This window comes from Paenibacillus violae (assembly GCF_032461945.1).
Lineage (GTDB): Bacteria > Bacillota > Bacilli > Paenibacillales > NBRC-103111 > Paenibacillus_E > Paenibacillus_E violae.
Genome location: NZ_JAWCUD010000008.1, coordinates 173015 through 230523, shown reverse-complemented (window position 1 = coordinate 230523; position 57509 = coordinate 173015). Strand labels below are relative to the sequence as shown.

Annotated in this window: 66 protein-coding genes and 1 pseudogene (2 of these 67 running past the window's edge); 15 read left to right on the top strand and 52 right to left on the bottom strand. The window is 43.1% G+C overall.

The genetic code is table 11. The features are described from left to right. The 7 genes from RQP52_RS22460 to RQP52_RS22430 form a co-directional block, all read left to right on the top strand. On the top strand, positions 1-215 hold the end of the coding sequence (locus RQP52_RS22460) for a glycosyltransferase family 2 protein (RefSeq protein ID WP_315953916.1). The gene continues 802 nt to the left of window position 1, outside the view; 215 of the gene's 1017 nt are visible here — the last part of the coding sequence; the start codon falls outside the window, past its left edge; it ends in the stop codon at positions 213-215. A 1-nt stretch (position 216) separates the two neighbouring features. After that, on the top strand, positions 217-669 hold the full coding sequence (locus RQP52_RS22455) for a GtrA family protein (RefSeq protein WP_315953915.1): 453 nt from the start codon (positions 217-219) through the stop codon (positions 667-669). Between the two features lie 20 nt (positions 670-689). Beyond that, entirely contained in the window at positions 690-980 is a 291-nt protein-coding gene (locus RQP52_RS22450) for an alpha/beta-type small acid-soluble spore protein (protein ID WP_315953914.1), read from the top strand. Between the two features lie 103 nt (positions 981-1083). After that, positions 1084-1527 carry an Hsp20/alpha crystallin family protein gene (locus RQP52_RS22445; RefSeq protein ID WP_127455490.1) on the top strand — a complete coding sequence of 148 codons (444 nt, stop codon included), beginning with the start codon at positions 1084-1086 and terminating at the stop codon, positions 1525-1527. 166 nt (positions 1528-1693) lie between these two features. Further along, a complete protein-coding gene (locus RQP52_RS22440) occupies positions 1694-1912 on the top strand; it encodes a hypothetical protein (protein WP_315953913.1) in 219 nt (72 codons plus the stop codon). A gap of 9 nt (positions 1913-1921) precedes the next feature. Continuing rightward, positions 1922-2458: a hypothetical protein gene (locus RQP52_RS22435; RefSeq protein WP_315953912.1), complete on the top strand. Its 537-nt coding sequence runs from the start codon at positions 1922-1924 to the stop codon at positions 2456-2458. 23 nt (positions 2459-2481) lie between these two features. After that, entirely contained in the window at positions 2482-2817 is a 336-nt protein-coding gene (locus tag RQP52_RS22430) for a hypothetical protein (protein ID WP_127455554.1), read from the top strand. Between the two features lie 20 nt (positions 2818-2837). Here RQP52_RS22430 and RQP52_RS22425 read toward each other — a convergent pair whose 3' ends face one another. From RQP52_RS22425 to RQP52_RS22395, 7 genes are all read right to left on the bottom strand, one after another. After that, positions 2838-3107 (bottom strand): hypothetical protein, encoded by a 270-nt coding sequence (locus tag RQP52_RS22425; protein ID WP_315953911.1) that lies wholly within the window; start codon positions 3105-3107, stop codon positions 2838-2840. 18 nt (positions 3108-3125) lie between these two features. After that, positions 3126-3368 (bottom strand): spore germination protein, encoded by a 243-nt coding sequence (locus RQP52_RS22420; protein WP_157317981.1) that lies wholly within the window; start codon positions 3366-3368, stop codon positions 3126-3128. A gap of 181 nt (positions 3369-3549) precedes the next feature. Further along, positions 3550-3873: a hypothetical protein gene (locus RQP52_RS22415; RefSeq protein WP_315953910.1), complete on the bottom strand. Its 324-nt coding sequence runs from the start codon at positions 3871-3873 to the stop codon at positions 3550-3552. 175 nt (positions 3874-4048) lie between these two features. Beyond that, complete coding sequence (locus RQP52_RS22410) at positions 4049-4273, bottom strand: DUF1128 domain-containing protein (protein WP_157317980.1); 225 nt, start codon at positions 4271-4273, stop codon at positions 4049-4051. Between the two features lie 125 nt (positions 4274-4398). Then, positions 4399-5055, bottom strand: a complete 657-nt coding sequence (locus tag RQP52_RS22405) for a TetR/AcrR family transcriptional regulator (RefSeq protein WP_315953909.1) — start codon at positions 5053-5055, stop codon at positions 4399-4401. A gap of 53 nt (positions 5056-5108) precedes the next feature. Beyond that, positions 5109-5750, bottom strand: coding sequence for a YigZ family protein (locus RQP52_RS22400; RefSeq protein ID WP_315953908.1), 642 nt, complete (start codon positions 5748-5750; stop codon positions 5109-5111). 168 nt (positions 5751-5918) lie between these two features. Further along, positions 5919-7274, bottom strand: coding sequence for a glucose-6-phosphate isomerase (locus RQP52_RS22395; RefSeq protein ID WP_127455481.1), 1356 nt, complete (start codon positions 7272-7274; stop codon positions 5919-5921). Positions 7275-7400: 126 nt separating this feature from the next. Here RQP52_RS22395 and RQP52_RS22390 point away from each other — a divergent pair, with 126 nt between their 5' ends. Then, the gene (locus RQP52_RS22390) at positions 7401-8684 is read left to right on the top strand and encodes an NAD(P)-binding domain-containing protein (protein ID WP_315953907.1); all 1284 of its coding nucleotides are present in this window, start codon (positions 7401-7403) and stop codon (positions 8682-8684) included. A 239-nt stretch (positions 8685-8923) separates the two neighbouring features. Here the strand turns inward: RQP52_RS22390 and RQP52_RS22385 are convergent, their stop codons facing one another. The 18 genes from RQP52_RS22385 to RQP52_RS22300 all read right to left on the bottom strand — a co-directional run bounded on the left by RQP52_RS22385 (position 8924) and on the right by RQP52_RS22300 (position 23566). Further along, the gene (locus RQP52_RS22385; RefSeq protein WP_315953906.1) at positions 8924-9505 is read right to left on the bottom strand and encodes a glycoside hydrolase family 73 protein; all 582 of its coding nucleotides are present in this window, start codon (positions 9503-9505) and stop codon (positions 8924-8926) included. Next, complete coding sequence (locus RQP52_RS22380) at positions 9502-9900, bottom strand: phage holin family protein (RefSeq protein ID WP_127455478.1); 399 nt, start codon at positions 9898-9900, stop codon at positions 9502-9504. Before RQP52_RS22380 ends, RQP52_RS22385 begins: the two co-directional genes overlap by 4 nt. A 56-nt stretch (positions 9901-9956) precedes the next feature. Continuing rightward, positions 9957-10493, bottom strand: a complete 537-nt coding sequence (locus RQP52_RS22375; protein ID WP_315953905.1) for an XkdW family protein — start codon at positions 10491-10493, stop codon at positions 9957-9959. A 9-nt stretch (positions 10494-10502) separates the two neighbouring features. Further along, positions 10503-13790, bottom strand: coding sequence for a right-handed parallel beta-helix repeat-containing protein (locus RQP52_RS22370; protein WP_315953904.1), 3288 nt, complete (start codon positions 13788-13790; stop codon positions 10503-10505). 15 nt (positions 13791-13805) lie between these two features. Beyond that, the gene (locus tag RQP52_RS22365; RefSeq protein ID WP_315953903.1) at positions 13806-14375 is read right to left on the bottom strand and encodes a YmfQ family protein; all 570 of its coding nucleotides are present in this window, start codon (positions 14373-14375) and stop codon (positions 13806-13808) included. Continuing rightward, positions 14372-15481, bottom strand: a complete 1110-nt coding sequence (locus RQP52_RS22360) for a baseplate J/gp47 family protein (protein ID WP_315953902.1) — start codon at positions 15479-15481, stop codon at positions 14372-14374. Before RQP52_RS22360 ends, RQP52_RS22365 begins: the two co-directional genes overlap by 4 nt. Before the next feature lies 1 nt (position 15482). After that, a complete protein-coding gene (locus tag RQP52_RS22355) occupies positions 15483-15947 on the bottom strand; it encodes a DUF2634 domain-containing protein (RefSeq protein ID WP_315953901.1) in 465 nt (154 codons plus the stop codon). Next, complete coding sequence (locus RQP52_RS22350) at positions 15948-16337, bottom strand: hypothetical protein (protein ID WP_315953900.1); 390 nt, start codon at positions 16335-16337, stop codon at positions 15948-15950. Next, entirely contained in the window at positions 16324-17340 is a 1017-nt protein-coding gene (locus RQP52_RS22345) for an XkdQ/YqbQ family protein (protein ID WP_315953899.1), read from the bottom strand. The genes RQP52_RS22350 and RQP52_RS22345 overlap by 14 nt, the downstream gene beginning before the upstream one ends. Then, the gene (locus RQP52_RS22340) at positions 17337-17987 is read right to left on the bottom strand and encodes a LysM peptidoglycan-binding domain-containing protein (protein ID WP_315953898.1); all 651 of its coding nucleotides are present in this window, start codon (positions 17985-17987) and stop codon (positions 17337-17339) included. The genes RQP52_RS22345 and RQP52_RS22340 overlap by 4 nt, the downstream gene beginning before the upstream one ends. Further along, positions 17977-19383: a hypothetical protein gene (locus tag RQP52_RS22335; protein WP_315953897.1), complete on the bottom strand. Its 1407-nt coding sequence runs from the start codon at positions 19381-19383 to the stop codon at positions 17977-17979. Before RQP52_RS22335 ends, RQP52_RS22340 begins: the two co-directional genes overlap by 11 nt. 4 nt (positions 19384-19387) lie before the next feature. Beyond that, the gene (locus RQP52_RS22330) at positions 19388-19540 is read right to left on the bottom strand and encodes a hypothetical protein (RefSeq protein ID WP_164819622.1); all 153 of its coding nucleotides are present in this window, start codon (positions 19538-19540) and stop codon (positions 19388-19390) included. Between the two features lie 23 nt (positions 19541-19563). Continuing rightward, positions 19564-19959: a phage tail assembly chaperone gene (locus tag RQP52_RS22325; protein WP_127455469.1), complete on the bottom strand. Its 396-nt coding sequence runs from the start codon at positions 19957-19959 to the stop codon at positions 19564-19566. A gap of 24 nt (positions 19960-19983) precedes the next feature. Continuing rightward, positions 19984-20394: a phage tail tube protein gene (locus RQP52_RS22320; protein WP_127455468.1), complete on the bottom strand. Its 411-nt coding sequence runs from the start codon at positions 20392-20394 to the stop codon at positions 19984-19986. A 12-nt stretch (positions 20395-20406) separates the two neighbouring features. Continuing rightward, positions 20407-21870: a phage tail sheath subtilisin-like domain-containing protein gene (locus tag RQP52_RS22315; protein ID WP_315953896.1), complete on the bottom strand. Its 1464-nt coding sequence runs from the start codon at positions 21868-21870 to the stop codon at positions 20407-20409. Further along, a complete protein-coding gene (locus RQP52_RS22310) occupies positions 21870-22082 on the bottom strand; it encodes a hypothetical protein (RefSeq protein ID WP_315953895.1) in 213 nt (70 codons plus the stop codon). Before RQP52_RS22310 ends, RQP52_RS22315 begins: the two co-directional genes overlap by 1 nt. A gap of 17 nt (positions 22083-22099) precedes the next feature. Next, entirely contained in the window at positions 22100-22918 is an 819-nt protein-coding gene (locus tag RQP52_RS22305) for a minor capsid protein (RefSeq protein ID WP_315953894.1), read from the bottom strand. Positions 22919-23146: 228 nt separating this feature from the next. Then, positions 23147-23566, bottom strand: coding sequence for an ArpU family phage packaging/lysis transcriptional regulator (locus RQP52_RS22300; protein WP_315953893.1), 420 nt, complete (start codon positions 23564-23566; stop codon positions 23147-23149). 153 nt (positions 23567-23719) lie between these two features. Here RQP52_RS22300 and RQP52_RS22295 point away from each other — a divergent pair, with 153 nt between their 5' ends. The 3 genes from RQP52_RS22295 (at position 23720) to RQP52_RS22285 (ending at position 25216) form a co-directional block, all read left to right on the top strand. Further along, positions 23720-24124: a helix-turn-helix domain-containing protein gene (locus RQP52_RS22295; protein WP_315953892.1), complete on the top strand. Its 405-nt coding sequence runs from the start codon at positions 23720-23722 to the stop codon at positions 24122-24124. Between the two features lie 182 nt (positions 24125-24306). Next, positions 24307-24852 (top strand): ImmA/IrrE family metallo-endopeptidase, encoded by a 546-nt coding sequence (locus tag RQP52_RS22290; RefSeq protein ID WP_315953891.1) that lies wholly within the window; start codon positions 24307-24309, stop codon positions 24850-24852. After that, entirely contained in the window at positions 24827-25216 is a 390-nt protein-coding gene (locus RQP52_RS22285; protein ID WP_315953890.1) for a hypothetical protein, read from the top strand. Before RQP52_RS22290 ends, RQP52_RS22285 begins: the two co-directional genes overlap by 26 nt. Positions 25217-25269: 53 nt before the next feature. Here RQP52_RS22285 and ppnP read toward each other — a convergent pair whose 3' ends face one another. From ppnP to RQP52_RS22265, 4 genes are all read right to left on the bottom strand, one after another. Further along, the gene (ppnP, locus tag RQP52_RS22280) at positions 25270-25587 is read right to left on the bottom strand and encodes a pyrimidine/purine nucleoside phosphorylase (RefSeq protein ID WP_157317957.1); all 318 of its coding nucleotides are present in this window, start codon (positions 25585-25587) and stop codon (positions 25270-25272) included. A gap of 93 nt (positions 25588-25680) precedes the next feature. Further along, complete coding sequence (tkt, locus tag RQP52_RS22275) at positions 25681-27702, bottom strand: transketolase (protein ID WP_315953889.1); 2022 nt, start codon at positions 27700-27702, stop codon at positions 25681-25683. Between the two features lie 191 nt (positions 27703-27893). Further along, on the bottom strand, positions 27894-28793 hold the full coding sequence (gene purU / locus RQP52_RS22270; protein ID WP_315953888.1) for a formyltetrahydrofolate deformylase: 900 nt from the start codon (positions 28791-28793) through the stop codon (positions 27894-27896). A gap of 41 nt (positions 28794-28834) precedes the next feature. Continuing rightward, positions 28835-29962 (bottom strand): deoxyribonuclease IV, encoded by a 1128-nt coding sequence (locus RQP52_RS22265; RefSeq protein WP_127455457.1) that lies wholly within the window; start codon positions 29960-29962, stop codon positions 28835-28837. A gap of 127 nt (positions 29963-30089) precedes the next feature. Between RQP52_RS22265 and RQP52_RS22260 the strand changes: the two genes are divergently transcribed. Further along, positions 30090-30518, top strand: coding sequence for a DUF2621 domain-containing protein (locus RQP52_RS22260; RefSeq protein ID WP_315953887.1), 429 nt, complete (start codon positions 30090-30092; stop codon positions 30516-30518). An 80-nt stretch (positions 30519-30598) separates the two neighbouring features. On the opposite strand, the gene RQP52_RS22255 is transcribed toward RQP52_RS22260, so the two are convergent. Continuing rightward, the gene (locus RQP52_RS22255) at positions 30599-30823 is read right to left on the bottom strand and encodes a hypothetical protein (protein ID WP_315953886.1); all 225 of its coding nucleotides are present in this window, start codon (positions 30821-30823) and stop codon (positions 30599-30601) included. 104 nt (positions 30824-30927) lie between these two features. After that, positions 30928-31287, bottom strand: coding sequence for a hypothetical protein (locus tag RQP52_RS22250; protein WP_315953885.1), 360 nt, complete (start codon positions 31285-31287; stop codon positions 30928-30930). 202 nt (positions 31288-31489) lie between these two features. Between RQP52_RS22250 and RQP52_RS22245 the strand changes: the two genes are divergently transcribed. Beyond that, on the top strand, positions 31490-31858 hold the full coding sequence (locus tag RQP52_RS22245) for a helix-turn-helix domain-containing protein (protein ID WP_174806797.1): 369 nt from the start codon (positions 31490-31492) through the stop codon (positions 31856-31858). Positions 31859-32077: 219 nt separating this feature from the next. On the opposite strand, the gene RQP52_RS22240 is transcribed toward RQP52_RS22245, so the two are convergent. The 3 genes from RQP52_RS22240 to RQP52_RS22230 form a co-directional block, all read right to left on the bottom strand. Further along, positions 32078-32587: a tyrosine-type recombinase/integrase gene (locus tag RQP52_RS22240; RefSeq protein ID WP_315953884.1), complete on the bottom strand. Its 510-nt coding sequence runs from the start codon at positions 32585-32587 to the stop codon at positions 32078-32080. A 400-nt stretch (positions 32588-32987) separates the two neighbouring features. Beyond that, positions 32988-33203: a hypothetical protein gene (locus RQP52_RS22235; RefSeq protein ID WP_315953883.1), complete on the bottom strand. Its 216-nt coding sequence runs from the start codon at positions 33201-33203 to the stop codon at positions 32988-32990. A gap of 143 nt (positions 33204-33346) precedes the next feature. Beyond that, positions 33347-34198 carry a metallophosphoesterase gene (locus RQP52_RS22230; RefSeq protein WP_315953882.1) on the bottom strand — a complete coding sequence of 284 codons (852 nt, stop codon included), beginning with the start codon at positions 34196-34198 and terminating at the stop codon, positions 33347-33349. A gap of 213 nt (positions 34199-34411) precedes the next feature. Between RQP52_RS22230 and RQP52_RS22225 the strand changes: the two genes are divergently transcribed. Next, positions 34412-34594, top strand: coding sequence for an anti-repressor SinI family protein (locus tag RQP52_RS22225; RefSeq protein ID WP_315953881.1), 183 nt, complete (start codon positions 34412-34414; stop codon positions 34592-34594). A 21-nt stretch (positions 34595-34615) separates the two neighbouring features. Here RQP52_RS22225 and RQP52_RS22220 read toward each other — a convergent pair whose 3' ends face one another. From RQP52_RS22220 to RQP52_RS22155, 15 genes and pseudogenes are all read right to left on the bottom strand, one after another. Further along, a complete protein-coding gene (locus RQP52_RS22220; protein WP_127455449.1) occupies positions 34616-34957 on the bottom strand; it encodes a helix-turn-helix domain-containing protein in 342 nt (113 codons plus the stop codon). A 239-nt stretch (positions 34958-35196) separates the two neighbouring features. After that, positions 35197-35538, bottom strand: a complete 342-nt coding sequence (locus RQP52_RS22215) for a helix-turn-helix domain-containing protein (RefSeq protein WP_127455448.1) — start codon at positions 35536-35538, stop codon at positions 35197-35199. Positions 35539-35546: 8 nt separating this feature from the next. Beyond that, the gene (gene glmS / locus RQP52_RS22210) at positions 35547-37349 is read right to left on the bottom strand and encodes a glutamine--fructose-6-phosphate transaminase (isomerizing) (RefSeq protein WP_315953880.1); all 1803 of its coding nucleotides are present in this window, start codon (positions 37347-37349) and stop codon (positions 35547-35549) included. A gap of 297 nt (positions 37350-37646) precedes the next feature. Beyond that, positions 37647-38774 carry a DegT/DnrJ/EryC1/StrS family aminotransferase gene (locus RQP52_RS22205; protein WP_315953879.1) on the bottom strand — a complete coding sequence of 376 codons (1128 nt, stop codon included), beginning with the start codon at positions 38772-38774 and terminating at the stop codon, positions 37647-37649. 99 nt (positions 38775-38873) lie between these two features. Next, positions 38874-39512, bottom strand: coding sequence for an acetyltransferase (locus RQP52_RS22200; protein ID WP_315953878.1), 639 nt, complete (start codon positions 39510-39512; stop codon positions 38874-38876). Positions 39513-39527: 15 nt separating this feature from the next. After that, complete coding sequence (locus tag RQP52_RS22195; protein WP_315954023.1) at positions 39528-40124, bottom strand: sugar transferase; 597 nt, start codon at positions 40122-40124, stop codon at positions 39528-39530. A gap of 102 nt (positions 40125-40226) precedes the next feature. After that, positions 40227-41006, bottom strand: a pseudogene (locus RQP52_RS36630) (glucosamine inositolphosphorylceramide transferase family protein); the annotation flags it as partial. Positions 41007-41167: 161 nt separating this feature from the next. Further along, positions 41168-42202, bottom strand: a complete 1035-nt coding sequence (galE, locus tag RQP52_RS22190; protein WP_315953877.1) for a UDP-glucose 4-epimerase GalE — start codon at positions 42200-42202, stop codon at positions 41168-41170. A 21-nt stretch (positions 42203-42223) separates the two neighbouring features. Continuing rightward, positions 42224-43288 carry an EpsG family protein gene (locus RQP52_RS22185; protein WP_315954022.1) on the bottom strand — a complete coding sequence of 355 codons (1065 nt, stop codon included), beginning with the start codon at positions 43286-43288 and terminating at the stop codon, positions 42224-42226. A gap of 29 nt (positions 43289-43317) precedes the next feature. Beyond that, a complete protein-coding gene (locus RQP52_RS22180) occupies positions 43318-44220 on the bottom strand; it encodes a glycosyltransferase family A protein (RefSeq protein WP_315953876.1) in 903 nt (300 codons plus the stop codon). After that, positions 44217-45338 carry a glycosyltransferase family 1 protein gene (locus RQP52_RS22175; protein ID WP_315953875.1) on the bottom strand — a complete coding sequence of 374 codons (1122 nt, stop codon included), beginning with the start codon at positions 45336-45338 and terminating at the stop codon, positions 44217-44219. The genes RQP52_RS22180 and RQP52_RS22175 overlap by 4 nt, the downstream gene beginning before the upstream one ends. Before the next feature lie 12 nt (positions 45339-45350). Then, positions 45351-46469 carry a glycosyltransferase family 1 protein gene (locus RQP52_RS22170; RefSeq protein WP_315953874.1) on the bottom strand — a complete coding sequence of 373 codons (1119 nt, stop codon included), beginning with the start codon at positions 46467-46469 and terminating at the stop codon, positions 45351-45353. Further along, positions 46454-47608, bottom strand: a complete 1155-nt coding sequence (locus RQP52_RS22165) for a glycosyltransferase family 4 protein (RefSeq protein ID WP_315953873.1) — start codon at positions 47606-47608, stop codon at positions 46454-46456. Before RQP52_RS22165 ends, RQP52_RS22170 begins: the two co-directional genes overlap by 16 nt. A gap of 12 nt (positions 47609-47620) precedes the next feature. Then, a complete protein-coding gene (gene galU / locus RQP52_RS22160) occupies positions 47621-48499 on the bottom strand; it encodes a UTP--glucose-1-phosphate uridylyltransferase GalU (RefSeq protein WP_315953872.1) in 879 nt (292 codons plus the stop codon). 19 nt (positions 48500-48518) lie between these two features. After that, positions 48519-50348, bottom strand: coding sequence for a polysaccharide biosynthesis protein (locus RQP52_RS22155; RefSeq protein ID WP_315953871.1), 1830 nt, complete (start codon positions 50346-50348; stop codon positions 48519-48521). Positions 50349-50831: 483 nt separating this feature from the next. Here RQP52_RS22155 and RQP52_RS22150 point away from each other — a divergent pair, with 483 nt between their 5' ends. After that, positions 50832-53237, top strand: coding sequence for a right-handed parallel beta-helix repeat-containing protein (locus tag RQP52_RS22150; RefSeq protein ID WP_315953870.1), 2406 nt, complete (start codon positions 50832-50834; stop codon positions 53235-53237). A 54-nt stretch (positions 53238-53291) separates the two neighbouring features. On the opposite strand, the gene RQP52_RS22145 is transcribed toward RQP52_RS22150, so the two are convergent. The 3 genes from RQP52_RS22145 to RQP52_RS22135 form a co-directional block, all read right to left on the bottom strand. Beyond that, positions 53292-55403 carry a right-handed parallel beta-helix repeat-containing protein gene (locus tag RQP52_RS22145; protein WP_315953869.1) on the bottom strand — a complete coding sequence of 704 codons (2112 nt, stop codon included), beginning with the start codon at positions 55401-55403 and terminating at the stop codon, positions 53292-53294. Between the two features lie 275 nt (positions 55404-55678). Then, positions 55679-57229: a lipopolysaccharide biosynthesis protein gene (locus RQP52_RS22140; RefSeq protein WP_315953868.1), complete on the bottom strand. Its 1551-nt coding sequence runs from the start codon at positions 57227-57229 to the stop codon at positions 55679-55681. A 26-nt stretch (positions 57230-57255) separates the two neighbouring features. Continuing rightward, a protein-coding gene (locus RQP52_RS22135; RefSeq protein ID WP_315953867.1) for a glycoside hydrolase family 88 protein crosses the window boundary here: on the bottom strand, positions 57256-57509 show its 3' end. The gene runs 934 nt beyond the window's last position; the window shows 254 of its 1188 coding nt (coding positions 935-1188); its start codon lies off the right edge, out of view — the gene reads right to left on this strand; it ends in the stop codon at positions 57256-57258.

The window sequence follows — 57509 nt, the reverse complement described above, 5'->3', positions numbered from 1 at the left end:
CTGGCTGGACTTCATTGGTCTTGTCCGTATGGTTCATTGGCGGCGTGCAGCTGCTGGCGCTTGGTCTAATTGGCGAATACATAGGAAAAATATATAAAGAAGTAAAGCAAAGGCCGCTTTTTGTCATTGAAAAAGTATTGAAAGGGAGCGCTCAGGAACAAGAGGAATTGTCTGTAACCCCTCCATCCATCCCGGCTGCTTCAAACCGCCGATAACATGATACAACAACGATTATTGGCATTGTTATCAGGAAGCTTCTTACGATTTTTACTTGTCGGCGTTTTTAATACTTTGGTTGGTCTATCTGCCAGCTTCGCTTTTTTTAATGTGCTCCATCTGAACTATTGGCTTTCGACATTCGCGGGAAATACGTTAGGTGCTATCGTCAGCTACACGCTAAATCGCACGTTTACTTTCCGCTCCAATGCCAGTGTGGGCAGCAGCTGGTGGAAATTTGCGATCGTTATTTTAAGCTGTTATGGCTTGTCTTATAGCTGCGGTCTGCTTTTGGCTGAAGCCGCAGGCGTACTGTGGCCTGAGTTGCGGGCAGATTGGCTGCACAATGCTGCTATTTTGGTTGGAAATGGCTTGTACACCATTGGTAATTATTTGGGACATAAATATTTTACATTTCGGGCTAATGGTCCCACCCGCAGCGGGGTATCCTAATCACCAAGAGGTGATGCCTAATGGCACGTAGAAGAAGCAACCGGGCCATCGTGCCCGGATCCGAACATGGACTGGGAATTCTTAAAGCACAAGTCATGCGAAATCAAGGCTATAACGTGAATCCAGAGCGGCCTGATTTGGTCAAATATGAGGTCGCCCGAACGTTGGGAGTTCCCCTACAGCAAGGGTACAACGGCCAATTAAGCTCGGAAGACGCGGGCAGGGTTGGCGGTCCCATTGGCGGGGCAATGGTCAAGGAGCTTGTGCGCATGGCGCAGCAGAAATTAGCGGAGCAGCGCCCCCCGCAATGATCCGCTTCCCAAGAGATGCCATAATCCGCCGCGGCTGCACATAAACTAATAGCAAGCTGCTTGCAGCGCTATTTTCTATGCAAAAGTCAGGTGATGATGGTCGATGAATCCTCCAGGCAACCGTCCGCCAAAGCCCGATTGGAAAGGGCTCACGGCGCAAGCCGGCGATGTGCTGGGCCCTGAATTCTGGCAGGACATTGCCAGTATCATCCCGTTAACCGGGCCAAGAATCGATATGTATGAAACACCGCAGGAGCTAGTCGTTGTCGCGGAGGTTCCCGGATTGTCCGCCCCGGAGCAGATTCAACTATCTTTCCGCGATCAATCGCTGTTAATCCGCGGACATCTTGTCCGGCCTTATCAGGTGCTTGATGAGCAAATGAGGCTGTCCGAGCGTTTCTTCGGAGCTTTTGAGCGGACCATCCGCTTACCCGGAAGAGCTTTGACCGAGCAAATGCGGGCGCAGTATCATAACGGTCTGCTCATCATTCGCATTCCTTTGTCACCACCCGACGGGGAAAAGGTTATTCCTATTCAGTTCACCTAACGTTCAACCGCCTTATGCCGCCGGAGACGCTGTCACCTGCACGCAAATAGGACCAAGGTTGAGCGTTATTTGTTTTGGGATTTTTGGAAAAGAGAAATGAATCTTCGTTTGTCCCCATATAATTAAAAAGAGAACATTCGGAAAAGCGGATATGGAGGGGATTATTGTGGTACGCATCCAATTTCAATCAATTCATATCGACAGCCTCGCGGCATCATCCAGTGTGAACAAGGGAACGAATCGGATCGTCGGCAGGCGGCACTCTGTGAAGACCAACCAGGGACTTGGAGAAGTGGATGGCGAGGGCAATGTCGTGATCGGCGGCAAACATGTCGTTAGCGATGGGGACCGCTTTGATTTTCAACCATTTATCCGAAAGAGCTGAGAAACAACCATGTGGTTTCAGAAGAAAAAATCGCCGCCTCCCAAACCGCAAGGAGCCAGAAATGCGGCACCACCGCCATCACCGGCCGGCGCGACCGTACCTACAGTACCCGAGCCTACTTCTACTACTGCGTCTTCCCTTACCGTTCAGCAATTAGAAAAGCGCCTGAAGAAATTAGAAGAAGAGTTATCCAACCTGACTGCCAAGCATCCGCAGATTCATATAGATACTCTGCATGTTCATCAGCCTGTCTTAGAAAATCTAACCTTTCGTCTGGATCATTTGGACATCAAGGAACTGAGTGGCTCCTTAAATTTGGGTAACAACTTCGGAGCTAAGCCCAATGAGAAAAAAGGCCCTCACGATGAGGCTTTGACACGTGCTCAAGTGACAAAAGAGCCGCCCGCGGGCGCTTCAAGGCCAGCCTCTCCCCCTGCTAAGGGACAGTCCTCCGCTTCAGCGGAGCCTGGCAGCGACGGCGCGGCATCAACGACAGAGCGTACCGCCACCGGATACAAGTACACGCCGCAATCCAAAACGAAATGAGGTGTTTCCCTTTGTCCTCCTTCATGTCACCGACGTTTATCATCGGCTCGATCCGAATCGGATCGGTTGAAAGTGCATCCTGTATCAATATGGGCAACAATTGGCCAACCGATTTCCAGAGCAACCAGAAGACTGTACAAGGTTTTGGCGCTGTAGAAGGTGACAACAATCAGTTAGTCGGAACACGTTCCATGCTCAATGACTCCGACTTCCTCGACATGCTCAATGTCGGCGATAATGAAACACCTGATTGGCTTCAGGAGATGATTACTGCGCAAGCGGAAGCTTCCGGCTTTACCCCAACGCCAGGAGCCAAAAAGCCGGAAGAAGTCATCAGCACGACACAAACGCCTGACTAAAGGTGAATGGAAGCTGCCTTTTAGACCCGGCCAATAACAAGATCCCCTTTGGTGTAAGGCGCGTCGATAATATCATTATCATGAACCGTGTTAATATTATTCACGACATAATTGTTCTCGCCGCTTACCTCGCCTAAGCCGGAATTCGCTTTGCCGCTTGTTGTCCAATATACTTGTGTATTCGTCCCGATAAAAATACCGGAAGCATCCGATATCGCATTCACATGAATGGCGTCAAACTGAATGAGCGGCGGATCTAGCGGAATGGCTGAAAGAGCTGTTCTCTGCATGCGACTCACCTCACTCGATTAGGCTTGATTCGTGACAGCCGGTTTGAAGTCTTGATCATTAATTGGAGCATCAATAAAGTCATTATCAAAAATCAAATTCACGATGTTGGCGGATATCGAATTCCCGATGAATTCACCGGTTCCGTAATTGTTCTTACTGTGGGAATCCCAGCTCGACTGTGCATTCTCACCGATCCCGATGGTGGCATTGGTATTCTGATTGTTGATATTGATCATGTTAAAAACGATGGAACTCGGCATAGTGCTCACTCCTATCATGGGTTGACAAGGCTATGGGATAAATCCTGTATGCTAGCCTATTCATTCATCAACCAATTGGTGTACGAATAACCTGCAGGTCGTAAGTGCGAGGAGTCCACTCGGTCTTGATAAAGACAAAAAGGGCTGCACCATGTTGGCACAGCCCTCATCTTTTACTTTACTACCAGAAGCCACCGAAGCCTGGGCCAAAGCCCGGGCCAAAACCACCAAAGCCGAAGCCTGGGCCAAAGCCACCAAAACCGAAGCCTGGGCCAAAGCCACCACCGAATGCAAAAGGTGAAGTACCAATTGCTAACAGATCAAATAGTACCAAAGGGATAATCGCTTTAACTTGAACTTTTTTACCTTTTTGTGGAGCTACGATCAACGTGTTTCCACTGATTCTTACCAATTTACCGGACACGCTTGTTCCGTCTTTCTTAAGAGCCACAATTTGTTTGCCGACCAATTTACGAACGTCTTCTTTACGAATTTGGGATGCCACGAAACGTCCACCTCCTTTTAGCCACCAGGGATACATTGCTCTACAGTGTACTCCTGTGCAGGTAACATCGCTTGGATAGCTGTCCACCCACTCGGAAAAATAGTCGTTTGTCTATAAAAAAATGCCACTTTTCCAGGCCATACACCTGGAAAAACAGCATTTTATCAATAATTGCTTATCCCTTACGAATCTTTCCAAGCTCAGTTGTTATAGCGTCGATCTCGCTGATACTGAATCTATCCTTACTTGCGACCATGTCGTACAGATCTTTCAGATCCTCATACACTTCCGCTTTCACGTTAGAAGCCTTAATGGAACCTCCCGTAGCCATGCGCAGCTTCCTCTTTATTTCTTCAAACATAAATTCCACGTTCTCTTCCGACCACTGATTTAAATCCATGTTAGACCCTCATCCTTCCCAGCTGTTCTTTTCCCTATATTAATGCACATGGGGGCTAATGTAAAATACAAGCTTCACACAGGCAAAAAAAAGAAGAAAGACCCCCGTCTCTCTTCCTTAACTAATTATATGGCATTGGTGATCGGCAAATGCGGACCCACCATTTTGACAAGCGGCCGCTGCTGCTCATAAGAATCTAGGTCCAAGCTTACGCAAATTAGACGAATGTGCTCATCAGCCAGCTTGCGAGCTTCTTCATAAGTAATTTTAAACTGGATGCAATACGATATGAGGCCGTGTAAAGACATAAACAAATTCCAAGGAAGAGTAAACTTTTTGCTTTCGAAACCAGGTTGGTCCGTGACAACCTGACGAACGACGATGGAGAACATTTCGAGGCATTGCGCTTGTTCGGTACGGGAATACTGCTGAAGTTCAGGTTCATTCAGCATGAACATCATTTCATAGTGGTTCGGATTGCTAAGTCCAAACCAGACGAACTCCATCATTAACTTTTGAAGCAAATTCACGCTAAATCCATGTTCACGCACGATCATTTCTCGTTGACGCTGCATCAGCATGGAGAAATCGTCTTTAATTAACGCGTAAAACAGTTCCGCTTTCTCAGTGAAGTGATAATATAACGCACCATGACTGTAACCCATTGCTTTTGCGATGCTGCGCATCGTTAAAGCGCGATAGCCAAAAGTGGCGAATAAATCCCGCGCCTCGGTAAGTATTCGTTCTCTGCTAAGCTCTTGCGCGACTGCTTTCCTAGCCATTCCTATCCCTCCGCATCCTTAGCCTATTTAATTTTGTTTAGTCTTGAACCTGCCTATTCGGGCAGGTTCTTGTGAACGATGTACTCGTTCTCTCCAGCGATAATAACACCTTGACCTTGCGTAAAATCTGTTGCCCAGTTGATAAAAGCATCCGCTGCCGCTGCCAAAGGATAGCAAGTTACTGTTACCTTGTCAGTAAAATCGATATCCCCGAGGAGCATTCCCTGATTTCTCAGTTCATTCTCGATTTTGCCATACCACGTATAATCAACCTCAATCATCACCCTCTGATGATTCACTTTGTAAATCGGTTGTGCAGCTTCAATGCCCACCACGGCTCCATCCGTATAAGCCCGAATGAGTCCGCCCGCGCCGAGCATGATGCCGCCGTAATAACGGGTTACGACGATTGCGATATTCTTGAGCCCTTGATGCTTAATCACTTCCAGAATCGGCTTACCTGCCGTGCCGCTCGGTTCTCCGTCATCAGACTGCTTCTGAATCTGGTCCCTGTCTCCGATGACATACGCGCTGCAGTTATGTGTAGCCGTTTTGTGTTCCTTCTTGATCGCTTCAATAAAGTGGATAGCTTCTTCTTCTGACTCCACAGGCTTGGCATGACCGATGAAACGCGACTTCTTGATGATGATTTCCGACGATCCGTACGATTGGATTGTTTTGAAATTTGCTAGCATAGCCGACCTTTCTTGGTAGAAGGAAACAACTGTTTCATTACATTCTACACACATCTTTTGACTTCGACAATATTGTAAGAAAATTTACCACATAAATAATGGTAATTTTCTATGAAAAAAAACGACCTATCCGATTGGATGGATCGTTTGGTTCATTACATTCGTCATTTACTTCTGTAAACGTGCTTCCAGCTCCGCTTTTTCTTTCTCATAACCAGGTTTACCCAAAAGCGCAAACATGTTCTTCTTGTAAGCTTCAACGCCTGGTTGGTCAAAAGGATTCACGCCCATCAGGTAACCGCTGATGCCGCATGCTTTTTCAAAGAAGTACACCATATACCCGAAGGAGTAAGGCGTCATATCCGGCAGCGTAACGATCAGGTTCGGTACGTGTCCGTCCGTGTGAGCAAGCATGGTTCCTTGGAACGCCTTTTTGTTCACGAAATCCATCGTTTTTCCGCTCAGGAAGTTGAGACCGTCCAAATCGTCAGCATCTGTACCGATGGTAATATGATCAGCCACTTGGTCGACTTGAATCACGGTTTCAAACAAAATGCGATTGCCGTCTTGAACGAATTGGCCCATGGAGTGAAGATCTGTCGAGAAGTCAACAGAAGCCGGGTAGATACCCTTGTAGTCTTTCCCTTCGCTTTCGCCGAACAGCTGCTTCCACCACTCCGAAACGAAATGCAAGGACGGCTCATAGTTAACGAGAATTTCGATCGTTTTGCCTTTGCGGTAAAGCGCGTTACGAACAGCAGCGTATTGATACGCTTGGTTCTCGCTAAGCTTCGGATTCGCGAACTCGCGTTGAGCATCCGCAGCACCTTTCATGATCGCTTCTACATCAATACCAGCTGTCGCGATTGGCAGCAAGCCAACAGCCGTCAGAACGGAGTAACGTCCGCCTACATCATCCGGGATGACGAAAGATTCGTAGCCTTCTTCATTGGCCAGCGTTTTCAAAGCGCCTCTCGCTTGATCTGTTGTTGCGTAGATACGTTTGCGAGCGGCTTCTTTGCCATATTTCTTCTCCAAAAGTTCACGGAAAATGCGGAAAGCAATCGCCGGTTCTGTTGTCGTACCGGATTTCGAAATCACGTTAACGGAGAAGTCCTTGCCTTCCAACAATTGAAGAAGGTGTGTTACATATGTAGAGGAGATGTTATTTCCAACGAAATAAATCTCAGGCGTTTTTCTTTTATCTTTAGGCAAAATGTTATAGAACGAATGAGAAAGCATTTCAAGCGCAGCGCGTGCTCCCAAATAAGAACCGCCAATCCCAATGACGACAAGCGCTTCGGAATCGGATTGAATTTGTTTAGCAGCCGCTTGAATGCGAGCAAATTCCTCACGGTCATATTTCTCAGGCAGATCCACCCATCCTAAATAATCAGAGCCGGCACCTGTTTTGTTATGCAGCTGATCATGTGCCAGTTCTACCTGTCCAGACAAATAATCAACCTCATGTTGGGATAAAAAGGACAATGCCTTGCTGTAGTCAAATTGTAGCTTAGAGCTCAATATGCTCGCCTCCATCTCTATTTTTTTCCTTTTCCTAGCATACTTATTTGCTTGTACAAAAGCAAGTAAAGAAGGCATTCACAGGTTAGATTTCCCATGATAAAATGATTCCAGAGGTGAATGATCATGAAACGTATCGGCTTTATCGGACTTGGCACAATGGGCAAACCCATGGCTGCTAATCTTATTCAAAAAGGTTTTATGGTAACCGTTTATAATCGTACTCCCGAAAAAGCGGACGAGCTGGCTCGTCTTGGCGCTGAAGTGGCTGCAACACCCGCCGATGCCGCCCGTCATTCAGATGTACTGATTACCATGCTTAGCAATGACGCTGCTTTGTTGGATATATTCTACAGCGAAGAAGGCGTACTAAGCGGTATTCATCCGGCTCTTACGATTATTGATTCCAGTACCGTTTCCCCACAAACAAGCCAAAAGCTGGCCGAGGAGCTTGCCGCCCATTTCGTCGATTTTCTCGATGCGCCTGTCACAGGCAGTAAACCTGCTGCCGAAGAGGGTTCACTCGCGTTCATGGTCGGCGGCAGCCAGGAAGTGTTTGAAGAACATGAGCAATTATTCCTTGCGATGGGCCGTAAAGCCCTTTATCTAGGTCCCTCCGGCTCCGGTTCCTATGCCAAGCTTGCCAACAATACTATGGTGGGTATTAACCTGCTTGGTTTTGCGGAAGGCTTGTCTATTGCATCCAAAGCAGGGGTTAACCTCGAGAAATTTTTAGAAATTGTCCGCTCTGGCGGCGCAAACAGCAGAATAGTCGACCTCAAAGGCGATAAAATATTAAATCGCGATTTCAGCAATCAATTCTCCTTGAAGCTGATGCTCAAGGATCTCTTGCTTGCTCAAGGACTCGCTAGTAACTTCCAATTACCGGTTCCACTGCTGCAAACAACGGCGGGCTTATTCCAAATGGGATTAAGCAAGGGCCTCGGCGATGAAGATTTGAGCTCCATCATCCAATGTTACGAAGACTGGATGGGGCAGCAAATCGCTAAACCTAGCGAACCTGCTGCTGCCCAAGAAAAGTCGGCATCTCCGCTTTCTGGCCGTGAACGCCGTCGGAACACACGTGTGAAGCTGGACATCAACTTGAAGTTGTCCATCTATCAATGGGAGCAGGAGGGCTCCTTCTCCGGGCAAAACATTGACGGTACGCTGTTCGACTTATCGGAAAGCGGACTGCAAATCACTACCGCTGCGCCACTTGCACCGGATATGTTCATCGTTATCCACTTCCCGCAGGAAGCGGAGCTCCCACCAATCACCGCTCGCGTGATTCGGATCGAGACCGATGGCGATAAATTCCGCTATGGCTGTATGCTTTCCGGCCTGCCGCCTTATGTGCGGATTAAGCTGGAGAAATATATTGAAGAGCATATTGCTTATGCTTTGTAGAGGTTAAAAGTACTTGAAACATGAATAATTGAAAAAAATATGAAACTATGAAAACATAACTACATGTAAACTCATTGATGTGAAGAACACCGTCTTTCCTATTGGGAGAGGCGGTTTATTTTATTTGGAGGCACGGAAGCTTTGGAACAAATAAGAGACTTTTGAGGCTTCTATTTTGATACATATTAGCTTAAATGCAAGAATAAGAGTCGGTAAAGACTCTTATTCTTACAAGCTCATCACAGCTGCCCGGATGCTTTCCGGAGCTCGTCTGCCAAGCGATGAAACTCCGCTCTAGCTTCTGCATCTTCAGTGATTGTCCAAGCGGCGGACAGAAACATAATTATTTTATCCGCATCTTCACAACTCATCATATACTCCCCTTTCCCTTCAATCTGATCAAATCTCGTGAGATCGCTCCCTTCAATAATACGAATCAGTTTGTCCGCATAGAGCGGATCGGTTGCGTAACCTGCTTGCTGCAGCTTCTGGCAGGCCAATCGATAGTCCAGTTCATGCAAGACATTGGCATACCTGGGATTCTGGGTAAGAAAATAGGAATGGTCACGAATGCTTTCATACCAACTGTCATAAACACAGAAGCCATCTACAATTTGCAGCCATCTGCCGTTAATAAACTCCTGAGTAACTAACTGTTGCCCGCTCCCCTTGATGCCAAACAAATTGTTGCCTGACGCATGATTGCCCCAGCCACTTTCCAAAATTGTTTGAGCTATCGTCACGCTAGCCAAAATACCGAACTCCCGCATATTTGCTTGGGCAGCAGGTGCCACTTGCTCGATAAAACGATCTTTGTTCATAGACCTTCACTCTTGTTGCGAAGCACTTGAATCATTTGTTTCAAAAAGCTGGGCAGCGGCAGCCCTAACCGTCCATAATTTTCAGTGATCGAGATAAACTCATTAGCCAAGTAAAAATAGATTGCCCCCGTCATCATGATATTCGTGTCAAGTAGTAGGTCCATGCGGTGAGCCAGCATAATGACAAGCAGCATCATTCCTTTACGGGTAAGCCCCCAGAAACCAACTTGGCTGTTCAGACCGCGCTGTTCCTTCATGGAGGCCGCAATACCTGTGACATAGTCTACGGCGATTGTCATAAGGAAGAGTCCCAGTAATTCACTCAACCCGCCGAAGGCATAAGTCACACATGCGCTAAGCGCAGCCAAAATCGAGCTGAACATAACTTGGTTCATCGGTTTCGCTCCTTTCTTTTGAGATGGGAGGAAGAATGGTTGTGTTTTCAAAATATTTACCATGAGATAGATGCCACACCCTCCATGCTGTTCGCTGATTCGACAGTCATTTTTAACTCCCAATACTTGTTGATGTTGGTCGTTTTGTGGGTGAGACTGTCTGTGAACAATGTCTTAAATTGATCAATCGTATGTGGCTGAAGCTCGTTGCTAGCTTTCCAAATGATAGGTTCAGAGACTAGATCAGCTATGATTGCGTTGAGCATCGTGTTGAGATTCGTTTGTGCTTCGTAGTCGAAGTCGTAGGTGTGGTTTGTGCCTAAGACATTGGAGGTGAAACCTGATAGTATTTCTGCGTTGCAGGCTGCGTTGAGTTCGGCCGTTTTTGAGAGTTTAGCGTTGGCGATTTGGGACTCGGGTGTTGGCTGAATGGCTTCCCATGCGGCTTGTAGTTCTTTTTCCGTCGGTTGCGGTTCCTCTAGGTTCCATTGCGCGATATATGGCCCGTTGCCGTCTGAATCGTCTTGGACGATGAAGTCGGTTAGTGGCTGTGCATGTGGGAATAGAGATATGATTGTTTGTGGTATGTTCATGGTTTCCTCCTATGCGATACGTATAACTTCAAAATTAATATCATTAGCGTATGCAAGTGTAATGGCGGTAGAGGAGTTTAAATAGATTTCTATATAATCACCCACACCTAAGTAGATACTTGCATTTCCTTTTAACTCATATGCAGAAGCACTATTAACATTTAAAAAATAATCAAGTCTCCGATAATGAGTACCATTTAAATAAATCGATAATTGCAAAGTAGTATTTGCAGCAATCGCAGTCAGAAGTACATTGGTATCTATATGGTAGATACCCGTACTAGGTGCTGTGAATCTATATAAAGTAGCATTATCATAGCTTCCTAAATTATCGAAATTCTCAACTGGAAACTGTACTTTAGTCCATACTGATGCTGATATGGCTTGTCCACTGCTGACACTGCCCATAGCACGAGATGCGGGACGTGTGCCGAATGTGTTATCTCCCCAAGGATTAACAACAAATCCTTTATTGATCATACCAACGTTATACGTTCCAAATAGAATGTTTCCACTTGGGACCGAACCACTGTATGTTAAAGTGGCTCCATCTGCTGCAACTAAAACATAATTATTTGAAGTTCCAGTACAATTTGAAACAAGTACGCTAGAACCATATTGTGCAGCAACAGCATTGTCCTTATTACTAATTGTGCAATTGAGTATTTGCCCATTTTGGGAAACTACGCTAAAGCCTGCAAATGAAGATGCACTGATTGTTTTGCAATTATTAAAGATTGTCATCCTTCCGTATTCCGTATAGAACCCGTTGCCTGTCGTGGAAGTACATGTGAATCCTTCTACTACTGTGGTTTGACAACGAATTACAGATATAGCATTTAAAGAAACCACACCAGATGCAACTAATTGAACCACACCCGAACCATTAAACCCGTATAACACCGCAGTCTCCGCATATGTTCCCGTTGCCACGTTTACGCGTACAGTATGATTTACAATTTGAGGAACTATGGATATAGCTTTATTAATTGTCTTAAACGGTTTTCCTTTGCTCCCGTCATTATTATCTGCTCCATTTGTAGCATCAACATATACAGTCATATCCGTTGTAGTCTTTTGCGGTACGTTATAAAACTGCTTGACCAATCTCTCAGTTTCACTTGTCCGTACTTCGATATCTGATTGATTCATACACAGAACATCAACCACTTTTTTAATGTTACTGGCTACATCACCATTTACAGTATTTACAGGCGCAGATAATGAATGTTGATCTAACGCGATATAGGTTACTTCGTACGTTGCTGCTGGGTCGAAATCCGATGAATTTATAATATACATTCGATAGTTCCCATAGCTGCTATTTTGATCAATTATCCACTTTTTATCTAATATATTACTTTTAAAAATGCCCATAATCATACTGTTTCTGTATCTAAGATTTGAAGATGAGAATGCGACATCAGAAATGCGATAAGCACCTACAGAATATGATGGAAACGCCTTCTCTCTTACAATAACACCCTGGCCTACTTCAATCTGATTCAATCCTTCGTGCAACGTCATTCCTGCATCAACTTGGACTTCTTCAAAGGTTGGTGTTGCTAGTTGATAAGTGAGTTTGTAAGGCATATATCCTGCTCCGACTGAATAGTTAGGGACATTTGTCATTACTGCCGAACCATCTGTTACAGTAGCATTACCTAAAGAAACTGTCGATTTTCTCCAATACTTAGTGCCTGTCGTATAAGGTGTAGAATTTGTCCCATCATACATAATCCACCCATAGAAATACGCTTGTATCTCTTGTGTTGTAGGTGTGTATGTTTCTCCCCAACCGCTGTCTGTGTCGGCAATTCCTAAATAAAAGTTACCATCAGCGGAAACAGCATTAAAATCAGCTACGGATGATACGCCTTGCGGAATAATTCTTCCGTCCTGCTTTATTACTACGCCACTACCCGCTAAACCATCTCCACCTAACAATGATTGAGGAACCCTGACTTGTTTGACACCAGAAAAATCATTAGCAAGCCACGCCAAACTACCATCCAGCAAAACATCCTTAAAACGCTTCTCAACAAAGTATTTTCCTTCACGTTTAAACAACGTGTCATATACTTTACCATCCACGCTTGAAGCAAGTTGCACGTTAGGGAATAGTAATTGATCATCGTTACGTGGTTTGAATGGCTTTACTGTTCCTCCAAGGCTTACGACTGGATTGCTTGCGGTTGTCATTGCAGTGTTTGTTCCTAGCAGTCTAACGTCTAAACTAACTGCATTTGTAGGTGCTATTAAGTTTTCAACTTTTTGTAAGCCTGTACCTACTGCATCTATTGCTGACCCAATTGTTGCTCCTGCTGCGTCAGAAAACGACACATTGATCCTACCGTTCGCATCTGAGAAGATAACGGATATGCTATAAGCTTGTCCAAGAACAACTTTGTGACCGTACACTAATTTATCATTTAATGAAACGTTTACTTTGTACGGTTCTAATATTTGTGGACTCCCAGCATACACAATCCATTCATTAAATGTTGCCGTTAGATTTTCACCATACTTAATTACATAAGGTGCGTTTACATGTTTTACATCATCTACGTATGGGTATTTAGCTGCTACTTGTGCATCTGTAATTGTTGCTAAGGCGTTATATTCAGCTTGCGTCACTTCATAAAGCCTAAAACCATCAGCATAACCAAATTGACCTACTGCTGTGCCAGTGTTTGCAATTGCGTACACATAAGATAACCCAGATGCAGGTGCTTGAAATCTAATCGCTTTTGGTTGATATGTCGAAGTAATGTTGTATGTGGAAGCAGATGTATTATTATTAAGATTGATTTGTATAGCTACACCGTTAACTGCGTTTCCATTTTTCACATCCGCCACTGCAAGATAATATCGTCCAGGAACAATCAAATTAGTTATTTCCCTATAAAAGCCTGTAGGGTTTGATGCTGATGTACAAGTAAATTTAATAGCGTTGTTTCCGTATTTTTGATTTGCACCATCCAAAGACAGAGTCGCTCCGAAATACTGCACCCACCTCCCCACATCCTCACAATTCCCATCCCGACCCAACAAATTAACCAACGTCCGCCCCGTTATCCGTAAATTTTCCAACGGTGCCGTCTGTGGTACATCAACCACCTGCAGCCCGTTCACTAAATTCACGGGGGTCGGAGCCGCGTCGGCGAACTGTGCGCCGAGCTGTGCATCAACTTTATCCCAGTTATCGTTGAGCATCGTATTAATATCAAAGGTATCATTCCCGTCCGTGGACGGGTTTTTCTTATAAAGACCCAAGTTCGTGGTCGTGCTAGGCATAAGCTTGCTCCCTCCTTATGAAACGGGAATAAATGGCGCGAAGTCGGTCATTTTCCTCGTTTGCAAGTCTTTTATAGTCATCTTTTGATGAAGTTGGTTAAGCAAAAAATATTTGTACTGGTAGACGACCTGCAAATGGGCCGGCTTAATTTCCTCTATGGCCGCCTGGAGGTCACCCAAGTTCGGCGGCGTACCCAGCGTGTCGACGAAACGCACGGTAAACTGGTACAACGCCGGCTGTTGCGTGACTTCGACGGCTCCGCGCTCATACGCGCTGGCCACGCTATGCAGCAGCTCAACGGTGACGGTGCCGACACCGCGCAGCTTCGCATGGATCACCGCCCGGCGCTGATCGTCAGGCTTGTCCGGCACCGTCGCGATACCGAGCTCAGCCTCCCAAGCATCCAGCCCCCACGTAGCGGAGCTGACAAAGAACTGCTGCAGTGTCTCTTCCAGAGAGACACGCAATTGATCCAGCTCCGCGCCCTGCGCTTGCAGGATAGAGTCCATGACCCGCGACGTTTCGTAATAGTCGGGCAAGTAGCCCTTCATGCGCCTTCCGCTTGCGGAAGTGACGAAACTCATGTGAGCGTCACCTCCCCCAAGACGGCAACGCGGCCGGCACCTACCACAACGTTGGCGCTCATACCATTCACCAGCAGATTGCTGTAATCTTGCACCCCCTGTGTATCGAGCAGCAGCGAACCGATACGAACGTAACGTACGTTGGGGTCAGAAGAGAACACCAGTTCGGATAAATAGTTACGAACAGCCACGGCGAAATCTTGTTTCACCTGATTGAGCGTTCTTGTGCCATTCAAGGAAAGATTGGCCTGCAGAGCGATGGCAATTTCAGAAGCCGACTCAACGGTAACGATCGCGCCGATCGGTGCTTTGCCCGTCAGTGGCGGAGCCGGGTAAATATACTGCTGCACGGCAGCCACGATGGAAGGGGACGCGCTTCTTTTATCCGTGCCGATGATGACAACCTTCACCGTCCCGGGGCCGTTCCATAGCGGCTGCACCTGAGCAGCTCCGACGCCGGCAATATCGAGCGCCCAGTTCAGATAATCAGCTCGATTACCGCTTGTACCCGGGGAGCGCACTTTCGCATAATAACGGTTCAGCAGCGAACTATCGCTCTCGGCATCTTCACCGCCAACCATCGGTGTGACATTCGTCACGCCGGTAATTCCGGCAAACGGCGCTACAACGAAGACGATTGATTCACTCGGAACATTGCTGCCTAAACCTCCTAATACGGCCTGAGCTTTCAATGTCACACTGCCCGAGCTGTCGATTACAGCGGCGTCCAGCGTTTCAAAAAGCAAGGAAGCTGTCCCCTGCACGGCATCCGCCAATGTGCCGATACGAGTGCCTGGAGGAATCGCAGCACCGGGCGAACCCGTAAAACGTACAGTGCCGATGGCCTTCACCGCAGCCTTGCGCGTTACTCCGTGCTCCGCACAACGCAGGTCCAGATATGGACCGTAAGTTGTTCCGGCAAATCCCCGCCGCAAGACTTCCTGCGATTGAATCGCCGCCAGCGCCAGCTCAATAGAGGCCGGAGCCAATGCATCCCACATGTAGGAACCTTCGGATTTATCCAAATCGGAAGGCAAATTGCCCAACATACGGCCCCGAATCGTTTCTTCTGTTTGTTCAGCCAAATAATTCGGTATAATGGTCATGTTAACTAATCACCACACTTCCTTGGATATTTTTCTTATCGCCTCGCACATTCGTAATTTGGCATTGAAATGAACACTCACTTTGATTCCACGTCCATGTAAAAGGACCCACACTCGCCGTACGCGGATCAACCATCAGAGTCTCTTTCGTAATACGGGTAATCTCCATTTCATTGGCTGGCTTAGACAATTGCCTGGCTATCAAATCATCAAATTCCTGACCGTAAGCCCTTGAATAGGCTAGATACGTATAACGCTGGGTGAGCAGAGCTTTCTGACACCACTGCAACCAAGCCTCCGTGCCGCTGCACTCAGCTATTCGTCCTGTCTGCGTCAATACGAACTCACCAAGGGCATAATCGAACTTCGGACAACGTCCAAATCCAACTGCCCCCCTTCCCGTACCTGCTCCTAGCAATGGCAACTCACTCTTTTCTGTACCCGCGAGCGGAAATAAATTCGGCATCTATTTCACCACCTTGCACAAAATTACGACATCATTTCCATCATTCACAGGTATGGCCAGCACACGATCCCCTATCTTCAAGCCGGATTGAAACGCAATCCGTACATCTTCGACCTCTGATTCGGAAAAAGCAAATCTTCCTTGCCCGGTTACCGGCACATTACCACTGAGTAAGCCCGTAACCGTACCATTGATCGAAAAAGAGGGCAGAAACAGCTTTGTCATCCAATCCGCCACATAATAGTCAGAAATCTCATGTTTAAAACCATCAAGTTTCAACCCGCCTGCTGTGATTGTCCCTAGCTCAGCGGGCATTCCTGCTACAGCTGAGCTCGCGTGAACAGACATGCGGTTGTCCAGAGCAGCTGCCAGTTTTTTATACGGATTCATTCATATAAAACCTCCTTCTAACCAACTCAGGGCTGCCCAGTTCCAGCACCATTTTGCCGGGATCACCAAGCTCGTGTCTGACCGTCATGGCAATCAACTCCATCCCGCTTCCAGCCAGATCGACCTTATCACCAGCACGAATTGTGTTAATATCGAGCGATGTTACGCTAATTGTTTCCTGTATGCCCGAAAGCATGGCTTTCGCCGCTTCTTTGGCTTCGCTGACGGATCGATAGCTGCTGTCCTGAACGATTTTCTGCAGTGTACCCAGTTCGGCATGCTCGCCTTCTTCGATAACTAGAATTTGAGAGGCCCCCTCATCTCCTGCATCTTTGGTCCCGAGTACTTTCACTTTGGTTACCGCGCCTTCCAGCGTTCGCTTTTGCATGATGTTCATCACATTTTCACTCGGTTCCAGCGACCATACGACAGAGTTAGAGCCGATTTCCACTAGCTCAAGACCATTTACTGTCATACGTGGCCGATACATGGGTCCGCCCTTACGAGCGGTTTCTTTCAAATCTTTCATAATCATGTTGTAAATCGTCTCTGCGCGACAGATGGACTTCGCCAGCTTAACTTTCGTATCCGGCAAATCCCCCACCATGATATTCCATCCCGACGCATAACGGCGTATGCGCTCACTTGCCGTCATTCCTGCGGGAAACACAAATTCGTCTTCTGACTTAGCCAAATAAATCGTACGATCGTACATCGTCACCGTCAGCCGATCAGCCCGTTCATAACTATTCTCGCACTGCCAGACAACGGCCGGATGAAGTAAATTTTCTTGCTTCGAACTACAGTAAGGTATGCCTACGACTCGTACATCTTGACCTGGTCTCATACCAGGAAATTCCGGTGTCACAACGATTGTAGCCTGCGCCCTGTATGAAATTTCATCAAGCGCCTCTTCAAGTGTCAGCTCATAAATGAAGTCTTGAAAGGCATAGGACCCATCCAGCCAAATATCGTAAGATCCATCCGAACGGTTATTCGTCATACCGGCATCACCAACTCCTGCCCAGGTACAATCAGATCCGGATCGTCGCCGATAATCGTACGATTCCCTTCATAGAGGTCACGCCAGCGGCTGCCTGAACCGAGCTTCATTTTTGCAATGGACCAAAGTGAATCTCCCGCCTGTACCTGATAAGTAGCAGAAATCGGCTTAACATCAGGCCTCGTCTGTCCACCTGAACTGCCGCTGCGTTCAGCCAGTGTTCTAATTTTGTAATCTTTCCATGTACGAAAAATGAGATCAAAATACACATCACCAGGCTCTCCGCCCTTGAAGCTGCTATTATGAGCAGACAGCATAACAAGCACGTTGACATCTGTGCCAGTAATGATAAGCCGAAGCGGATCTCTCCCCTCCATCCACGTATTAAGCTGATTCATCGCCGTTTGGGGATTAGGCAGCTGCTTATATTTACAATAACTGGCATCGTACACCGCTGGGAAAAAGGAAGAGAAAGCAATCTCTTTCACTTTTACACCTTGCGGAACATCCAACTCGCCGCCACGGATTATGGTGATGGTTTCAAAGCTTTTGTCACGTCGAATATTAACTTCGGACGGATTCACTGGAAACCAAAGAGAAATGCCGTTTGAATCCTCCAATGTAAAATTCATTTCTTTAGTATCCATAGGCTCGGCCTCCGTTCTCCGCACGATTTTGGATAGCTGCTCCAATTTGCATAACAATCTGGTGACCGATGGTAACCGCCAGTTCCTCCATGTCCACTTTCTCCTTCGGCATATTAACTGTAATTCCGTCCACAGAAATGTTGTATTGGTTTGAATTAACGCCTTCACTCACGCCAACACTCGCTGCAGAAGCGGACATCAAAACAGTCTCGCGCCCTGCGGGCAGCAGCTCGGTTCGCGCCTCTTTCGGAGGTTCTTTCTCTTTCCCCGAAAACCATTTATTGACGATCAACTCTCCTGCTTTATCCCCCAACCAGCCACCGATAATCCCCCCAACAGCTGTACCAGCACCAGGAACAATAGAGCCGGCAAATGCGCCCAGAGCAGCTCCTGCCACACCGGCACCTGCTTGGATCGCAGCGCCTACTTTATTGTCAGAGGTCAGAATATCCAGTGCAGACAGCCCGATTCCTAGTGGTTTGAGCACTTTGCCTGTCGTTCTGAGCAGCTTCGAGGCTCGGCTAAACTTTCCTAACCGGTTAGACGTTCTTGGCTCAGCTGGATGTCCTTCTCTATCGCCTTGAACGATTTGACGACCTCGGTCCTGTCCGCCGGTTCTCGTTCTAACTCTCGACTTATTCCTTCCGCCTGGAATCGTATTTGTTCGGTCACCTGCACGTGTCTTGGTCCTGGCTCCTGCCTTATTCTTTGACCTAGCGCCTGTCTTGTTTTTCGTCTTGGCACCCGATTTGGATCTGGTCTTCGAATCGGCATCAGATTTCGTACGTTTACCGCCATTATCCTTGCAAGGGTCCTTGCATTTCTCTTTCTTACCACCGTTTCCGGCAAACAAGCCTTTTAAAATTTTGAGCCCTTGCGCAAAGCTTTTAAATCCATTGCCAAAAGCCTCGAAGGCCTCACCAAGTAACTTCACAATCTCAGCCATGATCAAAAGTCGGTCAAGCCACTTGTCCAGTTGACCTTTCTCGGGAGGGGCGGCAATGATTACAGCCGCAGTTGCTGAAGCGGACGCCGAAGCTTTCGCCTTTCCTTCCAAACTTCCGGAAAACTCGCCGCCAAGCCCTTGCAGCAATTCCCGCAGCTGCTTCGCCGTCCGTATGATTTGATCGTTGATCATCAGCTTCACATCGACCTTCGTATGCCCCAAGTCCGCCAGCTGCAACAGCATGCGGTCTATGACAAAAGAAAAGTAATCCCGGCCAGCAATCGCAGGCCTTGCCGTAATCTGGCTCAGCTTGGTTCCAGCCTCAGCCGCTTTGTTAAATAAACCCGTCAGCTTCTGCGCTGAAGCTCCTGTCCGCTCCACCAAACTGCGCAATCGCTCTTGCGCAGCCATTACTCGTTCCAAATTATTAACCGTCACGATTTCACTCATCACTTCACCTCCTTGCGCGTTCACGCTCCCGCTCCAGCGCATGTTCATGCTCCAGCTCTAATTCCATACTGGCAAGCAGGAACTGCTGCTCTCCGCGAGGCAATGTCCAGAATACTCCGGGGCGCAGATGATGACGCATCCATATCGCGTGGAGCATCGCCGACAGCCCCCCGGAGGTGATTAGTTTTTTACTTCATCTAGCGTTGTATTAAATCCGCTCAAATCCAGCACTTCATCGCCAAGCGCAGACAGCTCGCCAGCGAGCAAGATGCGCTTAATCACTTCCTCACCGGAGCTGGCCTGGTACTTCGCAAGCAGCCGAGGGTCCCCCCAGTTGGGGGAGACGGTCGCAGCGAAGATCAGAGCAACGTTGAACTGCTCTTCGTCAAGCCGATCGGTCTGTACACCTCGACGGTCGGCGCGCTCGGTGCATCGTTCGCGGAGTGTAAACACCTGCTTTCCGGTCAGACCGCGCAGTAAAATGGGGACACCGAATCTAGCGATTGTCACGGTTTTCTCCGGGAGTTGATCGGCCTCAAGCAGTTTTTGCAAAATTTGTTCATCTGTTAACATCATGTACTCCTCCTTTTATTCAACTAGTTAAATGGCCCTGATAGGATCATTAAGCGTATAGCCTTCAAATGTAAATGCTACTTCTTCCTTCACTTCCTCCCCTGCCGTCCAATTGGCCAACTGAAGCTTGTCCAGCATGACATTGTTTAGCGTAATCCGCTCGAAACCATATGCATCAGGATCATTCAACTTGGATACAAGACTGAATTTGTCAAATCCTCTGGCGATCATATCACTTGTAACTTTAAACCCGCTCAGTGTCCCGGTTCCTTTCATTGCACCTTTTTTATGTCGAACCCACGGGTCTCCCGCAAGCTGAAGCTCTTTCTTCTGCATCTCCACATTCGCTTCCAAATGATTAAAATTGGTTTGCCATACGCCACCGATAAATACCGAACCATATGTTCCTAAAATGACTCTGCTCGCATCTAAACTCATTCGTAATCCCCCTTAATGTACGATAAAAGTGCCAAAAATTTGTTCCATCACATCGGTCAACTGCGCATCCCACTTGATATATACTTGATCAGGTTCTGGTGTCAGTTCAGCGCTTTCTCCGTAATAAGCCGGGTCCAGATATACATCAAAGCTCGTTGCTTCAATGACACCGGCTTGTGCCAATGTCTGCATATACTGCTTGGCTGACTCCACCAGAGCAAGACGCCCTTCCTCCGTGTTATTTACTTTTCCGATATATCCCTCTTCCGCCGTTCGCAGAAGATCCTGATTGATGGCATCCATAACACGAATCGTACGGATTTTCTTCCAAGCTGCATTTTGGCCTTGGCGCAATGAAACGAGTGAATTCATTCCACGCAGCGTTTTCACTCTCTGACCGTCATGATACAGCAGGAAAACGCCGTTTTTCACTGAACTCTCCTGCTCGCTGCGCGTCCATCTCCGTGTCACGTCACTGAACGGAGCAGCCGCGTAAGTCGTAGATTCACTCAGCTTTTGACCCGCAATCAGCCCCGCTACATAGGCTGCTACCCATGACGAGCTATAACTTGTACCCGCGAGGATTGCTCCTGTCCCGACGTTGACAATCGCTTCATGATTAAACAACGCGCTGCGTGCCGCTGCTCGACTGGCTGCATCGGAAGCCGTATCATCAGCAGTAGAACCGCCTAGCACCGTTATGATGCCTTTCCCTTCAGAGCGCAATCGACTCGTCCAAGCAGCTACCGATGCTTGAATGCCTGTATCTGTAACTCCATCCAGCGCAAGCACATGGAATTCCTGTGTCTCCAGCGCGCTCAAAGCATTCAGGTAGTCGGCTGAGGCAATCCCGCTGATACCCGAGCTGCCGCCAGTTAGCGCACTGCCTGAGACGGCAGCTAACGTACCATTGCCAGGGGCAAGAACGGTTGCTGTCAGCCAAGGATTACCGCTGTCTTGATTTAAAACATCTGCTGCAGCCTGAACGGTACTGCCCGTGAATGTAAATGTCTTCAGAACAGAGGAGCCTTCAAGAAGCTTTAAATCCTTTTTCGACGCATCCACAGCATTCGTCTGAATAATGATCGAGAAGCTGTTACCTCGTGTCCCTTCGTACTTAGCTTCTAATTTCAATACATTGGCCGAAGCCGAGTCTTTCAGCGTTAAAGATGCTTTGGCTGCTGTGGTATCCGCAATTCGGTATGCCAGCACCTTCTTCGGCTTACCCAGCAAGGCCAGCTTCAAAATCGCTTGTGCGGAAGCCGAGCCGCTTTGATCGCGACCGAACGCATCATAGATGCCCTGCTCACTCGTTATTTCAACAAACTGTCTCACTGCTCCCCAATTTGCTTTAACCGGCACGGCAACAACACCTTGACTCCCCGGCAAGATCGCACTTAGCGCCGCCGCCTCAAAATTCATATAAAATCCCGGTAATACCGGTCGATCCGTTTCACTCCAAGCTCCACCCGCCATTATTCCTGCACCTTCCTTTGTAAAAAGTTTTGAACGGCTTGATTGACATATGCGATCTCATACATCGTTTCGGAATCTCCTTGTAAGGCACCAACAATCACTTCCGGAGTACAATCAAAGAGCGCTCTTGAATTTGCCATTAGTTCTTCCTTGTCATACAGTACGATTTCATCACTCGTCATACTGCTTGTTTGCGTTTTGTCTTGTTTCAAATTCAGTCACCTCATTCTTAAATTTTTGGTTCCGTGTGGATACCAGCTATCAACGGATTCGAACTTTGCGTAACCCCCGCAGCCCCCGTCAACGTCACTGTCAGTACGCCTGTAGACAAATCACCCGAGCGAATCGTTGCCTGAGCTTCCAAGACCGTTAACCACCTGCCGCCTAACCCGCCAAGAGGCAATTTGGCATGCTCAGCTAAGCCAAGCATCAGCACTTGCGCTGCCAGCTGATATTCACTTGCCGATCTAGCGGCAATATGGCCGACGAATTGCTTGGACAGCTGCTGAACGCCTCGCGAGGCTGCTGCGCTATGCCAACCTGTACACTGCCATGAGACTGCGGGTCGGCAGGTTCCATTGAAACCTCGATAGACACGCCATTGCCCACCAAGTGCGGTTTCGGTGAATTGTGAGATAGCCTCCAGCCACGATTCGACGACAGGCTTGATCTGCTTTAGCAGAAAGACGGCTTTCATAGAAGATCTGCCTTGTGCATCAAGAGCCTGTCCTGCCGGCAGCGATGTAATTTGCGCCGTATACAGTCCACCGTCCACTTGAATGGTGCCCTCCTCCGGCTCCAGCATACGGCCAATGAGCCGCCAGATTCTCTCCTGTGCACCCTCAGCGGTTGCGCTTCTAACCAGCAGGCTCAGCTTGCGCCAACTGCCAGGAGCGTCCAGCTTGAATTCCGCGCTACCTCCGACATGGCATAGGATAATGGCCTCATTAGAGTTCTGAGATTCGCTATCCACGAACAGGTCCGTGCCGATCGTTCCCTCTCCTTTCGCTTGTAAAAACAGCGCCAATTGTTTGGCCATGTTAATCATTCATTCTCTCACCTCTTCTCTTGTTTTTTTGTTTTGAAATTCAAAACATTTTTTTCTTTACCGCAACCACATCCTTTCATCTACTCCCAATGAGCCTTGCTTAAAGGTTTCAGGAGATTAATTACTTCGTTCTTCTTCAGCAGCATCACCGCCTTCTTGGTCTACACATTGATCTTACCATGCCTCCACTCTCATGCATTGCCAACAAGCGGCCAACAAGCAACCACATTAACCAAGTGTCCGGACCACCTCCGCCCTAAGCATATAGGCCAGTTTCTCCATCGCACGTGCCTTCACCCTTCGATAAGTACGCTCGCTCATATTCACCTCGTAACATAGCAAGTAATCCAGCACTTTCTCCTTCTGCAAATAACGTCTCCGTATAATCGCTTCCTCCTGCTCGTCCAGCCGCGACAGCGCCTGCTCAACTTCAGCTTGTAAGAGCGCTGCTTGCTCTTCCGGTGCAGATGCTACGATATATTCAGCGGGCATTTCCGCCACCTTACTCACATTATGCATCCCGCCATCTCTGCGAACTCTTCCGAGCGTCTGGTGCAAACGAACGGTCTCCAGCAGACTCTCCACCCTTTTCCGCGTAGCCCGCTTGTCTATCTGATCTTGCTCTATGTGTAAAATTTGTTCCAACATCCTCATCATCTCCCAAAATTTGTCGTTTTGAAATTATAAACAAATCATACGCTAAACTTGTTTATAATTTCAACACAAAAGTTTTGAGAAACGAAAAAAACGCTTGTTTTTTGTACCTCAAACCATTTACAATAAGGAACAGGTGATGAATCGATGAAAGATATGGTCCAGTTCGGCCTTCAAATCCGGCAGCTGCGCAAGATGAACCATTTTACCCTTAGAGAGCTTGGAGAGCGGTCCGGTGTTAGTTATTCATTTATTAACTCCATAGAAAATAACCGCTTTAACCCATCTAGGGAAACGGTGATTGCGTTAGCTGATGCGCTTAATTCCGCTGACAAGGACGAGCTCTTGCTGCTCGCAGGCTTTGCGCCGACGGATGAAGAGTCACTGGATGCCCCTTCCGGACCTGGGGTTAGCGATATCGATGATCCTGAGGTCAGCCTATTTTTCAAGGACTTCCAAAGTGCGCCTAAGGAACGACGGGACGAAATGCTTCGGTTCTGGCATTTCATCAAAGAGCAGCAGATTAACCGTACGCCGGATAGCGAGCAATAGTACATATGATAGGAAGTTAAGCCCCTTGGGCTTTTCTTTATCCCTATAAATCGAACATATATTCTCATTTCAATCATAACGAGGTGTTTTCCCTGTTTACTCACTATCAAACAACCCCTCTGGAACAATGGGTCGAAGCTTTATATGAGCAGCATGAAATCACAATACCTTCTCAGCTTTGCATGACGCATTTGGCTGCTAAGCTACGCATTTGGGTGTATACCATGGATATGAACAGTATGGCGATCGAAAGTAACGGGCAATTCAGCATTAATGTTGACCGTCGTCTCTCCCCCAAGGAGCAGTGGGAAGATTTCTTGCACGAACTCTGCCATGTTCTTCGGCACTCCGGCAACCAGATGGCAATGCCTGATCGTTATGTAAATTGGCAGGAACAGGACGCATCCGCTTTCCAACTCTACGCGGCGCTTCCCCTCTCCATGCTGAGAAACCTCGCTCTGCCTGAGAACAAAAATGAATTGATCGCCTATCTTTCTGAAGAATTCCAGGTCACTTACCGACTTGCCAAAGCTAGGATCGATCAAATTGAGAGGCGTGTCCTGCAGGGATCCCTGGACTACGAGTTTCAACAATATACCCAAAATCAGACAAACAAGAAATACGATCCATCCAATTGGTCCGAAGCTACCCGTTTAATCATGAATAAGCTGGAGTTTTTAAAATCTAGGGGGGTGCCTGCAGGTGGCAAAGCTAACCGTCTTTTATGATTATCATGAAGAGGGCATCGTTCCCATCCTTCTATCGCTGCGGTTTCGGCCTAACGAGCTTGATTTTAGCAAAAATTCGCTTTATGTGCCGCTGGGAGCGCCTTTTCAGCAGCTGAACATGGACGAGATTAACGAGTTCGATGCCGGCATCACCGTGCTGTTGGAGGACCTCATTGTCCATCCGGAGCGTCCCCATGCCATTGGTATCTCCCTCTCCAGTTTGAAGCTTCGACATGCTGCACATCTAGAAGGACTCTTCGATATCCAGCAGCTATGGCTGCGGATGAATGACATCGAAGAAGTGCTTCAGATGGAGGTGCGCACTTTGTACCCTTGGCATAACTCGCACAAGCCCCTCAAATAAAAAATCCCACACATCCATGAACAATGTTCATCCGATGTATGGGATAGGATTACCTATTCACTAATATAAGAGCAGATATAATCACTAACGGTTTTCACATCAAGCTTGAATTTTGCATTCGCCGGAACAGTGAACTCACCTTGTCCATTGATGCTGATCCACTCGCTGCTGCCTGGAAGAAGTACGTTCAGCTCACCAGCTTGGATTTCCATAATTTCTTTCACATCAGTTCCGAATTCATACTCACCCGGAAGCAAAATTCCCAATGTTTTTTTCGTACCATCCGCGAATTGTACCGTGCGGCTTGTTACTTTACCATCGAAATATACGTTAGCTTTCGTCAATACCGTTACATTTTCAAAGCTGGACATGATCAATAGTTCCCCCTCTAAAATGGCTATAAAATAAGGCCAAGCCCACGCATGGTGGGCTATGGCTTTGTGAATAACGCGGCTATGTTTGTTCTAAGCCAATAGAGCTTTGACTCTAGCTACAACGTTCTCTGGTGAGAAGCCGTACTCTTTCAGAACCAAATCGCCAGGCGCAGATGCACCGAACGTGGCAATACCCAAGATGGAACCTTCGTCGCCAACATAACGCTCCCAACCAAGTGGGAATGCCATCTCAACAGCTAGGCGCTTTTTGACATCTGGAAGAATGACGGAATCTTTGTACTCTTTGGACTGTTTCTCGAACAGTTCCAAGCTTGGCAAGCTGACAACGCGAACGCTGATGCCTTCAGCTTGAAGCAGCTTTTGCGCCGCGACAGCCAATTGTACTTCGGAACCTGTTGCAAGAATTTGAGCATCCGGCTTACCGTTAGCTGCATCGGATACTACGTATCCACCTTTGCTCAGGTTCGCTTTTGCACCTTCAACCGTTCCTTCGAGGATCGGCAGATTTTGACGAGTCAATACGAGCGCAACTGGTCCTTTAGCTTCAGCAATCGCATAACGCCAAGCTTCGGAAGTTTCGTTTCCGTCAGCCGGACGAATAACCGTAATGCCCGGAATGACACGCAGCGCTGGCAATTGCTCAATCGGCTCATGCGTCGGTCCATCTTCGCCAACTGCGATACTATCGTGTGTAAGAACATAGATAACCGGAAGCTGCATAAGTGCCGCTAGACGGATGGACGCACGCAGGTAGTCGGAGAACACGAAGAAAGTTGCACCATATACTTTTACGCCGCCGTGAAGTGCCATACCGTTCATGGCTGTACCCATACCGAACTCACGAACACCAAACCATACATTGCGGCCCGCATAGTTGCTCGCGCTGTAGTTGGATTCGCCTTTGATCATCGTATTATTGGAGCTCGCTAGGTCAGCTGAACCACCAATCAACTGTGGAAGCAAAGGAGCAATCGCATTGATCGCATTACCCGAAGCGACACGAGTTGCCATAGGCTTGTCCGATGTGCTGTAAACCGGAAGGTTCGCATCCCAACCTGCTGGCAGTTCGTTATTAACCGCTGCGCTGAATTGGTTACCCAATTCCGGATAAGCTTTAATGTAATCATTCAAAAGTGTGCTCCAAGCTTGTTCAGCTGCAGCGCCTTCTTTACCAATTTCCGCATAGTGAGCACGAACTTCATCAGGAACCAAGAAGTCCGGCTCTTCCGGCCAGCCGTATGCTTGTTTCGTCAATTTCACTTCGTCGCCGCCAAGTGGGGATCCGTGAGGTCCAACGTGTCCGCCTTTTCCACCTTTGTTCGGGCTACCGAAACCGATTGTCGTTTTCACTTCAATCAAAGTCGGACGAGTTGTGTCAGCTTTCGCTTCGGCAATCGCTTTGGAGATTGCAGCCAGATCATTCTGCTCTTCTACGCGCAGCACTTGCCAGCCATAAGCTTCAAAACGTGCATGAACGTTCTCGGAGAATGCCATATTCAGCTCGCCATCCAGCGAGATATCATTTGAATCGTAAAGCATAATCAATTTGCCCAGTTTCAGGTGAGCCGCCAAGGATACCGCTTCAGAGGAAACGCCTTCCATCATGTCACCATCGCCACAGATCGCGTATGTATAGTGGTCGATAACAGGGAAGTTTTCTTTGTTATATGTTTCTCTCAGGTGAGCTTCCGCCATTGCCATACCTACAGCCATACCAATCCCTTGTCCAAGTGGACCGGTTGTTGCGTCAACACCTGGTGTGTGACCGTATTCCGGATGTCCTGGTGTTTTGCTTCCCCATTGACGGAAGTTTTTGATCTCTTCGATCGGCAAATCATATCCACACAAGTGAAGAAGGCTGTATAGGAGCATGGAACCGTGACCCGCAGAAAGTACGAAACGGTCACGATTAACCCATTTCGGATTCGCTGGGTTGTGCTTCATATGCTGCTTCCACAGCACGTACGCCATTGGAGCAGCCCCCATGACCATACCAGGGTGACCGGATTTAGCTTTCTCAACGGCATCGATACCTAACGTACGAATCGTGTCAACTGCTAATTGTTCGATTGTTTTATTTGTTGCTGTCATTTCGAAAATTCCCTCCTATATGTCTCTACTTACCTAAGTCATAACTTGTACATACAAGTGACTTTTCTCGCTTGCATTATTGTACCATTTGCTTTGAGGCTTTGCCACAATAAACCGTTAAAACTCATCGGATTTGCGCTTACCAGCAAAAAAAAGACTGCACCCTAATTGGATACAGTCTAGTTTTCCCATCAATTGAAAACAACAGTCTTATTATTATGAACAATAATGCGATCTTCCACATGCCAAGCAACAGCTCTGGCTAGAACGATTCGTTCAATATGACGGCCGATTCGCTTCAAGTCCTCCACATTATCGCGGTGGCTAACCCGTTGAACGTCCTGTTCAATAATAGGTCCACCATCTAATTCTTCCGTCACATAATGTGCGGTTGCGCCAATAATTTTCACGCCGCGGTTATGCGCTTGGGCATACGGCTTGCCGCCTACAAAGGCAGGCAAGAACGAATGATGAATATTGATGATGCGGTTTGAGTAATGCTTGATGAAAGATGGCGAGACGATCTGCATATAGCGGGCCAGTACAATAGCATCCACTTTGTCTCCCACTACTTCCAGCTGGCGGCGTTCCGCTTCAGCCTTCGTATCTGCCGTAACCGGAATATGGTAATACGGAATGCCGAAAGGCTCTACCAGCGATTGCATGTCTGGGTGATTGGAGATCACCATCGCAATATCCGCATTCAAATCGCCTGCACGCCAGTGCCAAAGAAGCTCAAGCAACGCATGATCTTCCTTCGAAACAAAGATCGCGATACGCTTCTTTTGACTAGCTAGTGACAGGCTCCAATCCATAGAGAACTTGTCAGCAACGACAGAGAAAGCCTCTTTCAACTGCTGGACGCGGTTCTCCAACTCCTCCAAGTCGAACTCGATGCGGATGAAGAACATACCGCCTTCCGGATCCATCGTGTACTGGTCGGACTGCACGATATTCGCTCCATATTCAAACAAAAACTGTGACACTGCCGCCACGATGCCCGGCTGATCCGGACAGGAGATCAACATTCTAGCTCTATTCGCCCATTCGCTCTCCCTGCGAGTCAGGCTGTTTGCATTTCCCCGTTCCATGTGAATCCCCCTAGTTGCTTTCTACTCGAAAGCTATCTGTATTAAGCCTTCTTCAGTATATCCTGACCGGCAAGCCAAACGATAAGACGTTGGTTAAGCTGCTCCTCGCTCAGGTCGGACAACAATCTTTCCTCATGCAAAATATCGTACAAGCGCTCTAACGGCTCGCGGCCGTCCGCTTTTTTCGCTTTCGCATCGTTTTTCAAAATCTCCCAAGTTTTCAGCACATAATCGCGGAAATGAATATCTTTTTTGCCAAACATATGGTCGATTCGCTCTACATGATCCAGGAACTCTTCGCCGAAGCGGCCTTTGAGGTTACCGGACAAGAGGGCAATCTCCGCTTCGTACATCGGACGCTGCGTTTTGTCTTCTTTTCCAATCCAAGGCGTCTCTAGAATCATTGGCAAATGCTGCAGCTTCTCATGATTAGCCACATTATTCATCGCTTCAAAGCCAATCCAGCCTGAGCCTAACGGCGCATGACGGTCTTTCGCAGCCCCGCGAGGATTTTTACTGTCGTTTAAGTGAACGACGCCTAATTTCTCTAAGCCAATAACTTTATCGAAATGATGCAGAACGCCATCCAGATCATTCACAATATCATAACCAGCATCGTGAATGTGGCAAGTGTCCATACAAACCGTAAGTTTGTTGTTAAACTCCACGCGCTCCATAATTTCCGCAATTTCCTCGAAGCTGCGGCCAATTTCGGTACCCTTGCCTGCCATAGTTTCCAGAGCAATATTCACGTCTGTGTCCTTCACGCCTGCCAGTACTTCATTCAAACCTTCAGCGATGCGTTCAATGCCATACTCCGCATCCTTGTCCGTGTAGGCACCTGGGTGAAGAACGATATTGCGCACACCGATGTAGGCCGTCCGACGAATCTCTTCTTGAAGGAAGCGAACAGCCAGTTCAAAGGTATCCTCTTTATAGGAACCCAAGTTAATGATGTAAGGAGCATGAACGACAATTTCGTTCATTGCATGCTTGTCCATCAAAGCTTTGCCTTCTTCAATGTATTGATCTTCAATGGGTTTGCGGCGCGTATTTTGTGGTGCGCCTGTGTATATCATAAACGTGGAAGAACCGTATGAAACTGCTTCTTCAGCTGCATTTAACAAGCCTTTATCTGAGAACGAAACGTGTGAGCCAATTTTGGGCATGATTCATTGCTCCTTTATTGAGTGTCTATCTGCTACCTTCCTATTTTACTCGGATTGTCGCAAGAAATCTAGAAATAAGGTATAATTCTTATCATATATGACCGTTTGGTAGTGAGGTGACAAATAAATGGCTAACGATTTTTTCATGTGGTTCATTATTTTCTGGGTGTTTGTCCTGCTGTTCTTCATGTCTGTAGGCGGATACTTCATGTTCCGCAAGTTCCTGAAGGTACTCCCCAAAGAGGACGGAAAGTCAAAGCTCGATTGGCAGAACCATTATGTCGATAATTCTCGCCATCTATGGACGGAAGATTCCAAAGCCTTTCTGGATCAGTTAGTTTCTCCCGTGCCAACAGCTTTTAGAGATATTGCCAAGCACTCCATCGCTGCTCGCATCGGACAGGTTGCTCTGGAGGCCAATGCTAATGAGGTAACAAGAGCTCACTGTATCGAGGGGTATATACTTGCGACTCCGAAGCGTGACTACCGCAGCTTAACCAGCTTCCTTGAGAGAGAGCAGATCGACTATAGCGCCTATAAGCATTTGCTTCAGTAAAATGAAAAAGCCACCCCTTATAATCAAGGGATGGCTTTATTTATTATGACGGCTGTCAAACAGACTCATGGTCATGCCTCCTATGTCGTAAATAAAAATGCGGAGGCTTCAAAACCGGAATAACAAATCTGCGAATTTCCGGACAACTCAGCACTTAATTTCTCCAAACGCTCGTTGGCGCAGTCCTTACAGTGACACAGAGGGATCGTAGTCTTATAATACCCTGTTTTGAAGACTTTCTCCGCGTTGTTTCTGGACATCACCGATTCGCATTTCACGCAATACACCATATCTAAGCTAAACATAAATTTCTCCCCTTTACTGAATCTTAATGTCGTTTATTGTTACATTATGTATATATAAATGATTATAAGATACATTTCGTAACTTAACAAGGGGTTTGTTCCTATTAACAGATATAATTGACTATGACATCATCGTAATAGCGATCTGGTTCGTAGCTTTTCGTGATCCTAGCAAATTCTTTATTATGTAAAGTTGCAAGTTGATTTATTTCATAAAGCAATTCGAATTCTACGTAGTCATTAGGTTGAACTGCCGCTTTATACAAATAAATATCTTTGTTCTTGCTCACAAGGTCTATGCAACCTTCGCAATGGAACGTTCGATTCGCAACGATAAGCTCGAAGCCGTAGATGATTTCGTTATCCGTAGGTAAAATCAATGAACTTTCGAAAGTAAATTGTGACTTCTCTAATTCCAAAATATCGATTATTGCATACTTCGTATGTATATTTCTCGCGTACATTTGAACAATTGTTAATTTACCTTCTAAAGGAGTAGTCAGTGTTAATTTGCTTCTTTTTCCAATCGTCAAAGCCTTCACACCACCTTAATACATATTGTATCTAGTCAAATGAATCTTTGCTTTGTTATAATGGTTTTCTGGTATATTTGGTTAAACACAGTGGATATAATGGTAGAAAAATAAACAGTGAGGAATGATCAAGCTGAAGTATGGAGACCGTATTGCCCTCTTACGTGAAAAGAGAGGACTGACCCAAGAAGAATTATCCATTAAAATTGGCATATCTAGGGCATCCCTTTCTCACTATGAAACAAGTCGTCGTGAGCCCGATTACGAAACCATTAATAAAATAGCGAACTTTTTTAATGTTTCCATTGACTATTTGCTTGGACGCACTAACCTTCAGCAAACTGTTCTTGATAACGATGTTCGGGACTTTGTAGAAAATCTTGATTTAACAGATGAAAATATTTTGCAAAAATTTTCATTGACCGTTGATGGCCGAAAGCTTTCACCAGATGAAGCAAAACGGTTCATTGCCTTTGTAAGGGCTGAGCGTTCGTTGGAGTAGTTGATTGCCGAGCAAGTTGTACTTTATGAGCCTGAAATTTCTGTTTGTCGATGCCAAGATAGAGAAGAATCTGATGAATATCGATTGAAATCTTAAGTTCTTGATTCATATACGGACCTACTCCCAACGCTCAGCTTTTCTTATAAAGTAAAAAATCATTCTCCGTTATTTACGATACGTTATGTATCTGTCATGAGACAGAATAGCGATGTTCGCTTGCTACTGCTTATTTACACCGATATACTTTAAGGTTACGGATGGCGCGGACTGATTAAACAAATCTCTAAGTACAGAAACATTTTTCGTTTTTAAATAGTAGTGATAGCCATATGTTTTACGGAGAGTGTGAGTGCCAATATCTGTTAAACCAACTTGTTTCGCCGCTTGATTTAAAATTCGATAAACGCGAATTCTCTTGATGGGATTACCCGTTCGTTGGGACGGAAATAAGTAATTATCCTCGTCCATATATTGAATATACTCCTTGATAAAGGCCTTAAGCTGTGAAGAAAGCTGGAATGTCTTGACTTTACCCGTTTTTTCCTCCCGAACACTTACCACATTTCGATCCCTCACATCTTTTACTTTCAATGATAAAAGATCGCTGAGATGGAGTCCGGAATTTATCCCGATTGTGAAGAGAAGCCAGTCCCGAATCGATTGTTCTTTTAAAACTTCTTGTAATTGTTCAATTTTCTCTTGATCTCTTATCGGTTGAACAACTTGCATGAATAGCACCTCACATGACCATAATCAAATTTCATTGTATGTATCTATTTTTTGCTATTGCATATGAACTCAAGGTACTCTATTCTATCAATCCTCCTAATTATTGTATGTTACATATTGTATCACAAATTTGATAAATGATCTATGCCTTTTCCTGTTCTCAAAAGGTAATATCTACGGTATAATTCTTAATAGAGAACGTTTTCATCGTTTAATCACTCATGGAGGGAGGCCACGTACATTGTTAAAAGTTGCTAGGTTTCTATTCATCCTTCTCATTTTCAGTGCTATTACGTTTCCAGTTTCCGCTTATGCTTCGGGTTATGAGTCAGGCACTTCTCAGAAAAACAGTTTCTTATCACAGCTTACTTCTTTGTTTAATCTGAGTAAATTGTGGAGCTCAAGTACAAACCAGAACAACAATAGCAATAATAGTAATAATAACAACAATAATAATCACAATAGCAACAACAACAACAACAACAACAGCAACAACAACAGCAATAACAACAGCAATAACAACAATCATAACAGTAATAATAACAACAGCAATAACAACAACAGCAATAACAACAATCATAACAGCAATAATAACAACAATAATAATAACAATCACAACAACAATTGGTATGACGACTGCTGGGACGACATCGATTGGGGCAATAATGATTGTCCGGAATCCTATGATATTTGGAAAAAGTGGTTCTGCTATTAACCAATAAAAACTCCGTCAGCATCAGCTGGCGGAGTTTCTGTCGGTTATGGCTGCTTCGTTTCCAGAACAAACACGGTAATTTCAGGCCGGCAATTGAATCTTATGGGAAACAATGTAGTTCCTATTCCGCGGTTTGTGTAAACGTGAAATTCACTTTTTTCGAAGGTATAAAGTCCTACCTCATACTTTTGTCCCAGGTCTGGTGTAAATAGGCTCCCGTAAAAAGGAATCCGAATTTGTCCGCCATGACTATGACCTGAAAGCTGCAAGGCAACAGGAAATTTCAAGGCAGTATCAGCGAAATCCGGCTCATGTGCAAGCAGCAGCACGAACTCGTCTTTTTCGGTCCCCTTTAACGCGAGAGGCAGATCCGGTTTACCATGGAACATTTCATCTATTCCTGCTATCCATAAACGGCTATTCCCGCGTACAATGGACCTATTTGCGTTGACTAGGACAGTAAAGCCGGATCGTTCAAGTACATCCTTGACCCGTTTAGGGTCCAGGCGCATATCGTGATTGCCGAGAACCGCGTATTTGCCCAATCTGGCTTGAAGCCGCGATAGAATCGGGATCACATCGTCATTTATTTGACCATAGTTAGAATCAAATAAATCTCCTGTAAAACAAATCAAATCAGGCTCTTCCCGCTGAACTAGCTTAACCACTCGAGCCATTTGGCCCAAGCTATAGTACTTACCGAGATGTGTGTCGCTGAACTGAACAATGCGCATGCCCGCGAATGCTGCCGGATACCGATGATACGCAAGAGGAACTGTATTTAACTGAATCCAATACCGCTCACCAAAGATGCCATATAGACCGCTTACTCCCGCAAGCGTCGCCAAAGATCCTACCGCAGTCATACTATACTTAAGAAATGCCCTGCGATTCATACGTTTATTGGTCACTAAATGTCCCCTTCCCTTACGAGTATCTCTAGGCCTAACTGCGGATGCTCATGCGGAATTTGTCGAGGGGAATCACATAAGCGTCGATACAATTTGTATAATTTTAATATGATCGGGATTGATTTCGCGGAAAAAACGTGCGATAATAAATTACCAGATACGATTTGTATCACAAAGAATGCTTTGGAGGGGTCACTTGTGAATCATCAGATGCATCAGACGGATTTGGAAGAACTTGATACGGAGTGGATCGAACTTATTATGAGCGCACGTAAGATGGGTTTTACGATGGACGAAATTCGCGCATTCCTAAGAAGCCCTTTCCAAACGACTCAAAAATCACAAAATTCAGCTGAAAATGATCCTTGTATGTCCTCATAGATCTACACAAGGTTATCTGGATTATTCATCGTTTGGTCGCTTCATTCTCCATTTGTTAAAATCCAGAAATTCGCGAAACTGCTGCTTATCGACCCCAGATGACATCGCTTCTTTAATAATGTCATACCATTCCTGATCGAGCTGAGGCCCATCCTGAGATGTCTCATCCTGCTCATCGATTAATCTCTCGACAGGCACTTTAAGGACAGCTGCAATTTTCTCAAGAAACTGAATAGAAGGATTCTTCTGAATATCCCGCTCCAAGCTGCTAATATAGGATTTAGCAACCCCTGCACGTTCAGCAAGTTCTGTCAATGACAGGCCCTTCTCTTTCCTCAATTGTTGAACACGTTTTCCAATCATTTCATATCTTCCCTTATCTCAAAGTGATGTGTGCTCTCATAATTATATCAGAATTTCCTCCAAAGAACAAATATGTTTCTTATTAAGAACAATAAGAAAAAAGCCCCCTGCGGGGCTTTTACTTCAAGCTTGGATTTAGTTTCTTGTCGCTCTTGTTACTCTTGTAGACCTTGTAGACGGATAACACATATCTATAACAGCAGTCAGTATCGTGCAAACCGATGACTTGGGAATGCTCACTAGTTAACTTTATCATTATGCCATTTCATGAACTCTATCAAAATTTTCAATTCATGAATACGTTCTTTGGCGATACCTGATTGTTTCAAATCAGCTATAAAATCCATCCATTCTTGATCCAGTTGATGATTCGTTCCCGTATCTTCCGTAATTTTCAATAAGAGTTTAAGATCAACGTTAAGAACCTCTGCAATTTTTTCTATGACATGAATGGAGGGGTTCTGTTTGAGATTTCTTTCGATATTACTTAAATAGGATTTGGAAATACCTGTCCGCTCTGAGAGCTCAGACAATGTGTACCCCCTCTGCTTACGTATACTTGAAATATTTTGACCGATCATGGTTATCATCACTCCACGGTGACACTTTTGGCAAGATTTCTTGGCTTGTCAACATCGCAACCTCGATATACGGCTGCATAATACGCAATTAATTGTAACGGAATAACCGAAACCAGCGGGGTAAGATGCTCGTGAATGGCAGGCAGAACGATCTGATCGTGCTTTTCCTCCATCCCTTCCATGCTGATCATACAAACATGAGCACCACGTGCCAGAACCTCTTGGACGTTGCTCCTAATATTGCCCCTGATATGAGATTGGGTTAAAAGTGCAATAACTGGAGTGCCCTCTTCAATTAAGGCAATGGTTCCATGTTTCAATTCTCCACCGGCAAACCCTTCGGCTTGAATATATGAAATTTCCTTAAGCTTTAATGCGCCTTCCAGACATGCGTAGTAATCCATGCTTCGCCCTATAAAAAAGCAGGTGCGTGACGCATTTAAATACTTCCATACGTTCTCTTCCATCATCTCCTTCTTGTTAATCATAATATCCATCGCATTCGCGGCAATACTTAGCTCATGGAAAGGGTTGATCTCCTGTTTAATTCCTTTTGCATGCGCGCTGTCAAATGCGAGTATCGCTAATACAGCAATTTGTGCTGTATAGGCTTTTGTTGAGGCTACCGCGATTTCGGGTCCAGCATGGGTGAGTAACGTGAAGTTCGCTTCACGTGATAACGTGGAACCTGGTACATTGGTAATCGTTAATGTCGGATAGCCCAACTGCTTGATGGCTACTAATACACCTCTGCTATCCGCCGTCTCTCCGCTTTGAGAAATGAAGATAAAAAGGGGGTTCTTGGAGAGAATGGGTCTGTTATATAAAAATTCACTTGCGATATGAGTTTCAACGGGGATTTCGGCTATTTTCTCAATCAACTGTTTACCGACCAATCCCGCATGATAGCTTGTTCCACAAGCAATGAGATAGATACGATCCGCTTCCTTCATACTATTACGAATGTTAGGATCGATGATCAAATCACCATTGCCATCTTGGTATTTGGAAACGATTTTACGAATGACAAAGGGCTGTTCGTCAATTTCTTTCAGCATATAATGCGGATATATCCCTTTCTCAATATCACTAGCATCAAGCTTGACTTGAAAAGGCCTTCTCTGCATGAGCTCTCCGCTCAAGTTTTTAATCGTTTTTGAATGTTGGCGAAGAATGACCATCTCCTCATCCATCAATTCCACGAACTGATTCGTTAGCTGCAGCATCGCCATAGCATCGCTTGCAATAACATGAAAGTCTTGGCCTAGTCCAATGAGCAAAGGGCTTTTATTTTTACCAACATAAATCGTATGGATATCTTCGTCATCTAATAAAGCAACGGCGTAAGAACCTTTCATTGTGACGAGCAATTGCCGAAAGGCTTCTTCAACCTCTAAGCCGCTTTCCACTAATTTCTCCATTAACTGGACAATCACTTCCGTATCCGTATCGCTTGAGAAAGGGACTCCAGAAAGAAATTGCTGCTTGATTTCCTCGTAGTTCTCAATAACCCCATTATGGACAATCGTGAAGCGACCGCTGTTGCTTTGATGAGGATGTGCATTTCTGCGGCTAGGTTTGCCATGTGTCGCCCATCTCGTATGACCAATACCAACTAACGCTGTCTCCTGATGATCAATCACATCGTTAAGCGCAGCTATCCGTCCCTGTTCTTTGTAAACATGTATACCTGTTTCATTCAATAAAGCTATTCCGGAAGAATCGTACCCTCTGTATTCTAGTTTTTCCAAACCTTTAATCAAGACTGATTTCGCATCCTGATTACCGATATATCCTACAATTCCACACATTTTAAATCTCCTTTGAAATAAAATTCTTAATAAAGAACAATTGAGTAATAATTAACTATAAATTGAATACATGATCCAATTCCCACATAAGTTTTTAAAAAGGGAGGGATTCTGTCATGTATTCACTTTCGACGAGTGTATGGAAAAAGGCACAACGTACTTACCATAAGGTCTTGCATGCATACAATTCCATACTTTATAGAGACTGCCTTGATATAGAAATGAAAGAAGCATTATTTGAAAAGATGCAGCATCACAGACAGAAGATGAATGAAGGCGCTTAAGCATGGCGCAATGTTAAACACTAAGGCTTTTGGCCTTAATCAATGACTCCTTGATGCATGCGATAACCCGCATCTGCTCATCTTCCGACAGACTGGACCCGGATGGTAGACAAAGTCCCCTTTTAAACAATTGCTCGGATATAATCTCATTATCACTATGTGGGTAAAACTTAACCCCTTCGAATAGAGGCTGCATATGAAGCGGTTTCCAAACTGGACGTGCCTCGATATTTTGTTCCGCCAATGCTCCTAATAACGATTCAACCGATACACCAGCTTCATTTTCGTCCAAAGTTAACACTGTCAGCCAACGATTCGAACGCGTATTGGGCAGCTCGGGCATAAACTCGATCCCTGGAACATGCGCTAACTCTTGAACATATCTTCTGAAAATCGCTCTCCTGGCGTTAACTCTCTCTTCCAGCACCTCTAACTGAGCTCTGCCAATCCCGGCGAGCACATTGCTCATCCGATAATTATAACCAGTCTGGCTATGTTGATAGTGCGGCGCATAGTCGCGCGCTTGGGTTGCCAGGAAACGAGCTTTATTCAGCTCCTCGCCTTCGTTGGAAACCAGCATCCCCCCGCCGGAGGTCGAAATAATTTTATTGCCATTAAAGGAATAGATGCCAAACTTCCCGAATGACCCGCTCGCTTTCCCTTTATACGTGGAGCCCAACGATTCTGCTGCATCCTCGATTACAGGGATATCAAACGCTTGGCAGATCGCCAAGATTTCATCCATCTTCGCACTTTGGCCATACAGATTAACAACGATGACTGCTTTAGGCAGTTTTTTTTCTTGGGCAGCATCGTATAAGGCACGTTCTAACGCTTGAGGGGACATGTTCCATGTTTCTGGCTCCGAATCAATAAATACCGGTGAAGCTCCCAAATAGACAATCGGGTTGGCACTTGCAACAAAGGTTAGACTTGAACAAAAAACCGTATCTTCCGCTTGAACATCCAGCAGCCGCAGAGCCAAATGAATGGCCGCCGTTCCGGAGCTGACCGCAGCCGCGTCGTTAACCCCCACATAGGAGGCAAGCTCTTTCTCAAATGCATCGACATGAGGGCCAAGTGGAGCGATCCAATTGGTATCAAAAGCATCTTGAATATAGGTCATTTCATTCCCGCTCATGTGTGGAGGGGAAAGATATATTCTTTTTGTATGCGTGAACACTGGTTATGCACTCCCTTTATATGGGTTCTTGTGACAAAAAAAGCGCCTTGGGCGCTATTAGGCGAACTTTCGGCTGCTTATAATTTTTGCCGGGGTTCCTACTGCTGTGCTATTCGTCGGGATATCACTAATTACTGTGGCACCTGCTCCGATAATCGCCCATTCTCCGATGCTTTTCCCAGGAATGACGGTCGCTCCCGCACCTATCATAGTCCCTTCTTTTACAATCACGGAGCCGGTAAGTGTAGCTTTAGGAGCAATGTGGGCATAGTCACCAATGTGATTATCGTGCTCTACAATTGCACCCGAGTTAATAATCACATGATCGCCGACGCATGTATCGGCGCTAACAATGGTATTTGCCATAATAACTGTACCATTCCCTATAGAAGCACTCGAACTGACAATCGCTGTGTGGTGAACGAGTGAAACATAGTTTTCCTTGGCTAGGCCAAGCTTTGTCACAATCGACTTGCGAACCGCGTTATTCCCAATCGCAATCACAAATTTAAGATGACTCATTTGATTCAACAGAAGATGTGCAGAAGAAATCGGACCTATGTATACTTCATTACTTAGAGTTAACTCATCATACTTGTCATCCAGTATGGCGATGATCTTCGCATCACTTTTGGAATGAATCAAATCCCTTATGACCTTACTATGGCCACCCTCACCTATAACGACTAAATCCAACCTGTACCAAACCCTTCATGATAGATTTGATCCGGAGAATTTCTCCATGGTCACATGATTCCCGTGGCTGATTCCATCCGACTTAATCACTTTGACAAAAGTTAAAGCTAGGATTTTGAAATCAAGGAGGAGACTTTGATTCTCCACATACCAGACATCAAGCCTGAATTTTTCTTCCCATGAAATGGCGTTTCTACCGTTAACTTGAGCCCATCCCGTAATCCCAGGACGTACTTGATGCCTTTTGGCTTGCTCTTCCGTATATAGCGTCAAATAATCCATTAACAGCGGCCTTGGGCCTACTAAACTTAAGTCTCCTTTAATCACATTCACCAATTGGAGCAACTCATCAAGGCTGTATTTTCTAAGGAATTCCCCAAAGGAAGTTAATCGTATTGAATCCGGCAATAAATTCCCTTCGTTGTCCCTTGCATCTGTCATGGTTCGGAATTTATAGATATTAATTGGCTTGCCGTGCAATCCAGGTCTTAACTGTGTGAAGATAATCGGTGATCCTAACTTTACTCTAACCAAAACAGCGACAATGCCGATAATTGGGGAAAAAAGGATTAATAAAGGAATTGAGATTAGTAAATCAAAAAATCGCTTCATCATGATCATGCTCCTATTGGTCTTAACTAAAAATTTTGATTTCAAACGGTTAAGTTTCCATACAAAGTAATTGGACTTCTGGGTGCTATGACCATCAACAGCTACTAACCACTGTTTATCATCCGTCATTAACTGGTCGATATGGTGCATCCCATCTTTTCTCCAATCGCCTTCTTTTTTCGAACCGCATAAGACTAAGGAGATTTCCTCTTCCTCATATTCAAACTCCGTTAGCTTGTTTACCTTAAAGACTCTCACTGAATCGCCATAATGAGGATAATCCGCTTGGGTATACCTATAGATCGTTCCATCTGAAAGAATGAATCTTCCTCCGGGTCTGCTAATCATCAAGTTACTAGTAATTAATGGGCTTTGGGGATGTGCGAGATAGGGTCCTTCCAATTGCGCTGAATGGAATAAGTGAAGATTCCCACCCTCAGTCCCTGCAAAAATCCACCATTTATTAGCGTATCTGATAATGGAGGGGTCCATGAAGTTACCTTCCAGCAGCTCACATGCAACTTCCCATTCATAAGGAAACCGCTTGGCTTTGTACAATAAAACACGATTGGTTTCAATCGTTTCAGGAAGCATGAACATCTCGTCCTCAACTTTAAAAACATGAGGATAAGATAGATGGAAGTTTTCACTTAGAACGACTTGTTGATACTCCCATTTCAACCCATCTGCACTTATGGCTAAGCCAATTTGCCCACGTTCAAGTTCTTTATTAAAGATCTCAAAAAATAAATAAAACCTTGAATCATCCTTGAGAATAAAGGGATCTGCTACAAATTCAGCTGGCACATCACTTACGTCTGAGGCTTGTATAGACGGTTTATCCACGTCCAATTCGGTTTCATTTAGTAATGTTGTTATCATGTCAGCGGAACTGAAAACCTTGATCGACCATATCTGAGCAACAATTCCCTTCTTCATAAGGGAAATTAACGTCTTTAGTTTTTTAATAAATTTCCGATTTATAGGGAACAAACTTTAATCACCCTTCAGTCAGTACCGACATACGCATGAGTAAGCCCCCGCTATACCGTTATTTCTTCTTCCTTTTTATGAAAACCGTATGGATTATGGGCTTGCCACCTCCAGGAATCAAGACACATCTCTTTAATGCCTCTCTGAGCACTCCATCCTAACTCACGTTTAGCCTTGTTCGGATCCGAAAAACAGACGCCTATGTCACCTGGCCTTCGATCTGTCATCGTATAAGGAACATGTTGTCCAGTTACACTTTCAAATGCTAATACCATTTCCACAACGCTATAACCCTGTCCCGTACCAAGGTTGTATGCCTCTACTCCTGTACTCGCCATAACCTTCTCCAACGCTTTCACGTGCCCACATGCCAAATCGACAACATGAATATAATCTCTGACACCTGTGCCATCTACAGTTGGATAATCATTTCCATAAATCATTAATTCCTTTAATCTTCCTACTGCCACTTGGGTAATGTAAGGCATTAAATTATTCGGTGTACCGTTTGGATCTTCGCCTAATCTGCCACTACTATGAGCCCCAATCGGGTTAAAGTAGCGTAACAGCGCAATGCTCCATGTGGGATCGGACACGTACATGTCCTGCATGATCTCTTCGATCATCAGTTTTGTACGACCATATGCATTCGTTGCGCCTAGAGGAAAGTTTTCTGTAATTGGCACTTGATCTGACATGCCATATACGGTGGCTGACGAACTGAATACGATTTTTTTCACCGCATATTCCTGCATAAGCTCACATAACACGAGCGTGCCCGTTATATTGTTGTGGTAATATCGCAGTGGTAAACGAACGGACTCGCCAACTGCTTTTAACCCTGCAAAATGAATCACAGCTTCGATTTTATTTTGTTTAAAGACCAACTCTAAATCCTGGCGGTTTAACAGATCAATCTGATAAAATGCAAAGTCCTTACCTGTTAGTTCTTTTACTCGTCTCAAGGACTCTAGACTGCTATTGCTTAAGTTGTCAACAACAACAATGTCGTATCCTGCGTTCAGTAACTCTACACAGGTATGACTTCCGATATAGCCGGCTCCACCGGTTATAAGTATTGGCATTTTGAACCTCCTGACTGTTGGTTAAAATTTTAAGTAGTCACTTCGATAAAAGAGATGTAAAGTAACCACGTTTTCATAGTAAAAATAAATGAGATAGAAACCTAAAATGGCGTAATAGATAAACTTTCGTTCTCTCTTTACAAATAAACTGATCACCCATGACATGAGAATGATATTGTATAATCCAAAATAGATGGTAAACCTGGCAAAAATCCAATTTTGTGTCGCGACCGCCATGACAACAAAATTCAATAAAGACATGTTCACAACATAGTCACCGTAAGGAAATAACTCTCTTAGTTTATTTCTTCCCAGGTATGCCAAAATCAATGGAACTGCTCCAATAGCCACCCTGATGACATTAGCTCCACCTTCTTGAATGCTCTGATATTCACTGTAATGGGTATCGGCAATTGCATTGAATATGGCGTCAGAGAGCACGCTATATCCTACAATGAGTAACACGGCAATAGTCAAGAGTACAAAAGTTGAGGATGTCCATGCCTTTCTCCTCACAATAAAGTAAATAGGAATAAGGATTAGGGCACTTTGATGAAACAATGAGGCAAACACCACCACAAGAAAATATTTTTTCCAGTTTCCTTCAAATAAGAACTTGGTAGCAGCGAATACTATTGCAGAAGCCAAAAATTGCCTTACTCCGTTCATGGAAACGATGTAAAGCCCAGAAGTAATATAGAGGTATATGCTAAGTTCAAATAACTTGGAATATTTGTATAACACGTAAACAATAAGAACGTTAGTAACTAAGGCGGTTAAGAATATTAATACCTGTGGATCTTGAGTGTATGACTTTAAAATCATTTGTAAGATCCCAAAACCAATATCTTTCTCAGCCTTAATTTGTTCCCATGTAAAATTATTAACGGTGTAAGCATGCATATAGAAAAATGTATCACCAATATTATTCCTAAGCCCTGAAACAAGTACCATTGAAGCCATTGTAAAAGAAACTAGTAAAAGATTCGGTCTTACAGCTGCTGAAACTGGCGAACTTCTTACAATTAATCTTGAACATAAAGAGAAAATATAAACAAACAATAAATTTAAGTACAAAATGGCCAAGATACCAGTTCCCTTCAAGATACTACTTGTTAATTACGTTTCATCACAGTAGCTCTACTAGTATTCCGAATATAAAAATAAAGCAATACACCAAAAGGCGTTGCTATCAAAGTCGTCCATTTGCAAGGTGATTCTACTATAAATTTAGAATTATTAATCATTAAATTAGTAGAAACATAATGAATGGCTTCACGTAATTTATCTTTATATGTAGGAGCCAGTTTCATGGCAACTTTCCTGAAAAATAAAAAACCTCGTGGGTTTTTTATATATTGTTTTATAATGTTCATACTCGAACCATCAACTAAATACTCAACATGACAGAGTACCTCATTCATGATGAGCAGAGGACATTCTTGGTCAATAAGAATATACTTATAGCTTAGAGGACAATACTTTTCTCCAGGAAATATTGGGTATGGAGGGGTTTTGCGTGTAAGTTCAGAACGATAAATTAACTTCTTATCTCCTTTAACTTTATGTTTAGCATGTAAATGAGAAAGGGTGGATGATACTAATTGATCTGGCAACCTGGTACCTATCACATTTCCGTCCGTTGTTGCATCTAACCCTATAATTCCGGCATAGCCTACATTTCCATGCTTTTTCCAGAAAGAAATTATTTTATCCACAGCATTGTCAGCCATGTAATCATCTGAGTCTATACAAACATTTAGTTCTGTATCCAGCAGCTCGTAAGCGGTGTTATGAGCGCCATGCATGCCTTGATTTTCTTGAAAATAGTACAGAATTTTTATCGCACCTTCGCTTATCCATCCTGCCACAAGTTCACTAGTATCATCTGTAGAGCCATCATCAATGATTAGCCAAACAAAGTCATTGCACGTCTGTCGCTTGAGACTCTCGTAACACAAATGCAATGTGTATGCACGGTTATAAGTAGGTGTAAAAATAGTAAGAGTTGGTTTCAAGATAATTCCCTCTCTAATTGTACCGATTTATAGTCCCCATATTGCAAGGCCGCTAAAATACTTTGAAAGACTATCCTGTCAGGCCTTACAAAATTATGATAGTAATTATAATTATTAACCATCATTTTATATCGAAATTCATTATCTTGCTTTAATCTGTAGATTTTATCGATGCAGTCACTAGGCGTTCGAAATGCCAAATAATTTTGTCCTTCGCGAAAATCACCTGGAACATCATAGTGCAGTTCTTCTGTTGCTATTGCTTTGCTTGCAGCTACATATTCTGCAAATTTCCAACCAATTGATTCATGTAAACCCATAGTTGCAATACAAATTGAAGATTTCTTTACTCTTTCGATATAATGGTTACGTTTAGTCACTTTTTTATCATCAATAATGAGGTCTGCGTAGTATTTACTTGCATAACCCGTGGAATTAACACCACCGTAAAAACTAGGGCCAAATTCTTTTTTACACAGTCGTATGCAACTAGCTCTAAATTCATTTATGTATCGTCTCTCTTCTTTTTTTGAAGAGGATAGTTGTCCTGCATAATCCCCTTCTACATCCCATAATCTAGCCATGAATAATATTTTTGGATCCTTCTCCAAACTTGGAATTCCTTCAAAAAAATTCATATAGTAGCGTCCATTATAGTACTCAGAAAAAGGAATCATTCGGATGATTTTTTTTATTTTCTCCTTTTTAGGATCCTCTGGTGTAGGAAAATGAGCAGTATTACCTGGAACTGTAACCATATAATTTAATCCAAGTGGAAGCATTTTATTCGCATGTTTTAATTTAGAATTCTGATGAGGACTAAAACTTCTTTTAAAACAAATATGAAATTTGTTCAGCAAAGAATCTAAAAAATCAACAAAGTCCTGACCTTCCCTGAGAAGATTGTCATAACCGTCGTTAAGGTCGTATAAAACTTGAATTCCGTTCACCCTGGCTTCGATCATATTGTAGGGCAGCCGTTCGGGATGTCCTTTTCCTAGCCTCTCGACTTTTAAATCTATTATTCCTTGTCTTTCGAGCAATATAAAACCTGAGATGATATGATAAAGGTGTAGCGGTACTTCACCTAGCCTAATAACACATAAAATTTTGGACATGTTGGGCTCCTTTTACGATGTCATCCACTCTTCTGTTTGATCTAGATAAAATTTTTGAAGCCATTTTGCTGGTACACGAATGTCGAATCCTTTTTTTTGTATATGATCTTGTACCTCTAAAACTCTTTTATTCTGTTGGATCACTCTTTTTGCCCAAGCATCAGACGGTTTATTTAAGTTTTCAAATTGAACTAATCCAGCACCCATATCAACTTCCGACGTAATCACATCCGATATGATACAAGGCAATCCTGATCCCTGCGCCTCTATTAGGGTAACGGGTAATCCTTCGTGCCATGAAGGAAATACAAACACATCAAATGCTTGGAGCAATCGATTTATGTCATTGCGTATTCCGAGAAAAATTACTTTGCCTAATAGATTCAGATCCCTTACTTTCTTTTCTATATCTAAACGCAACGGACCATCCCCCGCTAACACAAGAACGGAATCTGGTTTATCATTATTTAATTGAGCAAAAATATCGATAAGAAATGAATGATTCTTCTGATGAGCGAATCTACCTACATGCCCGATCACAAATGTATCACGTGAGAGATTTAACTCCTGTCTTACTTGATTTCTTACCTCTGAATTAAAAACATATTGATCACTTTCTATTCCGTTCTTCAAAATTGTGGCGTTTACTACTTTATCTTCAAATAACCAGTTAGCAGCTTTATCTGAACATGCAAAATAATGTGTTGCGCAAGGCAAAATATATTTCCCTGCAATCCACTTGTATGCCTTGGCTACAACTCCACCTTCACTACTAGTATTATGACTATGAGCAATACGAATTGGAGTGTTGGTCCTTTCGGCTGATCGGAGAACAAATCCACTCATTTTGTCCAAATGGGAGTGTACAATTTTGTATTCAGAATGTGATGAAAAGAATTTATTCAAAGCCTTTATATATGCATAATGTCCTACATCACTAACATAAGGAATACGATGTATTTTTCCACCCATCTTTAGTATCTCTTCATCAAAAACCCCTTCTTTACTAGTTAGAAAATCAAACTGGACCTTAGAATGATCAATATTTCGATACAAATTCATCAATAAGGTTTCTGCTCCGCCCCGATTCATATTGACTACAACTTGTAAAATTCTTATTGGGTCGCCCACATGAATTCCACCTTCTCATCCATATATATGGAATAAATAGTACTCTTTTCAGCTAGTATTTTATTAATGGCATATTTTCGTTCAACCATATCACGTCCGGACTTGCCGAGTTTATACTTCAATTTACCATTTTGAGCAAGCAATTTTATTTTTTCGGACATTTCATATTTGTCATCGGTAGCTATGATCCAACCGTTCTCGTGACTATGGACTAGTTCTCTGTGCCCCCTGTTATCACTAGCTATAATCGGAAGGCCACAAGCCATGGCTTCCATAATGTTTACAGGAAGTCCTTCACGAAGGCTGGAAGCAACCGCAACATCACAGATTGGTAAAATTTTGTGAATGTCATCCCGATAACCTAGAAAATCCACCTTTTCAGAAACGTCTAGCTGTTTTGCAAGCTCCCAGCACTGTTCTTTTAGTAACCCAACTCCAGCAAGCAGTAGTTTTGCTTGGGGCACCTCATCTTTGATTAATGCTAATGCATGAATTAGCAATTGCTGATTTTTGTTTTCGTTGAATTCAGCGGCATAAAACATTAAAAAATCCTCAGAATTGTAACCGAAATTTCCCCTTGTTTGGCGTTTAACTGTTTCGCTAACAGGCTTAAAGAGGTCTATATTTACCCCAACTCCATGAACGTGTTCAATTCTCTTTGCTTTAAGTCGCCGATTCACCGCAAGAGCATAATCTTCCTCATTTATGGTTATCAGACAATCTGTAAAATTTGAAAGAAGCCTCTCAATTGGGTAATATACAAGCCAGTTGATAAGCGGAGCTCCCTTGCAAAAATGAAAGCCATGAGCAGTGTAAATCACTTTGGTTCCATACTTCCTGTTTCCCCGTGCTGCCAAACGTGCAAGAACTCCACCCATAGGGGTATGGCAATGTATAATCCCATATTTATTTTCATTGATAATGGATTTCAATAAATTATAGTTACTGATGTTTTTTAACTTAAACGGAGATCTTTGAATGGGTATGTTGTATTTCACATCAACATATGGAAGCTCTAGTTGGCCAGATGCCGCTATATGAACCTCCCACCCCTGCTCTTTGAACCATTTCATATAGGGCAAGTGAAAAGCTTGAAAATGATAATCAACGGTCGCACAAAAAAGCACTTTCTTTTCCATCTTCTTAGCCACCTATTTAATTAGTTCTTTTTCCAAGACTAGCGTAAGATACTTCAATAACTCGTATCTTAAATCCTCACGTTGCAAGGCGTAATCGATCGTAGTTTGTATAAATCCCATTTTTTCGCCAACATCAAATCTTGTACCGTTAAACTCATATGCATACACTGACTCATATCGGTTCAACAAAGCAATTGCATCAGTGAGCTGAATTTCTCCACCAGCTCCAGGTCCTTGATTATTTAGAATTTCAAAGATTTTTGGGGTAAGAATATAACGTCCCATGATTGCGAGATTTGATGGTGCTTCCTCTTTTTTCGGTTTCTCTACTAAAGTATTAATACTATGTAAACGTTCCTTGATTTCAAAACCGTCGACAATTCCATATCTGGATATCTCGTCGTCTGTAACGTGCTTCACACCAATAATTGAAGCATTATGGTATTCATATTGTTCCATCATTTGTTGCAAACAAGGTTTATCAGCACGTACAATATCATCGCCTAACAATACCGCAAACGGTTCATTTCCAATGAACTTGCGCGCGCACCAAATTGCATGGCCTAGACCCCTAGGTTCTTTTTGACGAATGTAATGAATATCAACCATGCTTGATGTTTTTTGGACTTCACTCAATAAATCGAACTTCCGTTTCTCCAATAAGTTTTGCTCGAGTTCAAAGGAATTATCAAAATGATCCTCGATAGCTCTTTTCCCTTTTCCGGTTACGATGATAATATCTTCGATCCCTGATTCAATCGCTTCTTCTACAATGTATTGAATCGTTGGTTTATCAACAATTGGTAACATTTCTTTAGGCATTGCCTTAGTTGCTGGAAGAAATCTCGTTCCGAGCCCAGCTGCTGGGATAATTGCTTTTCTTACTTTCATTGTCGGATTCTCCTTCTTGTTAAACAATTGAAATTAGTTTCTTCGAAATCGGTATCACATTTCCATTAGTTAAATTTAATAATTGTTCCCTTATGCTTGCCTTATCAAGCGATGCAAAGGTCGAGATAATTTCTAAAATTTCTTCCACATAAAGATCCGCTGTTTTACCAATATAAATTTTCGGATAAACTTGTTGTTCACCGACCTCGTCAGCTTTCAATAACTCTTCGTATAATTTCTCTCCTGGCCTCATACCTGTAAATTCTATTCCGATCTCTTCAATTGAATTTCCAGAAAGCTTAATTAAATTTATTGCTAAATCAACAATCTTTACTGGTTCTCCCATGTCTAAGACGAAAATCTCGCCACCTTTAGCTAAGGCTCCAGCCTGAATGACCAACCTTGAAGCCTCAGGAATCGTCATGAAATAACGAATCATATCTGGATGAGTAACAGAAACTGGTCCACCTTTTTCAATTTGCTGCTTAAAACGAGGGATTACGCTTCCCCTGCTTCCTAGTACATTGCCGAATCGTACCGCAACAAATTTCGTTTCACTATTTCTATCCATATCTTGAATAATCATTTCCGCCAATCTTTTGGTAGCCCCCATTACACTTGTTGGATTCACGGCTTTATCAGTCGAGATCATAACAAATGTATCTACCCCATTCTTACTCGCTGCCTTTGCAACGTTCATCGTTCCGATTACATTGTTCTTTATTGCTTCTTCAGGGTTACGCTCCATTAATGGGACATGCTTATGTGCAGCAGCGTGATAAACAACATCGGGATGATATTTATTCATAATTAACATCATCTTTGGGGCATCTTGTATATCAGCAATCTCTGTAGTAAATTCAATCTGCGTATGTAAAGAGCTGTCTTTCAGTTCCATTTCAATGGAGTAGATACTGTTCTCTCCATGTCCCAGCAAAATAAGTTGTTTAGGGTTGAATTTCGTGATTTGCCTACAAATCTCCGAGCCAATTGACCCACCTGCGCCGGTTACCAAAACCACCTTATCCGTTATAAATCCAGATATACTTTCAATATCTAACTCAACTGGCTCTCGACCTAATAAATCTTCAACCTGTACATCCTGAAATTGATTGACCGATAGCTTCCCTGTTATTAGATCCTCTAGCATAGGTAGTGTTTGTGTTTTGGCATTCGTCTTTGCACATTCCTGAACAATCGTGTTTAACTCCTTTTTACCAAGAGAAGGAATAGCAATAATAATGTTCTCTATATTTAATTCTATAACTGCTTTCTTAATCCGATTAATGCCACCGATTACTGGCAGCCCCAAAATATCAAGATTATGAATTTTGACATTATCATCAATAAATGCAACAGGCAGTAGCTCTGCATCACTATTTTTTATTAGTTGTCTTGCAACCATAGTACCCGCTGAACCTGCTCCAATAATAAGTGTCTGCTTTTTATCCTGTGCTTTACTGGTAAAAGTACCTCTAATTAATCGCCAACAGAACCGAGAGCCACCGATAAGCAAAATGTGCAGCATCCAAGTTACGGCAAGCAACCTAAAATAAATATCTTGAACAATGATTTGTTGCATACAAGCAGCAGTAATGATGGATATAGTAACCGCCTTGAAAATAATCAACAATTCGCCTACGCTAGCATGCTCCCAAGCCTTTTTGTAGAGTTTATACATCAAAGAAAATAAATGATGACTGAGCAGCAAAGTAATTGAACTTATTACTAGCGGCGTAGTTATAACATTAAAATCTGCACTCAATAAAAATCGGCTGAAGAAAATAGACGTTATGACAATAAAAGAGTCCGCAATGATTAGCAGTGATAATCTTTGACGGTATGACAATATAATTCACCCTTTCAATAAAGTACTTAAGTATATGGCCTTTTGAAAAAAGACCGTATAATTAAACACTTTATTTTTTTCTAGGGCATCTAACCCTTCCTCGCGCCACACTTTCGACGACTCGCGTCTAAGGTCTATTTCAACCCACAGCATGGCCGAGTGCCTCCTTTGATAACGGTAAGGAGGCATCACCGAACATTATATTTGCCCTTATTTTCCTAATAATATTTTCTTTATAAAGAACACAAAATCATTCAGTTACTCAACAAACATTATAAAGAACGATTTTATTACATATAATTCTTTATAAAGAACATTAATCTAAATTTTTTTTCCTTTTTCCATTCCATCTATGTATTAACCCAATTGTAGTTCTTTATAAAGAACGTGTCAACGATAAATATTTAGCGCTTGTTATTACTTCATTCGGAACTATTTCATCTAGTAAATCATACACTACTATAAAAGTAGATTGAGGTGATTATGATGATAAAAGTTAATCTGAGGGATCTAGATGACACAAATTTAACAGCCACTCTTCCTATGAACAATGACGTGTTGACTTATGACAGTACTCAATCAAGCTGGATTCCAAAGAAACCTTCTGTGGCGAGTGTTACCTCGAATCCATTTGTGATAGATTTGAACAGATGGAACATCAAAAATGATGGAACTGAGTCTACCACTACAACTCAAGGTATTAATGATGCATTAACTTGGGCAAAATCGCAAGGATTTAGTCATATTATTTTACCAAAAGGAACATATACATTAAAAATGGATAGTACTTCATTTTCATGCATTTACATGCAAAGTGATTTGCATTTTGAAATGGCTGATGGTTGTACGGTGCAAATAGAAACAAATTCCTCTCCTTGGTACAGAATCTTTGATGTCACAAATGTGAAACATGCAAAAATTTCTGGCGGAAAAATAATTGGGGATAAAAAAACTCATGTATATCAAATAGGTGTAAAGTTCATAAGAGGCGGAGTTAATTCCGATGGTTCACTAAATAGCAACCCTAATTTTATTCGCAGCGAAGTAATAGATAGATATTTAAACCCGGGCTTACTGAAATCTTTTAGATTATGGAGTATCAGCGGTGTAAGCGCTACAGGATATAATTTCTACCAATATAAAGACTCAATTTCTAGTAATTCTTTAGTTGGATATAGAACAAATGGACAATTCGCTCCTGCGGCTCCAACAGGACGTGGTTGGTTTGCAGATATTGATAGTGTTAACAAAATGTTATTTGTAATTGATATTACATCAACACCATTAAGTGACACTCAAATTGCTCAGATCAATGCAAAAATCGATAGTCAGGGTTACACCCATGAATGGGGACAAGGAATAGAAATAAAAGGTTCATTTGATATTGAATTAGAGAATATTGAAATAAACTACTGTACCGGTGATGCTATTTCAACAGGTTGGTTGGAATATAAAACTAATCCAGCTGATTATACTCAAGACCAGATGGGTTCAAATATTTATATTCATAATTGTGATCTTCATCATTGTAGACGGCAAGGTATTTCTCTTGGAGCATCAAACGATATAAGCATTATTAAAAATAAAATACATCATATTGGGAAAGCTGATGACGGAGTAACAGAAGATGGAACTGCACCTATGTTTGGGATCGACATTGAGTCCATGTGGTCAGAAACAAACATACCTACCTGGCGACCTGAATTAAATCAAGCAGGATTTGAGCTTAACACCAGAATTTATATTAGAGATAACTATATTTATAACAATAGCCGCGGACACGTAGTGAATGCGGATGGTATTAATGTAGTTTTAGAAAGCAACACTTTTGAAGGGTATAATATCGGTGGAATAAGTTCTTATCCCAACAATATGTATGTTAAATATCTTAATAATACTATGATTGGTTGTGAACTTGTTGTTAAAGGAGATAATTTCTTAAATGGCGCAGTTTGCTATAACGGTAATGTTAAAATTGCGGATATTGCTGGAGCAGTAATTATGAATTGTCAAATAAAGAATGGATTTTTTTACGGCTCAAGTGTATATGGATATTTTGGCACTCCCACGGTCGATGTTCCTTCAAGCACGTTCACTTATAGTTCGCCGCACGGAATGGGAAATGGTGCAAAGATTTCTTTTGAACAGTGGGTTGGTAAAGTCCCTACTGGCATCAGTGTGGATAAACTCTACTACACTTTAAATGTTAAAACAAATAGTTTTCAAGTATCAGAAACACTAAACGGTACTCCTGTAGCGATAACAGACAGTGGGATAACTGGGTTCAACATAAGCAGATTTAATTACGGCAGATGTTATATTTCAGATATTGTTGTGGAACGGGATTGGAGAAACGACAATACGTTATCCCCCAATTTCCAACTGATTCTGACAGGTGGACTCATTAGAAATGTTACTGTTAAAAACTATGAAATTGATATTCGCCCCCTTGCTAATTACGTAGGTAGACCCATACAGATAGATGGCATTACCCTTATTGAAGGTGGAGCTAACTTCGAAGGGTGTAATTTAATCAATAGTTCCTTTACCAGAAGTAAAACCGGAATTCTTGGTGGAGATATTTCTCTCGGAACGAATGATGCGCGCTATACAAGAAAATTAGTTGTCGATAACTGTACATTTCAAAATGTAGGCATAAACTTTAATGGAAACGTAACAAACAATCGCAGCACTTTTATCACTTCAAGTATCGGTAAAGCTGATAATGTCAACATGGCTGTCATCAGTACTAGCTATCTTGAAGATACAAAACTCAATTTTCACTGGCTCACACGTGATAAATCCATGACAATTGCAAGATGTATATTCAAAAATGTTACAGCAGACACTAACTCGAATACTAGAATAATCGATAACATTAGCCTCTAATTGCAATCAGAAAAGGGAAGATTGGGAAATCCCCCGTCTTCCCTTTTCATTTGTTTAATTGTTATCGTTAATATCGTTGGCCTTTAAACTAAAATTTGCATTTTCCAAAATATTACCGTCAATTGTGAATGCAGGTGCTCCAACTCCAGCATATATCGTAGATATCCCAATCGCTTCAATATTGGAGGTGATTTTATTACTTCTAATGGATGCCGATAAAATATCGTATGGCTTGTCTTTTTGCCAGTAATCATTCATTTTAATAATTTCTGTTGTTTTTGTAGTAATCCCATTCGCAACGATCACGTTATTTTCAATTGTGACCTTTTTAGCTGAATCTACAGAAATGGCAGCTGTATTTCCAGTCGTATAAAATGTTGAATTCGTAACTGTAAGATCCAAGTTCGGATTCCCAGCACTAAGTCCGCCATATCCAGTGAATGAGCAATTATTGAATGTATATTCTCCAGATTGCCCTACACTTGGTACTGCTTTCCCTCCATCATTAGGCCCTTTAAATACACAATTGTTGTAAGTCCCCGGCGGCAAATCCAATCCGTAGGTTGAATTGTAATCATTAACTATTAGATTATCAATAATATTTCCTTCAACCTTGCCACCTGAAACTGATCTTAATGAGGGGGCTCCATTGATTGTGATATTAGTCAAATGAACAGGATTTTGCCATATCGATAAGCCAGCATTTGAAGTCCTCTTTGTTATATTAATAACTACATCTGAAGCGTTTACACCAAATGGAACCGAGCTGCTGATAGCAAAGTTCGTATTTGTTACAGTCATCCCTTTAATATTGATATTGGGGCCTTCAAAATGCGTTAGTGAATCAGTCATCGTATTTCCAATAAACGTCACATCATGAGCTGCATAAATACTTGTACCTTCAAAATTATTATTTTTTATTGTAGCACCTGTAAACGGGGCTGACACTGCTAAGCCAATCGCTCCAGCAGAAGCTAACTGATTACCTTCTAGCGTCCCATCATTTCCATCGTAGAAAATAACATCGTATCTGCTATTATTATAAAATTCATTATTTTTTATAGTTACGTCTTCATTGATATATCCGTTATCTCCTGCGCCTCCCTCAACATCAATTCCTGCCATTGGAGCAGTTCCACTTTTGCCACCTATATCATGAAACTTGTTGTTTTGCACCAAAATATTTTTACCGCCACCTATGGTCAATCCTTGTCTGCGGTTAAAAGAAGATTCCGAATTCTGAACAGTAACATTAGTCGACTGTACCCTGTTCCATATCTCTAAATATTGTCCTTTTTGAATAGTCCCTTTAAAAGCAAGCCTAATGGAGTCGCTCCCGGGAGGAATAGAAATATACTCTCCTTGACTTTGATGTTTTGCTTTAGATATGAGCGTGCCATCAGCCTTGTAAAAGAAAATATCAAACTCACTTGAAAGATACTGCGCATTGTCAATGATAACAGCGTGTGTTAACTCATACGAAGGATGCGTAAGTTTCCAACTCGACTTGCTTCTGACTTTTGTCTGATCAGATATAAGTTTTCCGTTGTCGTCAATCCCCCCAGTTTCAAAATCCTTCGCATACAGATCCTGCATAGTACCATTTCCGCCGCCTACACAAAGCCCGTCTCCTGTAAAATTTAAAGTCTTTACACCATCAATAATTACATTGTAAGAACCTTTTGTAATAATCCCATATCCACTCTCGTGAGTGCCTCCACTCGAGTAATCATGAGTGTCCCTGTCGCCGCGGTATGTACCACCCTTAATGATTACATTCTTGACACCAACGTTAACTAACAATGTCGAATAATCTGCATAAGCATTTGTTTCTTTTTGAATTACAGCCTTATCATCAAGCCAAAATGTCATGTCACTGACCATGTTGATGCGTCCGCGAGGGTCCCATTGTCCATTGGTTCCTTTTGCTATGCGATACGTTCCTGCGGGAACTCTGAAAACAGTATATCCTTGCTCATGAGCCCATATAAGTGCATTATTTATTCCGTCTGTTGTTTCAGCCGCATGAGAATTATCATTATAGATACTCCACTTTTTTAAATCTAGCTCATACACACGCTCTTGATTAGACACAGAAAACGTGGTCTGTGCTTCTGAAGCACCAGGCCACGTTAAGAAGAAAAGCATGAAAGCTGACAATGCCATAAAAACAACCCTACACATTTTAAAATTTCACTCCTTATAAGATTATCTTAAACCCAAAACTGTTATTAAGAATCCTTGAAGCGGTTTAACTAATTTTCATTATTTACAAACTAAGATAATTTATAACCCCCTCTGTTTTTATAGAAATAGAAACGACACAAAGCGACTTCCTTCTTCTATTATACAAAAATTTGGAAATAATCAGGAAGTTCAATTAAGTCTAAATTTCGAAATATTCTTTATTAAGAACAATGATATAGTAATTATCTAGTAAGTTAATAGGTTTCTGTTCTACCTTTAGGCATAAATTTTTGCTGTAATCTAGACATTATACTTTTGACTATTCCCATTAAATATTTAAACTCATCACTTTTATGAAATAGGAGTATGTAAATCAAGTTAGGCAGGATCAAGCACGTAAGCCCTTTCATCACTAGCGTAATTATCGTATTTGCAACAAAAAAATGAGATGCGTAGTACGTGATCAAGCAAGTAACAACTCCTACTCCTGCATAGTAAAAATAACCAAGGAAATATCCAATTAGTGGTTTTTGGAATACTTTCTTATATACAAAATATGGCGTCGTCCAAAAAGGAACCATCATTGCACTTATTAATGTACCGATAAATACACCAGCAATCCCAATGGATTGAACCAAAATTATAGAGAATACAAGATTGACTGCAGCTTGAAATAATGGAACATACCTATCCTCATGAAATATTCCCGCTGTTGTTTTCACAGTTGTGATTGAGTTTCTCATTCCTCTTTCATAGAAGGTAACCACTAATACAACTAGTATCAGTTTATCCATAAGAAACTCTGGGCCGATCCATAAGGTTATAAATGGTTCTAGAGTTACAAATAGAATAATTGCAAACATGGAATATAACCAGAAATTAAGAAACATCGTAACCTTATATACAGAATATATTTTCTCTTTGCTTTCTTTAGCCACTAAATTTCCTACACTATGATAAATATTATTAAATATTTGATTAATAAAAGTTCTGCAAATTTCAATAAGCATATAATAGTTGGAGTATAACCCAACAGCCGCCACACTTACATAATAAGAAATAATAATATTATCAGTACCAAATACTAGGTAGGAGCCAATATTTTGCAAGATAATAGCCTTTATATTTTTGATCAGTTTATTCTTGGTCAACGCATCGATTTTCTTTGATATTTTCTCCTTTAAAAACGGGAATAACTTATTAGCAATTAACGATAAAATGACACTATTTATGATTGTTACGATACTATCAATAATTAAATACAATAGAAAGTTTTGAGTGGCATAAAGAATGCCTATTTTTAAACACATGGATAGAATGGATGATATTGAAAACAATCCTGTCACAATATATCCTTTTTGATTCACATTCAAAAATGAATTTTTATGTTGAAACAAATATGGTGTAACCGTATTTACTAAAAAAACGAGATAAATCAGATGAATATACTCTACCTTTGTATCTTTTACAAAATATGAAAGGAAAGGCATTATAGATAGCCCTAACATTAAGACAATTAATGCTATGGCTAGGTAAGCCTTTTTATATAATTTCATAAGCATCATGATCTTTTCTTTATCATTATCCGCGACAGGCTTATATAGATTATAAATAATACTGGAGCCAATTCCTGCCTCAGCTAGTGAAAGCATTGCTAAGATGTTTGTAAATAGCCCGTTAATGCCCAAGTATTCCACCCCGAGCGTATGAATAAAAACTGTTCGGGAAAAAAAACTCAAGAACGTAATAATAAGTTGATTACCTAGTCCAAAAGAAATATTGATAATAGAATTTTTTGTTCTCATTCCACAAATCCTATCTCATTTGTATTTTATACAACCTTAGAACTGTAATGAAAATTCATCATGCGAATACAGAATCCCTGTGTAAACGGTAATATGTTAAATAACATCGAATATACACCTATATCTTTTGTATCACCCTGAGAGAAATCGACCGCACCACTTCTTCTTGTTGCTTTCATTAAATAATAGATCGCTTTATTCGCGCTATCTAAACATTCTTCAGATATTTCTGTGATCTGTGAAGCATTGAGCATGAACCATCCTAATGTAGCTGTTGTTG

Coding starts and splice junctions, on each gene's coding strand:
- RQP52_RS22405 (WP_315953909.1), bottom strand. CDS start 5,055: ATGGCTAGGAAAGCAGTCGCGCAAGAGCTTAGCAGAGAACGAATACTT.
- RQP52_RS22355 (WP_315953901.1), bottom strand. CDS start 15,947: ATGCCGAATTTATTTCCGCTCGCGGGTACAGAAAAGAGTGAGTTGCCA.
- RQP52_RS22430 (WP_127455554.1), top strand. CDS start 2,482: ATGTCACCGACGTTTATCATCGGCTCGATCCGAATCGGATCGGTTGAA.
- RQP52_RS22320 (WP_127455468.1), bottom strand. CDS start 20,394: ATGAGTTTAGATGCGAGCAGAGTCATTTTAGGAACATATGGTTCGGTA.
- RQP52_RS22435 (WP_315953912.1), top strand. CDS start 1,922: ATGTGGTTTCAGAAGAAAAAATCGCCGCCTCCCAAACCGCAAGGAGCC.
- RQP52_RS22300 (WP_315953893.1), bottom strand. CDS start 23,566: ATGTTGGAACAAATTTTACACATAGAGCAAGATCAGATAGACAAGCGG.
- RQP52_RS22330 (WP_164819622.1), bottom strand. CDS start 19,540: ATGCTCCACGCGATATGGATGCGTCATCATCTGCGCCCCGGAGTATTC.
- RQP52_RS22375 (WP_315953905.1), bottom strand. CDS start 10,493: ATGAACATACCACAAACAATCATATCTCTATTCCCACATGCACAGCCA.
- RQP52_RS22400 (WP_315953908.1), bottom strand. CDS start 5,750: ATGCTAGCAAATTTCAAAACAATCCAATCGTACGGATCGTCGGAAATC.
- RQP52_RS22240 (WP_315953884.1), bottom strand. CDS start 32,587: ATGCAAGTTGTTCAACCGATAAGAGATCAAGAGAAAATTGAACAATTA.
- RQP52_RS22165 (WP_315953873.1), bottom strand. CDS start 47,608: ATGGAAAAGAAAGTGCTTTTTTGTGCGACCGTTGATTATCATTTTCAA.
- RQP52_RS22150 (WP_315953870.1), top strand. CDS start 50,832: ATGATGATAAAAGTTAATCTGAGGGATCTAGATGACACAAATTTAACA.
- RQP52_RS22385 (WP_315953906.1), bottom strand. CDS start 9,505: ATGAACAAAGATCGTTTTATCGAGCAAGTGGCACCTGCTGCCCAAGCA.
- RQP52_RS22230 (WP_315953882.1), bottom strand. CDS start 34,198: ATGAATCGCAGGGCATTTCTTAAGTATAGTATGACTGCGGTAGGATCT.
- RQP52_RS22315 (WP_315953896.1), bottom strand. CDS start 21,870: ATGGCGGGTGGAGCTTGGAGTGAAACGGATCGACCGGTATTACCGGGA.
- RQP52_RS22175 (WP_315953875.1), bottom strand. CDS start 45,338: ATGTCCAAAATTTTATGTGTTATTAGGCTAGGTGAAGTACCGCTACAC.
- RQP52_RS22335 (WP_315953897.1), bottom strand. CDS start 19,383: ATGAGTGAAATCGTGACGGTTAATAATTTGGAACGAGTAATGGCTGCG.
- RQP52_RS22345 (WP_315953899.1), bottom strand. CDS start 17,340: ATGACGAATAACCGTTCGGATGGATCTTACGATATTTGGCTGGATGGG.
- RQP52_RS22340 (WP_315953898.1), bottom strand. CDS start 17,987: ATGGATACTAAAGAAATGAATTTTACATTGGAGGATTCAAACGGCATT.
- RQP52_RS22450 (WP_315953914.1), top strand. CDS start 690: ATGGCACGTAGAAGAAGCAACCGGGCCATCGTGCCCGGATCCGAACAT.
- RQP52_RS22390 (WP_315953907.1), top strand. CDS start 7,401: ATGAAACGTATCGGCTTTATCGGACTTGGCACAATGGGCAAACCCATG.
- RQP52_RS22215 (WP_127455448.1), bottom strand. CDS start 35,538: ATGATCGGTCAAAATATTTCAAGTATACGTAAGCAGAGGGGGTACACA.
- RQP52_RS22220 (WP_127455449.1), bottom strand. CDS start 34,957: ATGATTGGAAAACGTGTTCAACAATTGAGGAAAGAGAAGGGCCTGTCA.
- ppnP (WP_157317957.1), bottom strand. CDS start 25,587: ATGTCCAGCTTTGAAAATGTAACGGTATTGACGAAAGCTAACGTATAT.
- RQP52_RS22250 (WP_315953885.1), bottom strand. CDS start 31,287: ATGTACGCGAGAAATATACATACGAAGTATGCAATAATCGATATTTTG.
- RQP52_RS22145 (WP_315953869.1), bottom strand. CDS start 55,403: ATGGCATTGTCAGCTTTCATGCTTTTCTTCTTAACGTGGCCTGGTGCT.
- RQP52_RS22260 (WP_315953887.1), top strand. CDS start 30,090: ATGGCTAACGATTTTTTCATGTGGTTCATTATTTTCTGGGTGTTTGTC.
- RQP52_RS22265 (WP_127455457.1), bottom strand. CDS start 29,962: ATGCCCAAAATTGGCTCACACGTTTCGTTCTCAGATAAAGGCTTGTTA.
- RQP52_RS22370 (WP_315953904.1), bottom strand. CDS start 13,790: ATGCCTAGCACGACCACGAACTTGGGTCTTTATAAGAAAAACCCGTCC.
- RQP52_RS22455 (WP_315953915.1), top strand. CDS start 217: ATGATACAACAACGATTATTGGCATTGTTATCAGGAAGCTTCTTACGA.
- RQP52_RS22255 (WP_315953886.1), bottom strand. CDS start 30,823: ATGTTTAGCTTAGATATGGTGTATTGCGTGAAATGCGAATCGGTGATG.
- RQP52_RS22290 (WP_315953891.1), top strand. CDS start 24,307: ATGACGCATTTGGCTGCTAAGCTACGCATTTGGGTGTATACCATGGAT.
- RQP52_RS22380 (WP_127455478.1), bottom strand. CDS start 9,900: ATGAACCAAGTTATGTTCAGCTCGATTTTGGCTGCGCTTAGCGCATGT.
- RQP52_RS22445 (WP_127455490.1), top strand. CDS start 1,084: ATGAATCCTCCAGGCAACCGTCCGCCAAAGCCCGATTGGAAAGGGCTC.
- RQP52_RS22350 (WP_315953900.1), bottom strand. CDS start 16,337: ATGAATCCGTATAAAAAACTGGCAGCTGCTCTGGACAACCGCATGTCT.
- RQP52_RS22325 (WP_127455469.1), bottom strand. CDS start 19,959: ATGATGTTAACAGATGAACAAATTTTGCAAAAACTGCTTGAGGCCGAT.
- RQP52_RS22140 (WP_315953868.1), bottom strand. CDS start 57,229: ATGAGAACAAAAAATTCTATTATCAATATTTCTTTTGGACTAGGTAAT.
- glmS (WP_315953880.1), bottom strand. CDS start 37,349: ATGTGTGGAATTGTAGGATATATCGGTAATCAGGATGCGAAATCAGTC.
- RQP52_RS22420 (WP_157317981.1), bottom strand. CDS start 3,368: ATGCCGAGTTCCATCGTTTTTAACATGATCAATATCAACAATCAGAAT.
- purU (WP_315953888.1), bottom strand. CDS start 28,793: ATGGAACGGGGAAATGCAAACAGCCTGACTCGCAGGGAGAGCGAATGG.
- RQP52_RS22410 (WP_157317980.1), bottom strand. CDS start 4,273: ATGGATTTAAATCAGTGGTCGGAAGAGAACGTGGAATTTATGTTTGAA.
- RQP52_RS22205 (WP_315953879.1), bottom strand. CDS start 38,774: ATGAGCGGGAATGAAATGACCTATATTCAAGATGCTTTTGATACCAAT.
- tkt (WP_315953889.1), bottom strand. CDS start 27,702: ATGACAGCAACAAATAAAACAATCGAACAATTAGCAGTTGACACGATT.
- RQP52_RS22195 (WP_315954023.1), bottom strand. CDS start 40,124: ATGAAGCGATTTTTTGATTTACTAATCTCAATTCCTTTATTAATCCTT.
- RQP52_RS22425 (WP_315953911.1), bottom strand. CDS start 3,107: ATGCAGAGAACAGCTCTTTCAGCCATTCCGCTAGATCCGCCGCTCATT.
- RQP52_RS22295 (WP_315953892.1), top strand. CDS start 23,720: ATGAAAGATATGGTCCAGTTCGGCCTTCAAATCCGGCAGCTGCGCAAG.
- RQP52_RS22365 (WP_315953903.1), bottom strand. CDS start 14,375: ATGAGTTTCGTCACTTCCGCAAGCGGAAGGCGCATGAAGGGCTACTTG.
- RQP52_RS22305 (WP_315953894.1), bottom strand. CDS start 22,918: ATGATTAACATGGCCAAACAATTGGCGCTGTTTTTACAAGCGAAAGGA.
- galU (WP_315953872.1), bottom strand. CDS start 48,499: ATGAAAGTAAGAAAAGCAATTATCCCAGCAGCTGGGCTCGGAACGAGA.
- galE (WP_315953877.1), bottom strand. CDS start 42,202: ATGCCAATACTTATAACCGGTGGAGCCGGCTATATCGGAAGTCATACC.
- RQP52_RS22360 (WP_315953902.1), bottom strand. CDS start 15,481: ATGACCATTATACCGAATTATTTGGCTGAACAAACAGAAGAAACGATT.